The following is a 57671-nucleotide window of genomic DNA, read 5'->3' on the forward strand; positions in this document are numbered from 1 at the left end:
ATTTTTTTCTCCCCTCGGGGAGAAGTCTTTTAAAAGAGTTTACACAAAAGATTTGACAGACCCAGCCCAGACAAATCACGCCACTATCTCATATGCTTTATTAGGTGAATGACTATTTTTAGGGAGGAACCATCACATGTACTATGCAACACCATGGACACCAGATCCGCATTTTCAATCCTATTTTCGTCCTCTAAATGATTATCCGGTATATCCAATTCGCTCAAACTATGGTCAAAGTAATTACAATCCTTATGCACAGCCTGTTGTGCCATTCTTGAGATATGAATCTGTTTCACCTCAAAAATCTGCATGTATCAGTAGTGCAGAAGTAGAATTAAACCAGGCTTTTCGAACGCTTTGGGAGCAACACGTTGCCTGGACGAGGATGCTTATTATAAGTATTGCAGAGAGTTTGTCAGATGAGGCACTGGTTACTAAACGTCTCCTTCGTAATCCTCCTGATATGGCCAATGTGTTTAAGCATTACTACGGGGAAGAGATAGCTACACGATTCAGCGGTTTATTTAGAGAGCATCTTGTATTGGCCGCACAACTTGTTAAAGCAGCCAAGGCTGGCAATAGCCGGGCAGCCGCGGAAGCGGAGAAAAACTGGTATGCCAATGCGGATGAAATAGCTGCTTTTCTTAACAGTATCAACCCCAATTGGCCAAAAGCAGACTTGAGGAATATGCTGCATGAACACTTACGTATGACCAAAGATCAAGCTGTTTTCAGGTTATCCAAAAAATATAAATCTGATATCGCGACCTACGATCAGATCGAGAAACAGGCACTTGAAATGGCAGATGCATTTACAAATGGAATTGTAAAGCAATTTCCTAATCATTTTTAATGATCTGCAAAAATAGAAACTAATTAGACTTCTACTTATTTTGGAGTCGTTACAATAAGATCGCTGGAATCGTCTAAGAGACTGTCATTTAAAACAACAGTCTCTTTATTATCTCTTTTTTAAAGAAGCGTGTGACAAGCGAGAATAAGACTCCGATATCTAGGAGAGCATGGCCTTCCACTTGGAGTAAACCTTCCAAGCTTCGCCTGATTCCAGGTGGGCTTTGCAGGTATAAAGGCCTTCTTCGACAGATTCAACCCTGTCAGCTAGATGAAGTCTGTATGCAGCGTTCAATAGTACCTGATGGGTGAATCCGATATGTGCGTCACCGTGAAGAACAGATTCAGTCACCCGAAGCTGCTCGGCAGCGTTCCAAGTTGTTTCGGGAAGGGGAGTATCCAGCCCCAGGTTCTCCGGATTGACGACATGAAGGGAAGCGTGCCCGTTCTCCACCATATAGGTGCGAGTCGGTCGATCGATGTACAGGTCCTCCGAGCCCTCGGTACCTTGGACGATAAGAGATTTGCGGTATTTCAATTGAGTCGTGAGCCGAGATAACCGATCGAATACAGTGTTGTGGTAAACGCCGAATACCAGGTAAGGGGAGCAGCTGTAATCGATCAATTTCTCAGCCGTATTCAATACAGTCCTCATTCCGAGCTGTTCCCTGATCGGGCGCAATTCTTTTAGTGGAGGGCACCATTCCTCTGCAGGGACATACAATACTCCAGTTTCTTTAGCGGCTGTAACTATTTCCGTGCGTGTTCGTTCACTTATGGTTATTCCTGCCTCCAGAAGAATGTCATGCAGTGTCACTCCCCATTTGGGGGGGAGTGAGGCGGTACCATGAAGCGTCACCGGTAACCCGGCTGCAGCGAGTAGAAACGAAACGGCAAATGTAGCGAAGAATGATTTATTACGTCCATCATAGGGTCCGGCGCAATCGATGCCTTCCTGGATCGGTTCGCGGTAAGCGGCTTCACGGCATATTTTCACAAAGGCTTCCAGTTCCTCCACGCTCTCCATCTTAATGCGCTCCGCCATGAAGAAGGCGCCTATCTGGGCTGGAGTTGCCCGAAGGTTGATGATTTGTTCCGCAGCTTCTAGAGATTCCTCATATGTCAAATCGCGGGCTCCGCGTTTGCCACGCCCGACTTCCTTCAAATATGTGATCATTTAGGCTTCACCCTGCTTTCTTTGCCCACTTGGAGCAATTGATAGACCTTCACGATGGACGTAGCGACGTCGACCAATCTCTTGCGTTCATTCATCGCTTGTTTACGAAGGATGTCATAGGCCTCCGATTCAGTGATAGATTTAATCTCACACAAAATACTCTTAGCCATATCGATCCATTTACGTTCCTCGATACGGCTGAGCAGCTGCTCTCGCTCGTTGTACCATTGTTGGCGTTCAACGAATTGCTTGGAACTGAAGTGAAGTGCCCAATGGATTTCATAGCCTTTCATGAAAGGGGTAAGCATTCCATCCAGCATCACGTCATCCTCGCAAGCTTCCAAGGACTGGGAGGCAGAACGTTCATCACACCACCAGATTAAAGGCAGACCCTTAAGCTGCATAAGAAAGGTGCTCCAAGGTTTAACTTCATCCATTGACAACTGCAATATGGCCGCATCCGCATCGATAATGAGCTGCTTAGCCTGTTCTTGGTCGCTGGTACAGGTAACGATATAACCATTGGAGCGTAGAATGCTTTCGGGGGAAAGCGAATCTGATACGGGGAAGAACTTCCCTTCTTGGGCCAATTTTTGGTTATGAATAACCAACACTGAACGCATGAATGATTCCCCATTTCATTGATTTCGATAGCCAAAACTCTGTTTGTTATATATCCTTACATAAATATATAACACAGATCCAATTATATTGTCTATTGCTTAGTTTTCAAAAAATTATGTTATGTATATTGACATCAAGATAAGTCCGTAGTATATTCGAATTAACCAATTAAATATTCGGGGGTACAATGGGGTATCCCTTTAAGCGGCAATGGAGCCTGCTATCGTCTTTCACGGATTATTTATCGTGGAACGAAGCGGGCTTTTGTGTTTATTTTTTATGGAATTTCGAGAGGAGAAGATGAATGTATGGAAGGAACTAACAAGAAGAAGTTGGTGCTGGTCGGGAACGGAATGGCGGGCGTTCGGGCGATAGAGCATCTGCTCAAGCTAGCTCCGGAAGCTTATGAAATCACGATTTTTGGAGCAGAGCCGCATCCTAATTATAACCGGATTATGCTGTCCTCGGTTCTTGCAGGTGGTGCTGACCTTCAGGAAATCGTTATTAATGATTGGGATTGGTACAAGGATAATAACATACAATTATTTGCCGGTCATCGAGTGACACAAATTGATTCGATTCATAAACGTGTCGTCTCCGATCAAGGCATAACGGTCTCCTATGACGTGTTGATCCTGGCAATGGGTTCGAATCCTTTCATGCTTCCGCTGCCGGGGGCTGACAAAGAGGGAGTTATTGCCTTTCGAGACATCAAGGACTGTGAGATCATGATGGATTCCTCTCGTAAATATAAAAAAGCAGTCGTTATCGGCGGAGGATTGTTGGGTCTTGAAGCGGCACGAGGCTTGCTGCATCTTGGAATGGATGTATCTGTTGTGCACATAAACCCTTATCTCATGGAAAGGCAGCTGGATGAAACAGCAGCGAAGATGCTGCAAGCGGAGCTGGAGCAGCAGGGAATGAAATTTCTACTGGCGAAAAACTCCGATTCGATTGTTGGAAGGAAAAGGGTTACGGCGCTCAGGTTTACGGATGGTAGCAAGATTGATGCTGACCTTGTCGTAATGGCGGTAGGTATCCGTCCGAATGTGGAACTGGCTAAATCTTCCGGCATTGAAATCAACCGTGGAATCGTCGTTAATGATTGGCTGGAAACGAGTATTCCGGGTATCTATGCTATCGGAGAATGCGCGGAACACCGTGGAATCGCGTATGGTCTCGTGGCACCGCTCTATGAGCAGGGTGCAGTGCTTGCCAAGAAATTGGGAGGAGTCGAGACTGTAGGTTATGCGGGCTCTGTGACCTCCACGAAACTGAAGGTTTCAGGTGTGGATGTATTCTCCGCAGGAAGATACGAGGAACCAGTAGGCTCGCGGTCTTTGCGTTACCAGGATGAGGTAGACGGTGTCTACAAGAAAATCGTACTCCAGAACGACAAGCTGATTGGGGCTGTACTGTTCGGAGATACCCATGACGGAGCAAAGCTCTTCTCCATGATCAAGAATGGAGAAATTGTAGCTGGACGCGAAAAAGAGCTGTTGCTTGGTGGTTCCATCGGCGGAGGTGCGGCCGCATCATCGGATAGCAGACTTAAAGATATGACAGAGGACGAGATCATCTGTGGGTGTAACGGTGTATCCAAAGGCACAATAGCAGATGCTGTCATTGCCAAAGGCTGCAGGAGCGTCGGTGAAATCAAATCGTGCACGAAGGCATCTGCCTCCTGCGGGGGTTGCAAGCCATTAGTAGAAGGCTTACTGAGGATGTACGCCGGTGATGAGGCTGGAGAACAGGTGAAGGAAGGGATTTGCGGCTGTACCTCACTGACAAGAGATGAGATTGTTGCTGAGATTAAACGGATGGAAATGATGACGATCAAGGAAGTCATGCATGTGCTCGATTGGCGGAATCCCGAAGGTTGCGCGAAGTGCCGCCCGTCACTTAACTATTACTTGGGCATGCTGTGGCCCGAAGCGTATGCAGATGAGAAAGAGTCGCGGTTTACGAATGAAAGATACCATGCAAATATTCAAAAGGACGGTACTTATTCGGTTGTTCCAAGAATATACGGTGGAGTCACATCTCCGTCAGAGTTGAAGAAAATCGCCGAGGTCGCAGAGAAATACGACGTTCCAATGGTAAAGTTCACAGGTGGACAGAGGCTGGATCTGCTGGGTGTGAAGAAAGAGGATCTTCCGAGAATGTGGGAAGAGCTGGATATGCCCTCAGGGCATGCATACGGTAAGACACTTCGCACCGTTAAGACGTGCGTCGGGTCCACGTTCTGCAGGTTCGGTACGCAGGATTCCATCGCCATGGGGATCAGGCTGGAGAAGGAGCTTGAACGGCTGAATACACCAGCGAAGGTTAAGCTTGCAGTTTCCGGATGCCCGAGGAACTGTGCGGAGGCCACGATCAAGGATTTTGGAGTTGTTGCCATCGATGGTGGCTGGGAGCTGCATGTCGGAGGTAACGGGGGGGTCCATGTCCGAGCGACGGAGCTGTTGTGCGTGGTCAAGACGGAGGATGAAGTTAGTGAATGGGCTGGTGCTTTCTTGCAATATTATCGGGAGAATGCGCAGTGGAACGAGCGTACCTCCAATTGGATCGAGCGAGTCGGACTGGAATCGGTCAAACGCGCGCTTGAGAAGCCAGAGGAACGAGCGGTGCTCAGCGAACGGATTAAGAAGGCACTCAGTATGACTACCGATCCTTGGAAACAGATCGTAAACGAAGATTCCCTACGCAAAAACTTTGAACCACTAAAGCAAGTACAACCCATAATAGACTAACACCAAGCAGACAAGGAAAGGTGGAGGAGATCGTATGTCTAAATATCTAATTGGCCAGTTGTCTGACATTGATCCAAAAGGCTCGCGCACGATAGTGGTACACAATCTGGAAATTGCATTGTTCCGTCTATCAGATGGTGAAATATTCGCAGTCGAAAACAAGTGTCCCCATAAAGGGGGGGCTTTATCTGAAGGGATGGTATGCGGAGGAAAGGTCCACTGTCCTCTGCACGACTGGAAGATTGATTTGCAAACAGGGAATGTACACGAACCTGATGATGGCTGCGTGAACACTTACGAAGTTGAGGTTGATCGAACCAATGGCTCCATATATGTAACTATTTAGACGAGGGAGGATGTCGGATATGGATTATATCAAACCTGGGCAAGTCATTAACCAAATGGTGGAGGTAGGGAAGACTAAAGCCGAGATGAGCGTCATGAACATGTTCATCCGCGGTGTATTGGCAGGGGCGATCTTGGCATGTGCCACGACGTTGGCATTCACTGCAACCCTGCAGACCAATCTCGGTATAGTGGGCGCACTCATATTTCCAGTCGGATTCGTCATCATCGTATTGTTGGGCTTGGAGCTTGTCACAGGGAGTTTTGCTTTTATTCCCTTATCCGTAATCAAGAAGCAGACAACGGTTGGTAAGATGCTGAAAAATTATACGTGGGTCATTGCAGGTCACTTGGTCGGATGTGCGATCTATGCTGCCTTATACGGTCTTACGGTGTCAAAGATGGGAACCGACTTGGCGAGTCCTCTTGCTCAATTGCTGGTCAAAACAGCTGAAGCGAAAACAATCGCCTACAAGGATATGGGAATGAACGGTATGATGCTTGTGTTCATCAAGGCCATCCTATGTAATTGGATGGTAACGCTTGGAGCGGTTATGGCGCAGACATCAAGCTCCACAGTAGGTAAGATTGTAGCAATGTGGCTGCCTATTCTCATTTTCTTCGGGCAGGGCTTCGAGCATGCAGTTGTTAATATGTTCGTCATCCCGGCTGGTATGATGCTCGGGGCGAAGGTCAGCATGGGAGATTGGTGGATATGGAATCAATTTCCCGTGCTCATTGGAAATTTTATAGGTGGAGCTTTGTTTACGGGACTTCTCTTGTACATGTCGCAGAAGGGCTACAAGACGTCATTAGGTAATACGATAGAGATGAATCAACCCCGACGGGATACAGCCGTTGCCGAGAAAATCGTATGATGACGGGTACTGTGCATATTGTTGGTGCCGGCCCTGGGGATCCTGAGTTAATTACTGTGAAAGCTTTGCGTCTTATTAAGGAAGCGGATGTTATCCTCTATGATCGCCTTGTTAACGAACAGTTGCTTGCTGAAGCCAAGCCGGAGGGTCAACTCGTTTACTGTGGCAAATCACCAGGGGCACATACGATGTCCCAAGAGCAAATTCATCGCAAGCTTGTTGAATATGCTATGCAGGGAAAAAATGTTGTTCGCCTGAAGGGGGGAGACCCCTTCATCTTCGGACGGGGTGGGGAGGAAGCGCTGGCCTTGGCTGAGCGTGGCATACCTTATGAAGTGGTACCGGGTATCACATCGGCATTGGGGGCGGCATCGGCAGCCGATATTCCCTTAACCCATCGGGGAATGAGTGCTTCTGTAGCCTTCGTAACCGGCAGTCGCTGCTCAAGCCCGGAAACGCGAATTCGTTGGGATTTACTCGCGCATAGCGTGGATACGTTGGTTATCTATATGGGTATCACCCAATTGGAACAGATTCGCACAGAATTGTTGATGCACGGTAAAGACGCGGATACGCCCACAGCAATAGTTGAGAACGGATCGACGGATCAGCAGAGAACGGTTACGGGGACGCTTGGGCTTATTCATAAACAAGCAGCGGCAATGAAGATCAAGAACCCTGCACTTATCATTATCGGAGCGTCCGTTAAGGTTCGAGAACGATTAAATCTGCTTGTGATGGACGCAATCCATCAAGTTGGATAGAAATGGAATACGGAAATTTCGGTTGACACACGTATTATGTAAAAAGACTGACAATATAAATCCATCAGAAAAACGATAAACATAGTTTGAAAACATCGCCCGAAAAAGGCGGTGTTTTTTTCATTGAATACAGCCAGTTTCATAGGTCGCATGGAAACGTTTATAAAATGTCCGTCATGAATATATGGTACATGGGCATTCCATAGGGGGCTGCTGCTAGCGAATTCGGACATCCGCGGCGGGGAACTTGTAAATCCCGATTTATTTGTGGAGGTGCCAGGTGTATGGACGCGTTACGGAATGCCAAGCAAGGACAAAACAGGCATGACAGCGGAACGTGAGGAAATTGGTTTCATGCGGCTCTAGACGATTACCACTTACTTCCTATAGAATTATAGCTATAATAGTGTAAAGGAGTTATATGAATGCAAGATGGATCAAGACCCCTTACTAGACGCAGAACCCCAGTAGGCTCCAATACACAGCAGGGGAACCAGGGTATCCCATCATCTCAAGCCTCGTTAGGTGTTTTTGGTATAACTTCTGCTACAAGCATTAATCAATTGCAGCGCTCTATAGGAAATCGGGCTGTCGGCAAAATGCTGGCAAATCAGATGATCCAACGCAATACATCCAGCTCGACGATTACACCTATCACAGACCCAAAGCTCCCAGCGATCTTGCCTAATTCAAAGGCAGTTGCTATGAAGTCATTAATGGGTGCACATATGCGTGATTACGAAAAGCAAACCGATCCTTCAACTTACAACGAGAAATTTAATGTATCCGAAGATAAGCCGATAGGTTCTAAAATTTCCTTTCGCGGCGAATTTGAAGTTTATGAAGTAACCGATGAAACAGGTTTATGGAAATTGGCGAAATTCGAGGGTAAGCACGGTTTTGTACGCATTAACAAGGTTGGTCCTATTCGCGGACTTTCAGGTGCGAGGGACAAACTGGCGGAGACAAGGGCACAGCAGGCACTGAATCCACCTCAGAATGTTCCTGCACCCGAGGACGATCGCAATGCCATCGATGATGGTCTGGAAAATGCCGGACAAACTACAGAACTGTTAGGGACAGGTCAAGGCGGTGTAAAAGAATCTTATGATATGCGTGTCGATGCTTTAGATGGTGTAGAAGGGCAGGAAGCTGCAAAGGAGAGCTTAGAGCTGGAAAGTGCCAAGGTCGGCATGGCGACTGCTCCTGGAGAGACGCTGCTCGCCGGGATTAACGGAATCGTAGCGATGAAGAAAATCATTGACACGGCCAGGGATACCGACATGTCGAAGACTGAGAAAGGCTTCAATATTACGGAAGCTGTAATAGATTCAGGCAAATCCTTGCAAAAGGGCGTAGAGAGCACCTCAGGCTTTGCAGATAATATTGGCAAGCTTTCTGGAAGCACTGTCAAGGGCGCTGAAGCGGTTAGCGACTGGTCGGGTTCTGTTGGTGAAGCGATATCTGCCATCAAGAGCTCGTTTAGTGTAGTCAGAAATATTTATGATATCTTCAGCAAAACGTTTAGCAGTGAGGGCATTAGCGCGGATGAGGTGATTACCGCCAGTCTGGATGTACTTAGCAATGGCCTTCAAGCTGCCCAGTCAGCAGTCAAGACCGTCAAAGCGATCCTCGATATCATCAAAGTTGGGGCAGCAGGACTTGCACAGGCGATTCCGGGCTTGGGAATTGCGATCAGTGGCATTATGATCACAATCAAGGTATACAAGATGATTAAATCATCAATTGCAACTTATCGAATGACCAAAGCCAAGCGAGAATTTAAGGACAAATATAGCAGTAAAGAATATATTGGAGCTCAGCAATATACGTTATTTGGCAGGAATCTTTGGAAGTCCTTTAATCCTGGAACAGATTCTGGCAAGCTGCAGACCCGTAAGCAGGAATTAATAGCAAAGGGAACGGCCGCCACCGAACCTGAGAAGATAGAGTTACAAGATATTCAGGAATACGAGGTTGCCAAAGAAATTAAATATATCAACCAGAAGCGATTGGCAAGAGCAGGTTTGCAAATAGGGTTGGAAATGACCAATATTGCTGGGGATATTGCTACTTTGAGTGGGGTCGGATCCCAGGTTGGAGTGCCTCTCAAAGCAGTGGCTGCTGGCGCTGGCATTACCATGAGCTTAGGGCGCAAAGCCAAGCAGATTGGTAGGGACCGTGCTGCCAAGCCTGGGGCATGGAAGCTTACCAAAATGGTGTTTAATGAAGGAAAGTCCTCCACACTCAAGCATCAAAAAAGAGTCGAACAAACTAATCTCATTCTGGAGATGATTACTAATCTTCCTGAGTATAAGCCAAGCGACGCTGACATCAAAAAGCAATATAAACGCGTAGAGAATTTCATTTCAGGATGCGGTGTGAATCCTCTTGAATTGTACAGGCTTAATGGAAATATAGACAAACAGCGCGCGTTGCTGATCAAAAGCATGAAGAGCCGTGAGTAAGTACATAAGTTGTGAATATATTAATTATATGCTTAGAAGCAGGGGGACATAAAGTGAATGCGAATAAACAGGCAAGAGATTTGGCTGAGCTTGGCTTTTTACAGCAATATTTCAAGGAAGCTGGACTTGGGTCCGATATCATCGAACCTTCTGAGACAATACCCATTGGAACCCTGCTAGTTCCTTTAACCAAGGACAGCCAGCAGCGAGATCGCTATTTAATCTTCAACTTCGTACCTTCCTTGGCTCATGAGGGTATCGAACATATTCGACTCCTGCAAATGTACACCCAAATTCCAGTAAGCTGGGAGAATAAGAGCCTTGAAAAGCTAGAGAAGCTGCTGCTAGCGATCAACAGCCATTTGGCAATTGGCCACTACAGTATTCGCGGGAACCAAGAACTCTATTACCGGTATGTGTGGTGCACACCGAGCAGCCATTTGGTGCCTAAAGAACAAATATTGGAGATCACCGATTTGTTCATTATGATGCTGGACACATTCGGTGGAATGATCGATAGTGTCGTATCCGGACAAGCAGAGCTATCCGCTGTGCTAGCTTTTCTCGAACAATAAGCATAATAGTCAAAAGATATCTGTTCGACCATGACATTACGATCCGCTTCAAAAAAAGGGAATGCAACCGGTTTTGTCAAGGCATTATACTGAAAAAAGAGCATGCTAAAGAACCTTCCTTTTGAGCATTGGAAGGTTTTTCATTTGGATAAGAACTATGGTATCTAAGCCTTCACCTCCGGACAAGATTACCATTGATTAAAATTCCATATTGTACCAATTGAGTTGGTATGCTACAATTTTCTGGTGTTATTTTGCTAAGATATTAAAAAGAGGTAATAGGGAAGGTGTGTCAATGTCTAATTTTAATCCTCAATTAACACGGTACAGCTCGGAAGAGATTACGGAAGGATCCTATGATAGACCCGCCGGCGTTAGTATATTTGCTGTGTTGTTCATGTTGGGCGGCGCGGTGAGTTTTATCGTGAACTTATTTATTCCGGGACTGATAGCGGGAGTCGAGGCGTTCTCCCCTTTCTTTAAAGCACTTCTTGTTGCTACGTTATATTTTCTCAGCGTGATCAGTATTGCGGCGGGAATCGGCACTTGGAAAGGCAAAAAGTGGGGATGGTGGCTCGCTTTGTTTTATTTTGCCTACACTATCCTTGGTGGATTGAACCAGCTGATTTCTTATCCAGGTCTTGCTGAAGCTTACGGTACAGTAAAGGGAGGGGGAGCTTCCGTTTATGCAAAAGCGATTGTCAAAATTGTGCTCAATGGACTTGTCCTTGCTTACTATTTCAGGGAAAGCGTAGTCAGTTATTTTCATGTGGAATCCGTGGCGAAGCTTAAAGCTCTTGGCATCGTATTTGGCATCGGCATAGTCATCTTCGCTGTCTGCACTCTAACACAGTTGGTTGCAGTCGGGTGACCAAGTAACGTATTGCGTTTTATAGAAGCAAAAAATAGATGGAACTAATTGGATATTATACTAAACGAGGTTATCTCCATATTCTATTCCGATCGAATCATGTAATCATTGATCCCGCAATAGTTCCTTTCAACTGTCGATACCTTGCTACCCGTGGCTAACAGGAAGGCATTTATACCAGCATAAAAAATATGTAGATTGAAACGATTACGATCCATAAGGAGATTCCAACTTACCCATGAAGATGATAGTAACGACTTTGAAGTTGGCGATTGCGTTAACTATAGCTTCTGCTGGATTTCCAGCACAGCAAGCCATCGCAGATAAACAGACAGATAACCATTCACAGCTGATACCTACCGTCGAAGCCATTACCATACAAGTAAACGGGAATACTCTCGCGCTTGAGCAGAAACCTATCATCATAAACGGCACTATGCTCGTTCCACTCCGGCAGATGTTCGAGACGCTTGGAGCGGAGGTCCAATGGGACGGCAATACCTCGATTATAACTGCGAGGAAAGTTCAGAATGTAATCACCCTGACAATCGGATCCAAAACAGCTACCCGCAACAGCAAGCAGATAACACTTGATGTACCACCTGTTATTACTAACGGCAATACCATGGTGCCCCTTCGTTTTATAGCAGAATCTCTTGGATCAAATGTAGAGTGGGTAGAGGACACGGGAACAGTTCGGATATTGACACAACCTAAGGACAACAAAACGCCAGTTTCGTCCCTTCCCTTTACCAATACTATCATCACCGGCACCTTCTTGTATCCCTGGTCTAATCCATTAAACTCAGGCATAGCCAAAGTGAGGAAAGAAGATGGCAATCGCTATCATTTAAACGTTTCCGTTGTACACGGCTTTAGCCACAATATGGGCGAGATCGACACCGACTTCACTTTCGACGGTACTGCAATTGTGTTCTCCGATCCAGAATACAGCCAGGTTTCGATGACATTTACTGAAAATTCCATTACCATCGATTACCACGGCGAAGCCTTCGGAGGATTTAATGCTGAACCTAAGGGAACATTTTATCTACAAAACTCCGGCAACGAAGATGCCTCATTTCTAAAAAAGTTATATACGCTATTACAAATACCCGAATCTTATCAGCATGGTTTCACTGATGTATTCACCTATCATTTAAGCAAGACGAAAGAAGCATTGCTCATTCAGTCCTATAGCAGTCTCAACCGTTCTATGGTAATCAGTAGAAGCTTGGTCACCTACGATACGTCCACGCAACAGATTGAATCTCAGGGCGAGATTACGAGTTACAATAAAAGCGATCTCAGCAAAAAGCTTAAAGCCCTGTCCGCCAGTGAGGAATTGATTTATGAGCTCTTGAATAGAGAATATACGAATCGTTTTACCGAAATTCAAATGCAAAAATTCGATAACGGTGACCGGACAATAGGTGATCCTGACTTGTTTCAACTGACGGATGCTGAAGCCTTTTTCGTCGTTACCGGAGCAGAGGAGACAACTTCTATCACCGAAAATTCACGGAATCAGGATAACATCGGATCCATATTTAAGACGGAGGTTGATCACTCTGATGCCAAAAGTGTCACAATCCATATTTATGAGCTCGTCCGTATGAATCAGATTGACGAACATTTCGTGACTAGCGACTGGCTTGAAGTAGACCGCACAAACGGTAGAGTGAAGAGCATATTGTTCGAATAAACGATGAATTCGTTTGTTATTACGCCAAACTATCCGGTTCAATTGAGCTCGCGATCGATTAAACAACTCGAAAATTGGTATTACCGTAAGCAGGCACAACGGGCATAATGCGAATCCGAAAGGAGAACGAAACGGTTGAAAAAAATCAGTTTGTCAACCGCCGTATTAGGGATTTGTGTGTTCCTAGCATCAGGCAGCACGCCGTTCGTCCGGGCAATAGAGATCGGAGATGTGACCGGACAGGTCCTATCAACAGATATTCGTGCGTATGTCAACGGCGCCGTGATTCCATCGCTAAATGTGAACGGCTACACGGCGGTAGCGGCAGAGGATCTTCGGGAATACGGTTTTGATGTGGCTTGGGTGCCTCAGGAAAGGAATATTGTTATTCGTTACAGTGGGAAGAAGGAGGTCCATCCTCTACCCATCCAGAAAACAACCCGGCCGTCAGGCACAAAGTTGGCCGATGTCCTGAATACGGATATAACAGCTTATTACGGTGATCATCAGATTCCTTCCATTAATATCGGCGGAAGAACGGTAATCAAGCTGAACGATCTGTCCGCTTTCGGGAGTATCTTGTGGTCAGAGAAGGAGCGAGAAATCACCTTCACTCCCAGCGCTGACGATGCCGGATGGTTCACCGCTAATCCGCTAGTAGTGCGGGAAAGAGGCATTGTTAAGGTGGACGATATTATGATCGGAGACCCGCAGATCACGTGGAACGGGGAGGCAGTCGGCCAGACGATCGATGATTTGCCTATGCTGGATGTATCATGGATTGCTGGCATGCTGAGCTATAAGACGAAAGAAATGGAAGACGGCAGTCTGCTGGTTGAAAACGGGGCCAACGGGTTTATCCTAAGGGAAGGCGACAATCATGCGGACTTGATTTGGTTTGGGACGACGGTAGGGAAGGTGGAGGTTTGGAAAGAACCGCTCAAGCGAGACGGCAAATGGCTGCTTCGGGAGCCGGAGCTTAAGGACTTGTTCGGGTATGAGTCGGTGTGGAGCCCGGAGACGCATATGGAGAACATCACGTACCGGAAGTTAATAGTAGAGGACCATGGGCTCAAGCAGCTTGTCGATAATTACAATTATATTGTCCGCGTGGACGAGTTTTTGCAAGGAACATCGGATCTTCCCTTCATTGATCTTGAAAAGGAGACTGACGGGCAGATGGCTCACGCACCGGTTGTCGCAGGCGGTATGGCTGATGCTGTCGAGGGCGGACCTAAGTATAGACAGGATACGTCAATCAAACTGGAGCTCGGAACGAACCGTATGCAGCTTCGATTGACCCAGGGCAAGCGCATTTTATTGGACACGCCGTATGTTGTGGAGCTTCCGCTGAGGGAGCTGGCGGCAATCCTGGACCAGAACACGTCTTTCAGCTCCGGAGACTCCACTCGTCTTTTGAATGTGACGCCGGAAAAGTCGTATCAGGAAACCTCCAGCTCGGACATGACCTTCTCGGGAACGGTGGACAGGACCAATGGTACCGGCTTGACCTTTAGAATGGAACGTCAGGAGGGAGACGGATACGTGCAGGAGGGAGACCCGGTATCGGCGCCGTTTGAAGGCGATCGCTTTACTGCAAAGGTAATGCTGCCGGATCAACTTGGGATGTATCGGCTGACGGCATTCAGCTGGGTTACCAATCCGAAAGGCTCCTTTCAGATGCCGGTAGCCTATTGGTATATTCAGAAGACCGATCATGCAAAGTAAGCAGGGGGGTAGTGCAAGGCATTCCCAAAGAAAGAAATGGTATATTTGAATAAGATGAACATTAAAGAATTTACGCATGAGGACGTTATTTTAAGGGTGGAAGTCGCTGGTTCGGATTCAGCATGTGAATGAAAGAGCAAGGGCTCAATAATCCTAACGAAAAGGCAGCCGATTAAAACCGGCTGCTTTTTCCCTGCTAACGTGCAGGATAGTGGAGGACATAGCCGCGCAATGCTGGTGACGAAAAATAAAAACAATGTCTTTGACCTTTTCAAGATGCTCCTTGGGATAATGTCGAAGTGACTGATGATACGCTGGCCATGTTTACGGCTAACGGTACTGAGAGTTGGCAAAGGCATATGTAGGAAAATAATAGATAAGATTAGGACACTTAAGTATTTTCTTTATTGAGAGCAACTTAGTGCTAATTTGGGAGTCTTATTAGCAGGCTGTACGAATAAAGATGAGATTCTAAGCTCAATCTTTGATTTCATAGCAATCATACCGACTTAGAGCCTTCTCTTTTAAATTTGGTACTCTTCTTTTTTGTTATTAAGCAGCAAAGCATCATCATATAAAGTAATGTAAATCAGATACTCAGGTGGGATATAGAATGAAATTGTATTGCGCAACGTTTTCCGCTAGATTAGGAGCAGTTTGTCTCACGATCCCGCTCCTCCTGTCAGGATGTCAAGCACCGTTTTTGGACTCAACAGGAGTAAAAGCCAACATTAATGTTCAAGTAAACGATCAATCGGTTACAACAGCAGTACCAACATTGGAGGTTAAACCTCCGCCAGAGGTGGATATACCCCATCTTCCCCCTGATAAGATTGTTGACAACCAGTTAAGCCCAGAGATCGGGAAGCCGAAGGAAGAAGCGAATGTTCCCGATTTATCAAAACCACAAAATATCTCAACTCTGAAACCGATTTATACGGTTGATAAGGGCGGGGTAGCGATCACAATTGATGATGGACCTACACGGTATACTAAGGAGCTTTTAAAAGTTCTCCGTGAAAATGATGCCAAGGTAACCTTTTTCTTTCTAGGACAAAACGCGGCTTCTTACCCCCAATCAGTGACCGAGGCCGTATATGACGGTAATGAAATAGGCTATCATTCTAATTCTCACCCCAAAATGACGAACATGACGTACAATGAACAAAAAAGTGAATACGAACTTGGTTTAAAAAGGCTTCAGAAATTGGTTGCCAAGCCAATTAGACTTTTTCGCCCGCCGTATGGGGCGTATAATAACGATACAAAGCTCGTTACAGAAGAGTATAAAATGAAAATGATACTCTGGAATGAGGATCCGCAGGATTGGTCGACAACTAATTCTGCTGAAGTCGTCAAGCATGTGTTGGCCCAGGTACAATCCGGGGGAATTATTGTGATGCACGATCATCCCTCAACGATTGCTGCTTTGCCTGACATCATCAAGGGAATTAAGTCCAAGGGGATGAAGCTGGTAACGATTCCTTCAGACTAGCACAGGATAGAACCATCAATAACGATTATGCTGGAGTGCATGCCTTTTTATTTATCAAGATAACTTGGAGCCAATGAACTAGCTTATTTGTGCATGTTATCTGAGCCGCATATCAGGATAACTATTATTTTTAAGGAGTGAAGAGAGTGGGAGAACTAACTTTACAATTTTCAGAACCGAACAATGAAGATTTACTTGCTTTGATTGCTAAACTTGATGAATATTTATACTCCTTATACCCTTCCGAAGAAGTGTTTGTTGTTAATTTGGACGGGCCCAAGGTAAGCGATGTTGTATTTGTCATTGCATATTTGGAGGATGTTTCTGTCGGTTGCGGAGCTTATCGCCCGTTGGACGAACGGACCTGTGAGCTAAAACGAATATTTGTTGACCCTTCATACAGGAATAAAGGTATTGCATCACGTATCGTATCATTTTTAGAACAGGAAGCAGCGCATGCTGGATTTACTTCCCTACTACTCGAAACCGGGCCCATGCAGCCCGAATCAATTGAGCTATATAAGAAATTGGGGTTTGTTGAAATCGAACGTTTCGGAGAATATGTGGATTGCCCTAGCAGTATCTGCATGGGGAAGAAGCTGTCCTGATCTACATCTCAACGACGAATAAATATAGGAGAAGATATCATATGGACTACCCGCAAAGTTATTGGTACGAAGGTTTGGATATACGTAAACTCGGTCACGATGAGGTTGTGAAAATTCACGAGTTGATGTTAGATGTTGTATCGAGGCTTCCCCACAAATCCTTGTTCGTCACTGATGACGAAGATTATTTTCATGATCTTCTAGAACAGCACGGGGAAATTTATGGGGCATATGACAAAGGAAAGTTAGTTGCTTATTCGGTACTTGCATACCCCGGAACGGGGGAGAAAAATTTAGGACGAGAATTCGGAGTACCGGATGAAGAGCTTTCTCGAGTCTGGGCGCTCGACTCAACTATCGTACACGAATCTGTCCGTGGTCGTGGGTTACATCGATATTTCAACGATTTGCGTGAAAAGCGTGCTAAAATATTGGGCGGTCAGTACCTGTATTCAACGGTCCATCCCGACAACGAAGCAAGTCTCCGTAATTTGGAGGCTGCACAACTTAGTTTTCAATTCACGCGACTCATGTACGGGGGATTTCAAAGGCATTGTTATGCAAAACAGCTTTAATAACTCGAATAGACATCGTCACAGCCGACTAACACGCAAAAGGAATTTGAAGAAAAGGAAGGAATTCCCTCCCGAGTTGCGAATTACAATAGTAATCCCAACCCAAAGGAGTGTTTTTTCATGTCTCAATCAAATCTTATACCGCGATGCCATCCTGAAACAGTCGGTATTTCATCATCTGCGGTGACTGCCTTTTTGGGGGCAGCGGATATCGGCGATCACGGCCTACACAGCTTTATGCTGATGCGCCACGGCAAGGTTGCGGCAGAAGCCTGGTGGTCGCCTTACGGTCCCGACCTGCAGCATATGATGTATTCCTTAAGCAAAAGCTTCACCTCGACGGCTGTAGGGCTGTCCGTATCGGAAGGGCTGCTTTCGGTCGATGATTATGTTGTTTCTTTTTTTTCGGAGAAAAACCGGATTGACGATGCCAACCTGAGCAAAATGCGTGTAAGGCACCTGCTTTCCATGTCGACTGGACATGAGAAGGATACGACCGGTTCACTGCGCGAACAGAAGGACGGGGATTGGGTGCAGGCGTTTCTGGAGCTGCCAGTCGAGCGAGAGCCGGGCACTCATTTCCTCTACAACAGCGGCGCCAGCTACATGCTATCTGCCATTGTGCAGAAGCTTACAGGCCAAACGGTGCACGAGTATTTGCAGCCGCGTCTGTTCGAGCCCCTCGGCATATCCGGCACGACTTGGGAAACCTGCCCACGCGGCATGAGCGCAGGCGGCTGGGGATTGACCCTGAAAACCGAGGACATTATCCGGTTCGGCCAGCTGTATTTGCAAAAAGGGCTGTGGAACGGCAAGCAGATATTACCCGAAGCCTGGGTCGACGAAGCGACGTGCTTCCAGGTGTCCAACGCGGGCACCAGTCAAAATATCGATTGGCAGCAAGGCTACGGCTATCAATTTTGGCGGTGTCGACATGACGCATACAGGGGCGATGGAGCATTCGGCCAGTTTTGCGTAGTGCTGCCCGAGCAAAATGCTGTAGTCGCCATGACCTCAGGTACGAGAAACATGCAGAATGTCCTTAATCTCGTCTGGGAGCATCTGCTGCCGTCGATGGTGGACGGTTCACTGCCTGCCGATGAGCAGGCACAGGCAGCCTTGGCTAATAAAGCCAGTGCTATTGCGTATTCTCCACTAAGCTCCGATATCCAGTCGCCTTTGGCGGAGCAGATATCGGGCAGCCGTTACGGATTTCCTGAGAACGAACGCAACATTCAGGCCGCGGCATTTGATTTTAACGCGGATGAATGCGTTATCACGCTGTGGAACGAACAGGGTCAAACGAAGGTTCGTTGTGGGCTTGGCCATTGGGTGAAAATGGAAACGAATCCATCCCGTCAACCGTCTCGGATGGTAGCCAGCGGAAAGTGGCAAAGCGATGATACGTTCGTGATGAACTGGAGATATGTGGAAACCCCGTACTCCGATACGTTGACCTGTAAGTTTGAGAGCGGCAAGCTTACGGTGCTGATCGACCCGTACGTCAAATTTGGCATGACGACGGAACCTATCGTTTTGGAAAGCAATAAAATGGACAGACAATTGGAAATCTGATTAACAGTGCCTTTTTAGACAATTTTCGAGCCTCTTTAGGGGGCTTGGAGGTTGTCTTTTTTTATACTGTATAAATTGTTAAAGCACTTTCAGTAAAATCGATTCCTCGTCGAGTTGAAAAAGATACATATAACAATGAGAGTTAAATGATTCCCCCTTTTTTAGCAATCATAGTGAAGAGCTCAAGCTATTAACCATGTTACGATAGCTACGGGATATCGAAAATGAGCAGCATGAAAGGGAGTTTGACGTATGAGTAAAGTGCGAATCGGCTTGGTAGGTATAGGAAGCATGGGAACAGCACATGCTCAATATTTAATTGCAAATGAAGTAGAAGGTGCTGAACTCACTGCCGTTTGCGAGCAAAGTGAAGAGCGTTTGCAAATGTTTGCAGAGGAGTTCGGGAGCTCTGTAGCTTGCTATAATAGCTATGAAGCGATGCTTGACTCTGGATTGGTGGATGGTGTGCTGATCGCGACACCTCATTATTTTCACCCGGAACAAGCGATAAAGGCACTGAACAAAAATCTGCACGTCTTGATTGAGAAGCCGGGGGGCGTCTACACGAAGCAGGTTCGTGAGATGAATGAGGCCGCAGCCAAAGCCGGGAAAGTGTTCAGTATCATGTTCAACCAACGGACAAACCCATTGTACTGCAAGCTGAAAGAGCTGATCTCATCTGGAGAGCTCGGTGAAGTACGTCGAATGAATTGGATTATTACGGACTGGTATCGCTCCCAAAGCTACTATGATTCAAGCGGATGGCGGGCGACATGGGCCAATGAAGGCGGCGGCGTACTGATTAATCAAGCTGCGCATCAGCTTGATTTGTGGCAATGGGCTACAGGTTTGATGCCGACGCGTATCCGGGCATTCTGCTCGTTTGGCAAGCATCGAAACATCGAAGTCGAGAATGAAGTGACGGCATACGCAGAGTATGAGAACGGTGCAACTGGGGTGTTCGTGACATCCGTTTGTGAGTCTCCGGGGACTAACCGCTTCGAGGTTACGGGCGACCGCGGTAAAATCGTTATCGAAGACGGAAAGATGACTTTCAGTCGTCTGCGTGTCCTCGAATCAGAGTTCAACAGTACTTTCAAGGGCGGGTTTGGACAGCCGGAGTGCTGGAAATTCGAAGTACCTGTAGTAGGTAAAAACCCTCAACATAAGGGCATCACGCAAAATTGGGTGGATGCGATTAACAAAGGAACACCGTTGATTGCTTCAGGGGAAGAGGGCATCAAGGGGCTAATGCTATCGAACGCGATGTTGCTTTCTACATGGACGGATAACTGGGTCGATCTGCCAATTGATGAGGACCTATTCTATAAAAAATTGCAGGAGAACATTCGCAACTCCCGATCGACCAAAAATCCGTTGGAAAGCCGTACTCTAAATGTAAGTGGAACTCATTAAGGAGGTCGGGACAGCGCTAGTGATCATTTATTTGGATTGCTTGAACCGGACGGAGAATGCGATGACATAAGAGCACGCCTTCAAAGCCGCCGAGCTTTGCCTAATCGCCCTGAGAGATGCGGTTATTGTATCGAATCATAATTCTTATACTGGAGGGAATAACTAATGAAATTATCCGTATTTACTGTAGCTACACCGGATTTAACTTCGGAGCAATTGTTGTCAACCGCGAAAGCAGCAGGCTTTGAGGGTGTTGAATGGCGTTATAAGAGCGTATCGGAGGAGCTGAAATCCGCGCCCCTATCGTTCTGGGGGAACCACTTATGCTCCATTCCTGAGTATGGTAGTGAAGCGGATTGGAATTTTTATAAGGATGCGTCGGAAGCTCAAGGTTTACAGATATTGAGCGTTACACCTTATATAACGGCCGGTGATCTGGAAGAAACCGAGCGTGTGCTTAAAGTGGCCAAATATCTGGGTGCCCGTTTCATCCGCTTGGGGGTTCCACGCTATGACAGAACAAAACATTTCAATGAGTTGTTTGAGTTAGAGCGAACTTATATCCGTGAGGCTGAGGCATTATGCAAGCAGTACGGCGTGAAGGGGCTGGTCGAGACGCATCATGTAACGATAGCAGCCAGCGCTAGCGCAACTTATCGTATAATTGAAGGTAGAGATCCGAACGCAATCGGCGTTCTGTTCGATCCGTGCAATATGGTCTACGAAGGATTTGAAAATTATCGGATGGGACTGGAACTGCTCGGACCTTATGTAGCCCATGTGCACATGAAAAACGCTTCTTGGGCACAAACAGGTACGAACGATGACGGAAGTGCGGTTTGGTCCGCTGGCTGGGCGTCGTTGAAGCAGGGAATCGTACCTTGGAAGCAAGTCATTGATGATTTGAAGGCGACAGGTTATGACGGCTGGATCGGTTTCGAGGATTTTAGCAAAGAAGAACCTACTGAACAGAAGCTGCACCAGTTTGTGCAATATGTGAGATCTCTGTTATAGGTTAGCTAGTCGAACCGCTTCGTAGTATGATAAGGGAAATAACCACCTTTAGTGTGATGAGACGGAGTAGGTCCTATGTGTGCAGCTACACTTCATCTTAACTCTATATTCGATTTTTCGTATCGACAAAACCAGCCGTATAATCAATCTGCGTTTCATTCACATCCGAATTATGAGGTCTACTACTTTCATAGTGGGAAATGCAATTTCCTGATCGGAGATCGCATTTATGTACTTGCACCCGGCGATTTGATCCTTATGAACGGGATGACGCTGCATTGTCCGAAGATCGACCCTAATGTCGAGTATGTCCGATCTACGATTCACTTTGAACCGAAACGACTACAGCCACTGCTTGGCACGCAGACGGAATTACCGATTCTACAGCCATTTCAAGAAATGGGAAATCATTTGCTTCGTTTGAGTGAGAAGGCAAGGACGGAAGTTGAACGAATTCTTGAGCACATGCACGACCAGAATACCAGGCACGATGTAGTCGGTTCTTTCCGAGCCAGACTCGCGTTTGTCGATCTGCTGACGCTAATTTACGAGCTGTGCCTGCATCCGCTTGAGCATGTTAACGCCCAGTCTACGGCGAAGGAAAAGACTGTGCAGCAGGTGATCACGTTCCTGGAAACGCATTATAATGAAGATGTAACCCTGGATCAGGTTCAGAAGCATTTGCATGTTAGTAAATTTTACTTGTCCAGAATGTTTAAGGAAGTAACCGGCGTGACGATGTTCGAGTTTGTATACCGAAGACGTATTAATCAAGCCCGTATCGAATTTGTACTCGACCCAAGCGTATCGGTCACGGATGTATGCTTTCGGGTCGGCTTCAAGCACTTAGCGCATTTCAGCCGAGTATTTAAGGAACTTGTGGGTGTCACTCCGGTTCAATATAAGAAATCACTGACGGCAACTACGGTACAATAATAGCCGATCATTATAATGATTAGGAGGCTTCGGGATCATGCGGCAATGGAAAGTAGTAGTAACCGACTGGGAATACCCGGATCTACGCTTCGAGGAAGCGGTGTTTCAAGCTTATGGCAATATCGAGCTGGTAACTGCACAATGCCAGACGGAGGAAGAGGTAATCGAGGTTTGCCGTGATGCGGATGCGATGATCAATCAGTATGCCCCGATTAGCCGTAAAGTACTCGAACAGCTCGAGAATTGCAAAGTGATCACGCGCTACGGTGTAGGTGTCGATACGATTGACTTGGAGGCGGCAAGGGAAAAGGGCATTTGCGTGGCCAACGTTCCTGATTACTGTGTAGACGAGGTTTCAGATCATGCATTAGCTTTGTTATTATCTTGGACCCGTAAAGTGACACTGGCGAATCATTCTATCAAAAATGGCATTTGGGATTTCAAGGTGACACAGCCTATATACCGTCTGCGTGGCCAAACAATCGGTTTGATCGGCTTCGGCAAAATTCCGCAGTCGCTAGCTGAGAAGGTAAAGCCGCTTGGGCTGCGCGTCATCGTAGCAGATCCTTTCTTCACCCAGGAAGCCGCTGTGGAAAAAGGGGTAGAGCTTGTTTCTCTTAGAACGCTGTGTAAGGAGGCGGACTATATTTCGGTTCATGCCCCTTTGACTGCGGCTACACGTGGAATGATCGGTGAAGAGCAATTCTCACTTATGAAAAAGGAAGCTATCCTGATAAATACATCACGGGGGCCGATCGTCAACGAACAAGCGTTGATTGCGGCATTGGAGAAAGGAATCATTGCAGGAGCTGCTCTGGATGTGGTTGAATCAGAACCGATAGACTCCAACAATCCATTGCTTAAGATGGATCAAGTTATTGTAACACCACATGTCGCCTGGTACTCCGAGCAATCGGCTGCCGAATTGCGTTCCAAGGCTGCCATGGGAGTCGTCGACGTATTAGTACACGGAGAGTATCCTAAATATTTGGTCAATGCCAAGGTCAAAGACCGCGTTCAGCTCAAACTGCCCAATGCCGAAGACCGATACGCCAAACTTGTCTAAAATTTAAAAAGCTGCAGCGGCACAGAACGAATTGATTATTATCTTTGGCGCAAGATAGGAAGAAGGACCCTTTCGATAAGTGAACTCTGAACTGTAACCCGAAAGTTAGACACTTTAGAAAAAGTGCCGGTCTTTCGGGTAACAGTTCAGTGGTATCTGCTCCCTGTTTTTATTTAGAAACAAGTGCATTACCGAAGTCTATGGTAGCTTCGTTGCCTTTCCCTTTTTCCATTGTAAACACGAGCTTAAGTTTCTCAACTTGTGTAATGGGTACTGTAATATCTTGCGCATCTTGCTCATCTTTCACTTGAAAAGCAGCCAAGAGCTTATTGTCTCCAAAAACTTGAAGGATACCGACTTCTCCATCTTGATACTTACTTATGCGTTTGTGCATTCCGACAAATCCGCTTAATTTGTTATAAGCACCTTGTAAATTGAATTCAATAGATGCTTCTGTAGGCGTTTGTTTGTCCCACGCACGAATGGTACTGCTTATCCCATGAATAGCTGTTCTTGTGCCTACGCGAATAGATTCCCCAATGATCGATTGATTCAAATAGATATACGGCCCATTGCGATCGCTTGACTTCTGTGTGAAATCAAAATCGGCTAAGATATCAGGTCCATTCTGCGCTGTGTCCCTATAGGGAACGGTTGGATCAATGGCATCTGCTTTTCTCTTAAGCTCAACGGTTTGCTCTTGCTCAAGCCAACCTACTTCCAAACCAACGGCTTCAGCCACTGCACGTACGGGCAAATAGGTAGAACCGTCAACAATTAGAGGGCTCAGCACTTGGCCATCGGCACTCTTCGGTGTCCATGGTGCTGCATTTAAAGTAAATCGAATATCGTTGTTTAAATATCCTTTAATTTCTTCCAAGCTTGACTGTGCTGCAACAGCTGTACCAACACCTACAAATAGGAGGCATGTACAAATTAATATTTTTTTCACTGAATGTTCCCCCTAATGTTATCGATAAAGTTTGGCATCGAGCAGATTGATTTTTTGTGGCGAGTGCGCACCATTGCTAAAGGATACATAAAGCTTTTCTACATTTGTAACATCTATAAACACAGTGCGCGGTTTATCTCCCGGTTTAATCCTATACTGGTTTAGCGTACCCCGCACACTTGATATAACAACTGTACTATGGCTGCTATCTGCAGCCGAACTGTCGTCAACACCGACAATCGCTTCTAATTTCCGGTATTGCCCGCCTAAATCAATCTCCGTATTTTTCAACCAATTTTGCCTATCGGGAGCGTACGTTGTGTAAGGACTTAGTGTGAATTGAAGGCCGGATGAATAGGTTTTATTAAACATCGTGATAGGCGATTGAACAATTTTCATTGCAGTCGAAAGGTCTGAGTCCCGGAAGGGACTAATTTTACGATTGGATAGCAATTCAAATTCTCTAATCGTTTCTTTCTTAGACATTACAATCGTGTTGGTCGCGTCATTCCAATCGACTTTCAATCCTGTAGCCTCTGCAACGGAACGAAGCGGCAAATACGTGCTGCCCTCATAGGTGATCGCAACCTGTTTGATTCCATCGGCATCATAAGGCGTCCACGCTTCCCTTTTTAACATAAATTTGACCCCATTGTTCAAATAAGCAGAGACCTCTTTAATGTTCGCTGAGGCATAGACGACTGTCGAAAAACTGAAAACAAGTAACCCTGAAAGTGCTAAAGTCGTCGATTTTCTCATAATTCCTCCTGATTTTGTAAAATATATTATTATTTTAGCAGGGATTAGCATAATATGTCTGTTATTTTAGCAAATCTTTATAAAAGTTCGCTTGCACCATAATTCCTACCCCACAGAAAGATTCATTTGACGGCTCTTCCGTTATTGACATACGGAAAATAATCGCATATTCTATTATTGACTGAATGAGTCAATCAATGTAAATGAAGGAGCAAATCCTATGAAAAATATACAAAAAGTAGGCAAGGCCATCGTGATCGGTGGCAGCATCACAGGTTTAATGACGGCAAGGGTCCTCTCGTCATATTACGAAGAGGTAATCCTTATCGACAAGGACGAATTTCCGGATCATCCCGAAGATCGGAATGGCGCTCCGCATGGCTTTCATCCCCATAGGTTCACACAACGTGGTAAAATGATTACAGAGCAGCTTTTTCCTGGCTATGAGGAAGAACTGGTGGCTCTTGGTTCACCAAGTTCACTAAATAAAACCGTTCATATGATGAATCAATATGGAACGGTAGCCGGACCTTACCCACGGAACGATATCAAGTTCAGCCGTGCTGTACTGGAGTGGGTGATTCGTGGACGTGTCAAGCAGATTCCGAATATACGGCTACTAGCGGAGAATGATGTTATTGGGCTTCATACAACTCCGAATCATAAGGCCGTTACAGGCGTCCAAGTTCGTGGGCGGGGAACAGGCATGAAAAGCGAGTTCTTGGCGGATCTTGTTGTGGATGCCAGTGGCCGCGCCTCCAAACTGACGCAATGGTTGAAGGAGTTTGGATATGACGTACCTCGCCCTGATCGGATGAAAGCAGCTATCGGATACAGTACACGACGGTATAACATACCTGCACATTTGATGCACCTGACCGAGAAATGGGATGTGATCAACATCATGGGCCAACCGGTCAAGGGAACGTTTACGGGTGTATTTTCCTTTATAGAGAATCAAGTGGCTGAGATGCTGCTGTATCGTCCAGGTGGGAACTATCCACCAACGGATGCGGAAGATTTCGAGCAGGAGGTCGCTCAGCTTCCTACCCCCATGATTGCAGAAATCCTGTGTCAGCTCGAACCGATCGGCATGCCTAAGGGTTTTCGCGTACCCGAACTATACCGTCACCACTATGAGCAAATGGAAAGATGGCCGGACGGATTGTTAGTGCTGGGCGACGCATTCTGTATCTATGACCCGATTTTTGGTCAAGGAATGACGGTTGCTGCCATAGAAGTAGATTTGCTGAACACCTTGTTGCGGGAGCGGCAGAACAACCCTGAACCACATTTTGAGCAAAAAGTGCTCCGCAGGATCCAAGAAGAGGCCATTTCTCCTGCCTGGTGGTTAAATTGCGCGGCGGATTTGCAGTGGGGTGGTGTCGAATATGAGGCAGGCACTGAACCGCTCAAGGGAATTGCTTTTGGGAGCAGGTATATGAATTTGATCCTGAAAGAGGGGAGCGCGAATCATAATTTCAAACTATTCGGTTTGTACTGGGGCGTTAACTCGTTAGCATTACCGCTGCATGAGCTGTTTAATCCACAGATGGTCAAGTCGGTGCTTGAGGCATCGGAGGAAGGACAGCAACTACTCGCAGACCTGCTGAAGGAATACGAGCTGCCGTTAGAAGAAGCATTGACTAAATTGATTCCAAGTTAGGAGTGAAAAATATAGTGTCTCCGTTAAATGAAGAACAACAGCATCAGATTCGAGATGAACGCAGGGAGCAGATTATGAGCGCTGCGCTTAAAGTTTTTGCAAGACGGGGGATTATTGGGACGAAAATGAGCATGATTGCTGCTGAGGCCGGGATTAGCCATGGGCTGCTTTATCATTACTTTGCGTCGAAAGAAGAGCTTTTCACAACACTTGTTGAAAGAGCAATGATTGCCTCGGATGAGGCTATACATAGTGTTTATGAGTTGCCGGGTACACCGATCGATAAAATCAGAGCGTTAACGCTAGACATGTTAGATGAAGGTGGTACGGATTACTTTCTGCTGATCCATCAGGCGAGAACATCAGATGGAGTGCCTGAGAAGGTGGTTGAGTTGATGAAGCGTTACTCCATGGACAAATACGTTAAGCAACTGCAGGCATTATTCCGGGAAGGACAGAATGTCGGAGAGCTTGTGGATGGCGATTTGGACGAAATGATTTCGTCTTACCTATCGGTCCTCTCTGGTCTGATGGTGCTTAATGTACAGAAGATTGGGGGCTACCAGCGTCCGAGAGTTGACGTGCTGCTGAGGATGATTGCTCCTTTATAGGGAAGAGTGACATAGCCATTAAGGGCTGTTTACAAGTAGATAAATATACTTGTAAACAGCCTTTTGTGCTGTCGTGCATCGACCATATACTTGCGCAGTCAGCACAAGAACTCGGGCTGTTTTTGTAACAACAATTACTCTAAGAGAAGCTTACTCAGCTTGGAGAGCGTATCATCATTTGAGGGTATATTGATCGTGACTGTAAGGTGGGAAGAATCTGTTACAAGAAACGAAATCTGATCAAATACGAGCAGACCGGCTGTCGGGTGATGATTGATTTTCTTACCTTCAGGACCATTCAGAACATCGTGCTTCGGCCACCATGCCCTAAATTCAGGGCTTGCTCGATTCAGTTCCTCGATGAGCTCCATCCACCAAGGATCACCGGCGAATTTTCCGTAGCTGGCTCGAAATTGAGCCAAACGGTGCTGGGCATGAGTTTCCCAGTTTTCCTGAAGTAATAGCCGTACATACGGCGAAATGAACGTCCTCCATACAGTATTTCGTTCGCGTGTCGACATACTCTCATAGTTCCCGTAAATTATGCTTGCAGCCCTGTTCCATGCAACAATATTCAGTCGCTGATCGGTAACATAGGCCGGACTCGTCCCTTGTAGGTCGAGGAAGCTTTGAAGTGTCTGACTAATGATGTTTTCGACTGGCGTCAGATCGGCAGGCAGTTGCTGTAGGGCCAGCATAAACAAATGTTTCCGTTCATTGGAATCGAGCTGGAGAGCCCGTGAAATGCTGTCCAGCACTTGGGTGGATACATGAATGTTTCGGGCTTGCTCCAGCCAGGTGTACCAGTCCACACTGACGCCCGAGAGTTGCGCTACTTCCCCGCGTCTAAGTCCCGGCGTACGGCGACGGCCTCCACTAGGCAGACCCGCTTGCTCGGGTGAAATCCGGGCGCGACGCGTCTTCAAAAACTGCGCCAGCTCATCAAGCCTCGTATGGTTTGATTGTTCCATTAACTCGCACTGCCCCCTTATACAACTCCTATCGTCGGAGAATTACTCCTATGATAAACCTTCATCTTATTCTAGGATAATATTTATTATACACTTTCCTTGGGACGAAATGGCGAATACTTAAATGGCGAATACTTAAATATTGCAATGGAAGGGGAATAACTTTGGAAAAAACATTACAATTACAGTACAACAGTACTGGCAAGCTGGCCAAAGCGCTGTTGCTTCTCGGACTTTCGTTCGGTTACTTTATGGTTCTCCTGGATATGACGGTGGTGAGCGTCGCGCTGCCGGCGATTCGCGACGAGTTGGGCGGAGGGATATCCGGCCTTCAATGGGTTGTCAACGCCTATACGATCGTATTTGCCGGTTTACTTCTATCAATGGGCGTGTTTGCTGACAAGCTTGGAGCCAAACGCGTCTATGCGGGCGGTCTGGCAATATTTCTTGCAGCTTCGGCCATATCGGCAGCCGTTTCAACGCTCGGTGCGCTTATCGGCTTACGTGCAATACTCGGTATAGGTGGTGCAGCTCTAATGCCAGCCTCGCTTACCCTGCTTGCTCATGCTTATCCTGGATCGGCTGAACGTGCCCGGGCGCTTGGTATTTGGGCGGCGGTTACCGGTGTAGCAATGGCGGCAGGACCTGTTGTCGGAGGGGTATTGGTGGACTCGTTCGGTTGGCGCAGCATCTTCCTTCTCAACGTGCCGCTTGCAGGGATTAGTTTGATCATGACTTTCCTGTTCGTCAGGGAAACGGAACGTAAGCCGTGGCAAAGCTTTGACTTGGGGGGGCAAATCACGGCCATTGCAGCCATTGCTGCAGTCTTGTTCGGACTGATGGAGGGGGAAACGTACGGATGGGATTCCCCCATTATTTTGGCGGCATTTAGTCTGGCTCTGTTGGGAGCGATCCTATTTTTGATTGTTGAAGCGAAAGGTAAGTCACCGTTACTTCCGTTAAGGCTATTTAGGAATGCGACGGTATCGGCCGGAATGATTGCCGGGATGGCGATTAACATCGGCCTGTCGGGAATTCTATTTGTACTACCATTATTTTTCCAACAAATACGCGGATTATCGGCTCACATAGCCGGACTCGCGCTCCTTCCAATGATGATTCCACTGGCCTTCAATCCCATTCTGACCGGTCGAATTGTGGCCAGAATCGGAGCGCGGATACCGATGACTGTCGGCTTTAGTCTTGGAGCAGTGGGTACACTGCTGCAAGTGTGGACCGAAGTGAACACGACCTATGCTATTACGCTGATTGGCTTGCTGCTGATTGGTTTCGGAGCATCCTTTACGATTCCCTCGTTGATGGCGGCCGTAATCTCTTCCGTCCCGAAGGAACAGATCGGTGCGATTTCTGGCGCTCTCAATTCAAGCCGCCAGCTTGGCGCGACGCTGGGGGTTGCCATCCTCGGCTCGATTCTGAGTGCCAGCAAATCGTTTATTTCCGGAATGCATACATCGCTTATCGTAACAGCTGTTATTTTGTTCGGTGGCAGTTTGCTATCGTTCGCATTTATCGGCAGAAAACAATAACGGTACTAAAACTCAGCTAACATCATATTTTCAAGCGTACAACGGGGGTTTCTCCTTCAGATTATCGCAAGTATGCAAAAAAATAAACGAACGCCCCGAACCTGGAAATTCGGGGCGTTTGTTTATTCTAATAACGGGAGCAGCATTTATTTAACACTCCGCCCCGGATAATTCGTTTGTAAACATTCTTTTGTATTCATGCGGACCGACCCGTACCGAGGATGCCGGCGCATAATGGAATTGCAGCGCTCTGCGCCGATCCGTTGAGAAATTATACGGTGTTCCGTGGTACAGCATGCCGTGAAAAAACAAAACACCACCCGGCTTCAGCGGAACAATGACATCCCTTTCCACAGGTACCTGAATGTCACATAGCTGCCAGTCGCGAATCGCATAATGCGGTGTAGCACCTTCCTGATGAGACCTTGGAATGACATGCATGCAGCCATTGTTGACGGTTGCCTCGTCCAAAGCAATCCACACTCCGATAACAGCCTTCGTATACGTTAAATTCCCGTAAGCCATATCCTGATGCCAGGGCTTCTCCCCGCCGCCGTGAGGAGGCTTCAAAAGAGCCATATCCTGAATGAGCACAGGCTCTTCTCCGAAAATCTGCCGAATCACGTTAATAATCTCCGGATGGTAAGCAACTGCTTTAAGCCGCTCCTCTTCATTCACAAATTCAGAAACCTTACGTATGGCAAGCTCCCGTTCTTCTAGGGTATGAAGCTCCTTCTCAGGTTTTGAAAATTGCAGCTTGGCCCCTTTGCGGTCAACAAAAGCAAGATCCATGAGTCCCTCAATGGCATTATTCACAACAGGCTGGTCGAGCAGAGGATCAATGGAAAGAAATCCATCTCTTCTATATTCCTGAATATGCTGATCCAGAAGCTCGTCTTTTCCCTTTAGACTTACATGCACCTTATCGTATCGATATAATTCGTTGTTGATTTGTTCAGGGGTTAATTCTACCTTACTCATTTCTCATTCCTCCTATTGATTTTATGGTGATTTCCTTAATTCAAAGATACCATAAAGAGAGACTAAGGCAGAATGGAAGCAGTGTCGTATTTTTTGTACTCAAATGCTATTTGTTTTGGTATGCTATAGCTATCGCATCAATTTGGCAATAAGGAGGAATAGCTGCATGTCTGAATATAGCCTACTGCTGAACAGGTGTAACGAAGTGTATTTTACAGTTAGCGGGACTTTTGGCAAATATCGCTGTGAGCCGACCTGGTCATGGCAGCCACCTTCTTTTCATGATTATGATGTGTGGTATGCCGTATCAGGTCAAGGCGAAATGCAAATTAATGAAGTCAGTTACGACATTCAGCCTGGCTCCTGCTTTGTTATTCGACCCGGCGACCGAGTTACGGCGGAACAGAACCCGCACCATATGCTTACAGTACTATTCTGCCATTTCATTGTGAATGATATCACCAAAGAGGCAGCAGAAACCTTGATCCTGCCCGATAAGCGCTGTGTGAACTTTCGTGAAATGTCAGCGATTGAGCCGCTGCTTCAGCAATTAATTGAATTGGCGCATCGTCAGGCAGAGGATGACCCCATTGAAATTAACCTTCTGCTCAAGCTGATTCTTACCCGTTGGATTCGGGAGTCCGAACGGCAGAGCATGCCGCATCAGAGCTATTATCATAAGCAGATTATATTAAAAATCCAAGATTCCATCCGGCTCTCTCTTTCTGAAACGGTTAATTATGAATCACTGGCGAAATCGGTCGGCTTCACAGCGCGTTATGTGAGCAAGCTTATGAAGGAGTACACCGGAATTACATTAAAAGAAACGGTTACCAAGCTGCGAATGGAGCGCGCGGTTCATCTGCTTACCGAAACGACGATGTCTGTGACGGAGATATCGAGTGCGCTTGGTTACACGGACATTTATACCTTTAGTAAGCTTTTCAAACGACATTTCGGTTATGCACCCTCCAGACTCCGTTCGCTGCATCCTGCAGATACGGGGAATGACGAGTGAAAGGAGCTGCCTCATTGAACGAAATTTATATGCACGCCGCACGATTGCCTCTAATCCGAGATGTAGGATCTACGTTAACAGGAAATGGCTGGATTCATCCAGATCGGGTGGCGGATTATCATGTTCTCATCTTTGTGATAGAGGGCGAGATGCAAGTGTTTGAAGCGGGTAAGGAATACAGGATAAGAGAAGGAGAGGTACTCTTTCTGAAAAGCGGAATTCATCATTGGGGAGAGAACGGGACCCGTCCTGGCACCACTACACTCTGGATTCATTTCTATGATAATCTGGGCGACCCCGGGCAGGCTGAGAAGACGGAGCCTATGAACCATCAACCCATGCTGATGCCCACCTCTACCTTGTATTCACCTGAGCAGTATGATTTCAGCTTTGTACTTCCCAAGATGATAAAGGTGAAGAATGCTCCCTTTATGAATAGAAAGCTAAAGGAGCTGTACGATTTGTACAACGCTCCCCGACATTTTCACCATCTCTATTTAAGTATGGGGGCTTTGGACATTTTTCTTGATCTTGTCCGGCAATCGCAAGAGAATCAAATGCTTAATAAATCGGATACGGTAGTACGCAGGCTGGTCAAATATTTGGATGAGCATAGTCACATGGAGATGGATACCGATCGCATACATAACGATTTTCAATTAAACTACCAATACCTGAGCACGCTGTTCAAAACCAAAATGGGTACAAGTATGTTCAAATACCATGAAAGACTAAGAATTCACCATGCAGCGGAATTGCTGAAGAACACTTCCATGAATATTTCGGAGGTTAGCGACAAAATGGGTTATGCCAGCCCCTATTACTTCAGCCGGGTATTCAAAAAGGTGATGGGCGAATCACCCTCCGAGTATATTAAAAATATATACCGGATGTAATAATTGAAGCGAGTCAAAGCCAAATAGCCGCCTGCATAACAGGCGTATTTACTATAATAACAATGGCTACTCGAAGCTTGGAATCACAACTTCTATACCGCCATTCATAGCGGATTCATGAGCGCATATACCCGCTGCCGACCAATTGGCAGCCGTAATCGCATCAATAGCAGGCTTGCGCTCTTCGACAATGCTGCTGACAAATTCATGTACCAGATGAGGATGCGAACCATGGTGGCCGTTGCCCTGCAGAACGGATTGATGAGGATTGTCCGGATCCAGTTCATCCTGGTGAGTAATATAGTAGGCAAGCTCAGGAGGAAGCAAATCCGCTCTGGCTGGGGGCGTGACTCTTTCCACCGAAACATCTCTTCCGCGATCCGGTTTCTTAGGACCCATCCTGAACAGAACCTGAGCCTCATCTTCCATATTCCATCGCAGCTTTATCGCCATAAATATTGAAGCTTTCCATATATCCTCTGGCTGTTTCGAATAATGACCGAGTTACCTCTGCACTCAAACCCTCCGTGCTTAATTGGAATATGGCTGTTTCAATTGGATAAGGGTTACCATATTGTGTTTTCAATTCCTCTTGCATAACCCCTGAACCAAAGCAATGAACCTTGTCGCACGAGCATTGGCTATAGCTAATAGGGGGGCTACTGCATGTGTCGCATAGTGCATAGGAGGTAATCCCATCCAATAGGAAGGCCAGTTATCCATGTTCTGATAATGGGCTCCTCTTAAGAACTGGACGCGTCCGAACTCTCCCTTTTCAAACATTTCCTTGGCAAATAGGTACTGATACGTATAAACGGTGGTTTCCATCATCATGTAATTTTTTTTGCTTTGCTTTTGTGCAGTGATGATCCCATGAATGTCTTCAATTGTTGTCGCCATAGGTACGGTACAAGCGCAATGCTTGCCTGAGTTCAGGACAGCTATCGATTGCTGGGCATGGTGGGGAATAGGGGACACCAAATGAACGGCATCGTATTCGTCCGATTGGAGAATTTCCTCCAGATCGGTATGTCTCCTTGTAAAACCGAATTTATCGCCATACTGATTCAGCAGCTCCGCGTTGGTATCGCAAATACCTACATATTCGACATCAGGATGTGCATGATAAATGGGTGCGAATGCACCTCCGAACCTCAATCCAACAACAGAGATCCGAATTTTTTTGTTTTTTTTATTATCCATAATGGGTGACTTCCTTCCTCTGTAAGTTACTCGATTCACTTACTAGTATTACAAATAAAAAGGTTCATGTGAATGAATGAAAACATAGAATAGCTGTACTTTATTCTGGTAAGCAAAAAGATAAGGAAGGAACGGTCTCCCTATCTTTTTGCGTCAATCTAGTGTTAATCAGTCCAAAGCCTGTGAGTAGCTGGAGTCTCGACATCCGATTGATATCGATATACAGCAAAAGAAAATGGCTGACCCAGCTTGAAGCTATAGCGACTTGACGCATCTGGTTGAAGCAGCACGGTTTCCATGGCTGTTACGCCATCTCCTGACCATGCGCCACCCTCGCACCTGATCAAGCATTGAAGTTGAATCTCGCTGTCAGATACTTCCCAGAGGTCGAATGAATGGGAAGGGGTATCACAACGTTCGCGATAAATGATTAACAGGCCTGTTCCACTTGACCCACTTAAAGACTGGAAGCCTGTCCAGCCAAGGCCGGAGGGCTCGCTGCCGATGGGAAGAACGGTTCCGCCGAGGAGCTCGGCTTGAAGGGGGGTATAGGCCGAAAGCATAGTGCCGAGCAGGTTGCGGTTTTCATCACTAAGCCCGGTTAACTCCATCCAGGCCAAAGGATTCGCAGCCATCGTTACACCGAATGAATAAGCAAAACCGCATTTGCCTGGTGACAGCGGATCTTTTTCGTACAGATGCTGATTACGCTCAACATTGAGGAATTCCATTTGCAGCCTGCGAGTGGGTACGTACTTACTGAGCATCCATAGATTACGCAGGGTATAGTGCGGATAATAATTGGTCCAATCCGTATATCGATTTTCCAGGAATAGGCATCCATATTGATTACGGCCGTAATAGCCAGTTCTAATTTGGGCAGTTGTGTCCAGATTGAAGCACACGGCTGCGCCACTTTCGCTTATAGTTTGTTCCATCATGTTGTTCAAATTGACTTCACCGGCTTTGGAAGTAATATTAATCCCATCCAGCTTGAAATAACTGATTCCATAGCTTTTGTGTAGCCGAAGCAAAGTAGCTGCATCCCGCTGCCAATTACTGAAATTGTTGGAGGAATCGGGTGAAAACCACAACCCTAGTTTGATTCCATGCTGTGCTGCGAAATTAACAATCGGTTCAAGCCCTCTTGGGAAGCGTTCCTGGTTCACCTGCCAGAAGTTATCCTGATAGTCATAGTACCCACTCCAGACTCCCCCTGAGATGACGGAATTTGAGGTCGCCCCTTGCTGCCAGCCATCATCGACCTGAAATATACCGATTCCCATCTGAGCCGCTGCTTCCAGCTCTGCGAGCAGGAATTCCTCGTTCACCCGTCCATCCTTCGAGCGATCTCCCCATGTGTTGCTCATCACAAAGCTGTCCAGTTCGGGCTTAAAACGGCGGATTGAGCTTTGGTACTCGTGTAGTGCCTGAAGCGCAATTGTGTCTGTGCCTGAGGCAACACCTACTACAGAGCCGTAAGCCGGTACATACCGATCCGGACTCAGATCGGCTTCAGTCAGCCCGCCTCCTGTCATAAATACGCGTTTTCCGATAAAACGATAATCATATCCCGGGTAATGCAGCTGTCCAAGTGAGGTCGGAGACTCCTTGAGAAAGAAAAGCTTGCTCTTAGTGAACGGATTGCTTACAAATAGAAGACTGGCAGATAAATCGCTTTTTTCATTAACATAGAATAAGCCGCTATCCTCATTCACCAGGTTGTTGTGGTGATCCGTCACATCGCGAAGAATGGCAGAGGACCAGCGTCCATGACGTTCCCGGAAAGGCAGTGCGTCCACATAATCGACAGGAAGAAGGGATATGGCCTTGTTGTTGTCATCTAGCTGCAGATCAATTTCTGCTGCAGTTCCATTAGCTGCTGCGGAATGATCAGAATCGCTTGCCTCTGTGAGCTTCACTGAAACTTCATGACGCAGATAGGGACGCTCTGGATATAACCGGGTAACCAGCAGCACGCTAAAACGGGCATATTCCAGCTTCAAAGTGACTCTTAAATGCTCTTCGGCGACTGTATAATCATTTTCTACGGCTGCTTCCACGTTGGAAATCAGGAGTCTCGTATCCGTTAGAAAGGGAAATCGGAACATGGGCATTGGCTGCGAGTTCTCTATCCATTGGTCGTCCGTGCTCTTGTCCAGAAGAGATTGTGAAACCGGGACACCACTGGACAAATCCCACGATCGCTCAATACGCGAATTGCCTACAGTGAAAAGCGAGCCTTCATAATGGTAGAAGCAGTCTTGAAATTGGGACATACAGATAACCTCCATGTTAGTATTATAGTATTTGGTTGTGGTAAGCTATTACTAGCGTATAATGGTTTGAATAAGTAATCAATCGAAAATAATTGTTGGAGTGGTATTATATTGTGGTTAAATCCTTAGGGTTTCGATATGTTAAAGAAGATGATCGACATCTGATGCGTATTCTCTCGATTGGTATGGAAAGCTCCCACGATGAAGGTTATTCATGGGAGGGAAGCAAACGGGAGGGAGGCGGATTTATTTTTCAGTTCACATTATCCGGAGAAGGACGGCTTCGCGTAGGAACTCAGGTGCTCAGCATACTTGCCGGGCAGGCCTTCCTTGTGAAGGTGCCAAGCGATCACTGCTATTATTACGAATCAGCAACCGCTATTCCGTGGGAATTCATATGGCTGCGCTTCGACGGACCAGGCGTGGAGGAATTGTGCTTCAGTATCATGAACAGAACCGGTCCGGTTCTGTCGTTGCAGCGCAGTGCAGGTCCTATAATGCTGTTAGAGAGGCTTTACGAAGATTTGCTTCAAGAGCGGTTGGCTGAGGACAAATATTTAATCTCGCTGAGAATGTACGAGTGGATGATGTCACTGCTTCGTGTCTCCGTTCAAGGCGTGGATGAGAATGGCCATATCCCCGATACCTTCCGTAAAGCGGTGGGTTATATGGATCAACATTACACGGAATCGATTCAACTCAGTGAAGTGGCGGCCTTCGCAGGATTGTCCAAGCATCACCTGTGCCGAATGTTTCCCAAATATTATGGCTTTACCCCTATCCATTATCTGCGTCGCAAGCGGATTCAGGAATCACTTAAACTGTTAAGAGACACAGGGCTGCCTGCCCAGGAGATTGCTTTAAGAACCGGGTTTGATAATCTCGGTTATTTCGGTAAGGTTTTTCGCGCCCTAATGGGGATGACACCCACCGAATTCAGAGGCAAGCGGAATGATTTAAATGTGGATTCGATCAAGCTGTTAGGTTAAGCGGCAGGGCATAGAAAGCAGAGGAACATCCTAACGCGCCTGTCATAGGGTTATGCCCTTATGATGATGCTCCCTGAAAGCCCCGGGGGACATGCCGGTGAATTTCTTGAAGGCTACGCCCATGTACTCTGGATGCTTATAACCCAGGTGTTCCGCTATGACAGGCAGCGTCCAGTCGGTTTCTGATAAAAGCCGCATCAGGAGCCTGGAAGATTTCCTCATGAGGAGTCCGATAAAGCGCATTCATAAACCTGTGGTCGAGCGACCGGCGGGAGAGCGGAATATGACGCAGTACATCCTCAACCTTCTGTTGGGAATAAAGAACTGGCACAAAAAGTTAAAGATCAGGTAGATGACTCAATTATCATTTGTTATGGGGAGAAAGGACTGGTTGAGGTTGCTTGTTATGAAGAGGCAGACATAATGATGAACTCCGTTACAGGAGCTGTTGGTATAATACCAACTCTTAGAGCACTTCATGCAGGAAAAGACATTGCTATTGCCAATAAAGAAACATTAGTAGCCGCCGGTCATGTGGTAACCAAACTAGCAAAAGAAAAGGGATGCAAACTCATACCTGTTGACAGTGAACATTCAGCCATATTTCAATGTTTAAATGGCGAGTCGAGAGATCAAATCTCCAGACTAATTATCACAGCATCTGGTGGAGCCTTCAGAGATTTAAGCAAACAGGAAATGAAGGGAGTACGGGCTTGGGATGCCCTTCAGCATCCAAATAGGAGCATGGGAGAAAAAATAACGATAGATTGTGCTACACTAATGAACAAAGGTTTTGAGGTAATCGAAGCGCATTGGTTGTTTGAAGTTCCGTATGAACAAATCGAAGTTCTCATACATCGACAAAGCGTCATCCATTCTATAGTTGAGTTTGTGGATGGATCAATGATTGCACAAATGGGTATGCCAGACATGCGAGTGCCCATTCAATATGCTCTTGAACATCCTAATCGCCTTAAAAGTGATTATCCCAAACTTGATTTATCCTTGATTTCCCAGCTAAACTTCGAAAAACCCGATACGAATCGTTTTCCATGTTTGGGATATGCATTTGAAGCAGGGAGAATTGGAGGAACGATGCCAGCTGCTCTGAACGCTGCAAATGAAGTTATCAATCTCTCATTTCTCAGAAACGAAGCATGCTTTTTTGATTTTGAAAGAATTTTATACGAAGTGCTATCCGTCCATAATAATATCCAGAGCCCAGAATTAGATGACATTCAGATGACATTCTTCATGCAGATTTATGGGCAAGAGAAATGGCAAGCTCGTTGATCAAGTAGCATAGTTGATCATCATAAAGAGACATGCTATACTAAACATCTGATGAAAAGATGTATATATACATCTACATATACATCTACATATAACCCAGATAGAACAATTAATAATTAAATTAGATCTAATATTTTTGTATTTAAACATCTGATGATATCACGTTACAATTAGGGAGATGGCAGGTGAAATTCACAATGAACGGGGACAGATGTACATTTCTTTCGTTCCAGAAGATGGGGATATGAGATCAAAAGCTTTGTTTCGAATCTTGAATCGTCCGAGATTGGTTGACGAGGTAGTTAAACAACTACAAAAGAGAATTTCTGATGGTGAAATTCAATATGGCCAAAAAATTCCGACTGGACCTAGATAATGGAACAATTCGGTGTAGGGCGAAGAGCAGAGATTTTGGAAGTGTATGAGGTAAGGAGAATGCTGGAGCTGGAAATTTCCAGATTGGCAGCTATAAGGCGAGGCGACAAGGATATTATGCGGATGAGAAGCACATTAGATCAATGTGCACAGGAATTAAATGCAGGGGATATGAGCGCTTATCTGAATGTGGATATTGAGTTTCATCTCTCTGTTGCGGTTGCCAGTAAAAACAGCATTGCGGCAACTGCAATCAGATTCTTAGTCTCACCGATTGTGAGCAGGTTATGGAGTGCCTGAAGACATATGTAAATAATCCTTGATCACGCGAATAGGAAGTCACTAAACATATTCAAACTGGGAGGAATTAAAATGAGCAATCAGATTTTCGTATTTGATACAACATTGCGTGATGGAACACAAGGAGAAGGTGTCAGTCTCACTGCAGAGGATAAAATAAAAATCGCGTGCAAGCTTGATGCACTTGGCGTTCATTATATAGAGGGCGGCAACCCCGGGAGCAATAATAAGGATATTGAATTTTTTGAGCGCGTGAGACACTTGAAGCTTCAAGCAAAAATAACGGCTTTCGGCAGCACACGACGCAAAGGCACGGTAGCGGAGCATGACGTTAATTTAAATAGAATTATTGAATCCGGGGTCAGCACGGCTGCCTTGGTGGGTAAGTCTTGGGATTATCAAGTGACTACGGCGCTGCAAACCACGTTGGAAGAAAATTTGGCCATGATTTACGATTCATTTCGTTATTTGAAACATAAAGGTATGGAAACGATTTACGATGCCGAGCACTTTTTCGACGGATTTAAACGGAATCCGGAGTACGCAATTGCAGCCATTCGCAAAGCCGAGGAAGCTGGGGTGAATTGGATTGTGTTATGTGATACGAATGGCGGCAGCCTTCCGGGTGAAATCGCGGAAATTGTGGCTCATGTCCGCACGCTTGTTCACACGCCCCTTGGATTGCATCCACATAACGATTGCGATTTGGCAGTAGCGAATACGATGGCAGCTGTGCAAGCAGGAGTCCGTCAGATTCAAGGCACTATCAATGGATACGGAGAGCGATGTGGAAACGTGAACTTATGTTCGCTTGTGCCTAACCTGCAGCTAAAGCTTGGTTATGAGTGCATCAGCAATGAACAGCTTGCCTTGTTAACCGGGACGGCAAGATTTGTGAGCGAGATTGCTAATGTCCACATGCCTGTCAATCAGCCATACGTCGGCACTGCCGCATTTGCACACAAGGGGGGCATCCATGTGTCCGCCATTATGAAAGATCCGAAAACTTATGAGCATATTGCTCCTGAACTGGTGGGAAACAAACAGCGAATTCTTGTATCTGAGTTATCCGGACAAAGCAATATCATCGTAAAAGCCCAAGAGATGAACTTAAACATCAATCTGGAGAGCAACGAAACGCGGATGATTATGAATAAAATCAAAGATTTGGAGCATCAAGGCTATCAATTTGAAGGCGCAGATGCCTCCTTGGAATTGTTGCTCAGAGAGATCAGCGGCGACATTGAAGATATTTTTACCTTGGAATCATTTAAAATCTTCGTCGAAAAAACGTCCTCCAATTGTGTCGTATCGGAAGCTATTGTGAAATTAAAGGTTCAAGGACAAACCATATATATGGCTGCTGAAGGGAACGGTCCGGTCAACGCACTCGACAGCGCTCTTCGTAATGCATTACTCCAGTTCTATCCGCAAATCGAGCAGATGCACTTGTCCGATTACAAGGTGCGTGTGCTTGATGAGAAGGATGCTACGGCTGCTAAAGTGCGTGTATTGGTTGAATCATCAGGCTTCGGAAGTACGTGGAGCACAGTGGGCGTATCCGAGAATGTCATTGAGGCAAGCTGGAATGCTTTGGTTGATAGCATCCGTTATGCACTGATTGGGAGAACACCAGCTAGTGATATAAATAGTAATCCTATTCAACATATGGGTTTGGTTAACCATTAATCTCACTCGAAACGGTGAATTTGGATAATAGTAGCATAGGAGGGGTAGGACTGGATCAAGGAAGAACTGAGTTATCCCGAATTCGGAGAGAGTTCATCTTGGATGAAGGATCTTCGAATTCGTGCCCTTGAATGGGCTAGAGAATTGGAACTGCCAAAAAAAAGGAGAGTGAGCAAGATGGCAAAAAAAATCCCTGAAATGGAAGAATACCAATATGGATTTCGAGACGAACACAAGAACATTTTCCAAAGTGGGAAAGGATTGACTGAAGAAATTGTCATTGAGATTTCGCGAATGAAGAAAGAACCGCAATGGATGCTCGATGTCCGTTTGAAGTCGTTGAAGCAATTTTTAAAAATGCCATTACCCCGCTGGGGAGGCCGGTTAGATGATCTTGATTTTGATGATATTCAATATTATGTCAAACCTTCGGAGAATCAGGGGAAAACTTGGGAAGAGGTTCCAATTGAAATTAAACAGACCTTTGATAAGTTGGGTATTCCTGAAGCTGAGCAGAAGTTCCTAGCCGGCGTATCCGCGCAATACGAATCCGAAGTTGTATACCATAGCTTGCAGGAGGATTTGGTAAAGCAAGGCGTAATTTTCACCGATACAGACACAGCATTGCGTGAGCATCCGGAGATTTTCAAGGAATATTTCGGTACCATTATTCCTTATACGGATAATAAGTTTGCTGCACTAAACAGCGCGGTTTGGTCTGGAGGCAGTTTTATCTATGTGCCGAAGGGTGTTAAATGCAAGATCCCTGTTCAAGCGTATTTCCGCATTAACTCGGAAAATATGGGTCAATTCGAACGGACTTTGATTATTGCAGATGAGGACAGCTTTGTCCATTACGTAGAAGGTTGCACAGCACCCATTTATAGTAGGAATTCACTCCATAGTGCCGTTGTAGAAATTATATGTAAAAAGAACTCGCGAGTCCGTTATACCACGATTCAAAACTGGGCACCCAATATTTATAACCTGGTGACAAAGCGGGCAGTAGCGGAAGAGAACGCAAACATGGAATGGGTGGATGGTAATATTGGCTCCAAACTGACTATGAAATATCCGGCAGTTATCCTTAAGGGCCGCGGCGCCAAGGGTTCGGTGTTATCAATAGCAGTTGCAGGACGTGATCAGCATCAGGATACCGGTGCCAAAATGATTCATCTGGCCCGGGATACAACGTCCACAATCATCTCAAAGTCGATCAGTAAACATGGTGGCAAGGTAAATTACCGTGGTCTTACTTCATTTGGGCGTAACTCCCAGGGCTCCATGTCGAATATTAAATGCGATACGCTGATCATGGACAAAGAATCAACTTCAGACACAATTCCATACAACGAAGTCATGAATGACAACATCACATTGGAACACGAAGCAACAGTCTCCCGTATTTCTGAGGAGCAACTTTTCTACTTAATGAGTCGAGGCTTAACCGATGCTGAAGCTACGCAGATGATCGTGATGGGATTTATCGAACCGTTTACGAAGGAATTGCCTATGGAATATGCAGTTGAAATGAATCGATTGATAAAATTCGAAATGGAGGGAAGCATCGGGTAATGATCAAATTGCAATAATAACCATGGGCTTAAGTCGTGTGAAATGAATCTCAATTTATTACTTGTTTAAGTGATGCTATTTATCTGCGTGTATATGCATCCAATATAAAAATTGCAGCCTACGTTAACCAGGATGTCGACAACTAACCATATAAACTAAATCATAAAAATAAGGATGTGCATAATGCTGCATCCTTATTTTTTATTGTTAGAAACAAAAAACAACGCGCAGTCCTCTGCTGCGACATGTCCAGAATCCAGAAAGTTCGTTTTCCCAGTAAAATAATGGTTAAATTCCCGGTTTAATTTCACCATTAAACATGGCTGCTATTGGCAAAATATTCACGAGTATCTTTGCGCGATTGAGGGGTTAATACACGATCAAGCTCTTCATTCAACCAAGTAAGAGACTTGTTGCGCAGGACATTGCGCATACTCTCTTCAGCTTCAAGCATAGCTAAGTTAATCACACAGGGAGAAGCTAGAGAGCATGCTGCATAGTCTTCATCACGGCATAGATAGCTATTATTTTTGATGTTTTTACATTGAAAAATGGGGGTAGTACCTTCTACAGCTTCAACGACATCCCAAAAAGAAATATCCGAAGGAGACTTGGCTAATTTATAGCCTCCTTTGACACCAGGGACAGAGCTAACGATACCAGCTTTTGTTAATTTACTAAAAATCTTTGAAAGATAGGTCTCCGGAACACCTTGAAAAGCGGAAAGCTCTTTAATGCCAATGGTAGAATCGGGAGGAGTATCAATTAAATATATCAAGCAATGCAGTCCATATTCTACGCCAATACTATACTGCATCCAAACACCTGCTCTCTAGATATAAAAGTTGTTATAAATCATCTTAGGTGGATTTAAAGTCCTTGTCAAATATAGGTATGGGTATTTTCAGCTAATGGACTCATGATTTTTTGGTTGACAGCCATAAATTTAAGAGTTATATTGTGGTCACAGTAAATCGTCGATTATATTTGTCGACGTTACACTTATAGAGGCAAGATCAAATTTATTATTCATGGAGGAGATTACTATGAAGGTTAGATTAAATCATATCCATGCAAGCCCAGGTGCTTTGCAGGTGATGATGAAGCTGGAAGGGTTTATTAAGACAAGTGGGTTAGATGCAAAGCTATATGAACTTTTGTAAAGAAAGCTTATGAGTCTGGTTTCAATGTCGGCGAAGTTGCTGACAGCCAAAACCTATTCGGTATGATTATGCGGTTTGGCTCTTTTATTCTCGTGATGGTGGTGTGTCCACCACATTTTCTCCGAATCATGCAAAGTGTAACAGGGGATACTCTGTTGGAAAAGCTTGAAATTTGCGATCAAATTACTGGCAGAATAACAAAAAAATTAAGGAGTGTAACAACACATGGAAATGAGACTGGATTATATCAAAGTGGAACCCGAAGCTTTACAAACACTTTTAAAATTGGAAGGGTATGTGAAGAAGAGTGGTATTGACCACAAACTGTTGGAGCTGATTAAAATTCGTGCCTCGCAAATTAATGGCTGTGCCTACTGCCTTGATATGCATACGAAAGATGCGCGTGCAATGGGGGAGACGGAGCAGCGCTTGTATATGCTTAACGCATGGCGGGAAGCTCCGTTCTATACGGAAGCGGAGCGGGCCGCAATAGCATTAACGGAAGCTGTGACCAAAATTTCGGATGCTGGCGTGCCACAGGAATTGTATGAGCAAGTCCGCAAACATTTTGACGAGGGCCAATTTGTTAAATTAATTATGGCGATTAATGCGATCAACTGTTGGAATCGAATAGCGATTTCAACGGGTATGGTACCTGGTGAATATCAGCCGGCTGCACATAAATAACAGATTTTTGAAGGCGAAATCCCCGTACATCGACTACGTGCGGGGATTGACTTTAGTCAAAGACCTGCAATAGCTCTGGTACCTATTGCTCTATAGACTAAAATGTTCACCTTTGTAAGATGAGAAGAAGTAAAGATTATTTATATTTTTGGGGAGGATAAATGAGTTATACAATACTTCTATTCGATCTGGATGATACATTGTTAGATTTCGGCGCTAATGAAACGGATTCGTTAAACAAATTGTTTCAGCAACACGGATATACTTTTTCGGATGAGTTGTTTCAAGTATATAATTCCGTCAACAAACAACTATGGGCTGATTATGAAAATGGAAATATTGCATTAGATGTTGTGCTAAACTCAAGATTTTCAGAAACGATGTTAAGACTCGGAAAAGTTGTCGATGGCATTGAATGGGAAAATCAGTACAGAGAACTTTTGGGCAATGGATGTCAGCATATAGAAGGAGCTTTAGAAGTGTGTCAAAGCTTATCTGTATCCCATAGACTGTTTGTTATCACTAATGGTATAACCCAAACTCAGATAAAGCGATTGAAGCAGTCAGGCTTAAATGAATTTTTTGAAGACATTTTTGATTCTCAAAGCATTGGATTTCAAAAGCCATCCAAAGAATTTTTCGATTACGTGATGAGTCATATTAAAGATTTTAATATAAAGGAAGCACTTATTATCGGAGATTCATTAAATACTGATATAAAAGGTGGCCTTCTGTCAGGAATTGATACGTGCTGGATTAACAGAAATTCACAAAAATGCTCTGCAGAAATTCAAAGCACCTACACGGTCGCAAACTTAGTGGACATATATGAGATCTGTACCCCTATAAAATGAGCATAATGGTGATTAAGTTAATACTATTAAGTATTGGTAGTGAGGAATAAAATGATCCCATTAAGGGATATTATCACTAAACCCATTGAGCCTCTGGTTTTGACGAAATTCACTAGGGGATACCTGAAAATATTTTTTGAAGATGCTGGCAAAATAGGTTGAATCCTCGAAGCCTACGGCTTGGGCGATCTCGATCATTTTTCATATCCGTATTTCGAAGCAGCACCTGCGCTCTTTCCAGCTTCAGTTTATTGATGTAGCTGGGATTCAAGTGGACATGCTCGGCAACCTGAACGATGGAACAATTTTGCGAATAGTGCTCCTGTATAAAATGCTGAGCCCTTTGAAATATCGTTTTGTTGCTGTTGGCGCTGTCTCTCCATTCATACAAGAGAGATCGCACTGATAGTGACTGGATTCATGTAGAACTGAAAAGAATATTTTTATGTTTTAAATAAAGACTTGACGGAGAGGACGCGTTGCGAAACGTCCGCTTCGAACTTTGTTTCAATCTGTACTATAATATCCATTCCGACCGATTCTCTTTATAGATAAATCTTCATTTCTTTGTAGGAAAGCCGTATCTCTTCGCACTCCACACTATACTTAATGCAACAAGCAATAGAATCAACAAAAATCCTGGAAAAGACTGTGCACCAACAAGCTCCAGCAAGGCACCACCCGCAATGCCTCCACCAGCGATTGCCAGATTCCATACAGTAGTATTGATGGGCATTATGATATCAACACCTTCTTCTCCGCTTGCCGTAGCTTGCGCGGTTTGCAACAGCGTGGCTGCACCACCGAAGGTAAGTCCCCATAACGCAACTGCCGCATAAACTACGGATGCCGATGAGCTACCTATCCACAGTGCAACGGACACAAGCGAAAAGCCGATTAAACTGAGCAGTACCAACAGACGCAGCTTACGGTCTATTAAAAGGCCAACAATCCAGATGGAGACAAGGGCGGCTAATCCAAAAACTAGCAAGACAAGATCGACACGTTCTGAGAGTCCGGAAGACTCCAGAAACGGTGCAATGTACGTATATAAAATATTGTGTGCCAACATCCAGGTAAACACCACCATGAGAATCGGGCGTATCCCTGGCAAAACAAATACCTGACCGACGGTCAATTTTTGATCTGCAGGCTGTCCTGGATAATCCGGCACCTTCCACAGCACCCATACTATTAATATAAGAGTCAAAAAAGACATGAGTCCAAATATGGCTCGCCAACCGATCAGGTCACCGAGCAAGGTACCAATCGGCACTCCAAATGTAAGAGCAATTGGCGTACCTACCATCGCGACAGCCAGAGCACGCCCTTTTAAGGCATCTGGTACCATACGCCGCGCGTATCCGGCAATCATCCCCCATGCTGCGCCAGCAGCCACACCGGCAAAAAATCGAGCTGCAAGTGTCAAAGCATAACTGGTCGACAAGGCGGTAATGGTGTTAAATATCAAGAATACTGCAATAATAGCGAGCAGCAGCGGACGCCGCCTAACCCCGCTTGTAACCATGGCGAAAGGAATTGCCGCTACAAGCGAGCCAATCGCATATAGGGTTACGAGCTGCCCGGCCATCGCTTTTGTAATATCCAGTCCTTTCCCGATTAACGGCAGCAAGCCGGCTGGAATGGTTTCAGTAAGAATACAGATAAATCCTGTCATTGCTAGTGCCAACAATGCAAGCCAGGGGAGCCGAGCAGGGATATTAGCCGATTGGACCACATTTGTGGTTGATGATAATTGAGACAAATTAGTTTCCCCCTTAAGACAAATATAATTATGGATCGGTCATTCCATATATTAAGTTTAATCACACTCTCTTGTCAAGGACTTCTGGATCGATTAGTATAAAATTAATAAAGGAGGTCATCATATGCCGAGAACGGGACGCCCCCGCACATTTAATCGTGATGACGCGGTTGCTACTGCGATGCTTCTGTTTTGGGAACACGGCTTTGAATCCACTTCACTTGCTCAGTTGCGTGCTGTAATGGGGGGGATATCCGCGGCAAGTTTCTACGCGGCGTTCGAATCCAAAGAAGTGCTGTTCCGCGAAGCGGTGGATCAGTATATGTCTACTTATGGGCAGGTTTCGGAAAGTTTCAGAGATAAAAGCATGACATCAAAAGCAGCCATTGAGCAAGGATTACGGCGATCGGCACGAATGCAGACAGAAAGCTCCCACCCTCTGGGCTGTCTGTTGGTTTTGTCCGCTGTAAACTGTTCTCCAGAGCAAAAGCACATCCAAGAGATGTTAGCCAAGGAACGAGAAAAGGTCCGTGGTTGGCTGAAAGATTGTATCGAACGAGCAGTTGCAAATGATGAGTTGCCCGTTTCTACAGATATCTCCATGTTGGTTACCTTATTTGAAACATTTCTTCGAGGAATTTCGCAACAAGCCCGGGACTGTGTTCCATACGTGGCCATTGACGCTGCGATAACTCAACTGATGAGCGTATGGGATGCATTATCTGGGAAGCAAGGTGAGCAAGGGGGGGATCAGGCTTAAAATACCAAAATTCTTAGGGGCCGATAAAATCGAATGTGGCAGCTTTCCTTATAAGGGAGCTGTCTTTTTGAACTTAGAATGTCGTCTGAGGTCACATAAACTCCTGCTTCTTTAACACTAATCGCTAAGATCCTTCGTAAGGACGGCAGATTGGACGAGGCAACTGTGAAATACCTCAAGTTTGTGCTTGATTTTATAAACAAGTTGGTTATAATTACGTTTAAGTATTTAAACGAATAAACGGAAGGGGTAGATTGCATGAGTCAGCAAACCGAGCATATTCTGCAACAATTTAAAGAGTGTATTCCTATACTGGATGTACTGACTGATGAAAACCGTCAAGCTATTATCTTGCTGCTTGCACAGCATAAATCCGGACTTAATGTCAATACTATAGCGGACCAAATCAATTTGTCCAGGCCGGCCATTTCCCATCATTTGAAGGTGTTGAGACAGTCTGGCTTTGTTAATTTTGAAAAAAAGAGCGTAGAAAATTATTATATGCTGACGATCCGCAAACCAATTGAACAACTCAAGGCATTAATTGAGGCTGTTGAAGCCCAATGCACCAAATCTTGACCAGCATAAAAAGAATAGAATTTTTTATGAGTAATATGTTCATATGTTTAAACCAATAATCATAATTTGGAGTGATATGAATGAAGGCGATGATCATTGAGAAATACGGAAAAAATGTTCCCTTGCTTATGACAGAAAGACCCACGCCCGACATCGGAGAATATGATGTGCTGGTAGAAATTTATGCAGCCAGCTTAAATCCTATCGACTTTAAAATAAAAGAAGGAAAAGCCAAGTTTCTACTAAGTTATAAGATGCCCTTAATCTTAGGAAATGATTTTTCTGGAGTAGTAGTTAAGGTAGGCAGCCGGGTGAACGCATTTAAACCCGGAGATGAAGTTTACGGAAGACCCCGCAAAGGCAGGATCGGGACATTAGCCGAATATATTGCTATTCATGAGGAAGATATTTCTCTGAAGCCGCGGAACTTGACCTTTGAAGAAGCGGCATCCATACCATTGGTCGGACTTACCACATACCAAGCCTTTTCCGATATTTTGAATCTTCAAAAAGGCCAAAAAATTTTGATTCACGCAGGATCAGGCGGTGTAGGCACCTTCGCCATCCAACTGGCCAAATTGATGGGAGCTTATGTTGCCACCACAGCAAGCGATAAAGGTTACAATTTGGTCAAATCTCTGGGCGCCGATCTAATCATTAATTATAAAAAACAGAATTTTGAAGAATTGCTTACGGGATATGATGCGGTGTACGATACTTTAGGAGGACAAGTTTTGGAGAAATCTTTCCAGGTACTGAAACCAAACGGGAAAATAGTATCCATCTCAGGCCTTCCAAACGCAAGATTCGGAAAAGAAGCAAAATTAGGTTGGATGAAGACGGCCATTTTGTCCATCGTGAGCCATAAAATCACAGCGCTTGAGAAGAAAAGCGGCACGAGCTATCATTTCCTTTTTATGAAACCAAGCGGAGCGCAATTAAAGGTAATAAAAGAATTTATTGAAGAAGATCGCATTAAGCCCGTTATTGATAAGGAATTCAATTTCAAAGATGCAGGGCTAGCGCTTCAATATCTTGAAAGCGGAAGTGCCAAAGGAAAGGTAGTCATTAAAATAAAGTCTGAATGGGCGGTAATTAACAAATGACTTGATGCCAGGGAGCAGGTGCAGCACGATGAAATTTTTGGATAAATTAGACGAGATATTTGCTAACGATTCTTACGATATAGAAGGGGGCTATCGTTTAGTCATCCAGCCGAAAAGCATAGTGCGTGAATTTAGGACCGTCAAGCATGGATTTCTTTTTATCATTCGTGGAGGAGCTAGATTGGGAAACTTCGTGATAAGGAATTATTCTTAAGCATCATGTATCAAGTTCTGATAGGTTGCAGACATCGAGAGATCTCCAAGTAAAAACGTGATAGAGGAAGCTATTGCATACTTTAACGGACATTATATGAATCCGCTCACACTACACGAGTTAGCTGAGATGCATGCGGTGAACCCCAAATGCTTCTCATATTTCTTTCATAAATATACGGGGTTCCGTCCAATCGATTATGTTATCAATTATCGTATGGAAAGAGCGAGTGAATTACTTCATGCAGGCAATTTCACCATCCGATGGGCTTCCTTCCTCTATTTTTGTGGGCAATGCCCTGTTCTCCTTCCGTTTTAAAATTATTCTTTAGCCGGATGATTTGCCGGACGGAAATCCCCAACGCCATAGCCCCTTCATGGTTGGTCATAAGTCCTTCAATTATTTTTCTCACCACAAATACCTTCTTCAGTTCTTCTTTGCTCAATGTAATTGTCTCCTGTCCCATAGTGACATTATCTCAGAACAGTTACAGGGTGACATTATCACAGAAGAACAACACATACTGCATGATAATCTTGACTGTGGTCAGAATTTATGTTACATTATCATTTGTTTATTTTTAGAAATTCCAATGATAAGGGGGGATAAAGTGATGCTGGAAGTTGTAGATGTTAATGTGAACCTGTCTTTTAAAACGATTGTCGACATGGTTCACAAAATAACTAAGAAGCTACCGGAACTTTATCCTCTTATACAAAGATACACTAAGCGATAACTTCTATAATGCTTAGTATTTCTTTATAGTATAGTTTGGTTAATGTAAAACGCAAAAACGCTCCGGTTGACTGGTGCTTTTTTGCGTTTTTCTCCGTGCTTAAAGGAGAAAACAATGCAACCAAAATCAAAATATGAAAAGATTCAGCATATAATTACGAGCCTGAAACAGCCAGCTTACAGATATCTTCAAATCACAGACGCAATTTTTAAGCAAAGAATCGGTGAATTTGAACATATGACCATGTTACCTAAGTTATTGCGTGACGAATTGATCAATGAACTTGGTAATAATGTATCCAGCGTCACACCGGTATTAGAAAAAAAATCAAATCAGGTCAGCAAGATTCTGTTTGCCATAGCAGGTGATGAGCGTATAGAGGCAGTTAGGTTAAGTTATAAACGTGGGTGGGAATCGTATTGCATATCCTCCCAGTGTGGATGCGGGTTTGGTTGCAGCTTTTGTGCTACAGGTACAATCGGCTTGAAAAGAAATCTTACAATCGATGAAATAACCGACCAACTACTGCACTTTCACTTGAACGGGCATGCCTTGGACAGTGTCTCTTTTATGGGAATGGGGGAGGCGCTTGCAAATCCTCATATATTTGACGCGCTGACGATACTGACTGACCCGCAAATATTTGGCTTAGGCCATCGACGAATTACTGTTTCTACAATCGGTATACTGCCCGGAATATACAGGCTGATTAAGGACTTCCCACAAGTTAACTTGACCTTTTCGCTACATTCACCGTTCGACGCTCAGAGAAGTGAACTGATGCCCATTAATAATCGGTTCCCACTGCATGAAGTAATGAAAGCGTTGGACAGTCACATACAGCATACGGGGAGAAAGGTGTACATCGCTTATATACTGCTTAGGGGGATAAATGATTCAACAGAACATGCGGAAGCTGTTGCTCATTTATTGCGGGGACGGGGATTATGGGAGCATCTCTATCATGTTAACCTGATACCGTACAATTCGACCGATGAGACGCCCCAAAGCTATGGGCAATCCGAACGAAACAGTGTCACAATGTTCGTTCAGATATTAAAGTCAAGGGGAATCAAGGTCACTATCAGAACCCAATTTGGATCAGATATTAATGCAGCTTGTGGTCAGCTATATGGATCAGATTAATCCATCTCCAATCTTGTTATAAACCATTTTAGGATCGCAGGCTGTCTTAACGTAGAAAAACCTGATGTGAGCGGATATTCTTAAAGCAACGTAAGTTGCATAAGGCTGTCTGCTTTTTTTTATCAGATAAAATGATTAACGCTATTTGGCAGCTCCTCTTTTCCATTGAAGTAACAGACAGTATTAGCTGTAGTTTGAATACCGCTGCTGAACAAGGGCTGGCAAGTATGGAGTACACCTAGCGGTCGCTTTGTTATATTAATCGGATTTGATAAAATTCTATTTTATGGTAATCTGAAGGCGCAATGCCCTCCAGTTTCTTGAAACACCGGCTGAAGTAAAACGCGTCGTTAAACCCAACCAGTTCCGAGATCTCACTAATATTTTGATAGCCTTCCTTCATCAGTTCCTTGGACTTATTAATACGAACATTGATCAAATACTCAATAGGCGAGCTTCCAGTAACCTCCTTGAAGATGACCTGTAAATAGGAATGGCTGAGCTGAATGTAATCGGATAAATCCTTAAGCTTTAATTTATCGGCATAATTTTCCAATATGTACGCAGTCACTTTCTCTACCTTCCTTATTTTGTCGTAATTTAGCGTTTGTTTAGACGAGTTCCATAAGAATAGAAGATAGGAATCATCGAGTGAGGTAAATGATTCCAGGTTTGAAATAAATCAAATCCCCTCTGGAAACTCTCCGCTCTTCATTACAGCCAATGACAGCTTCACCATCATACACCAGGATAAAAGAATGTGTGCGCCATACCTGTCTCTGATTTTCCCACGTGGGCGTTACGATTCTGTGTACGACTTGAATAAAATGCGGGATCATATTTTTCAAATCACCTATATCATCATTCATAAACATCACCTTTGTTCTTAGTAGTTAAACCGCTTAGTGAGAGTTCTGTAATTACCTATTTAAACACTCTTGAACGTTAAAGCACTTAAGTCTTTACAAGGCCGTTAAGCTGTCAGACAGTTTTTATTGAATCAGATCATTGTAATATCCGCGGCAGATACGGCATGAAGGCATCTATTTGAAGAGTAAAGGCTCCAAACCGTACAGGACGGTAAATGTTAAATGCAAATGAGTTCTTTCTCTCATAGTCAATAGTGATAACGCGGTTGTGGATTAGCTACTCCTCACCGCGTTTTTCCATGTTAATCGTTGTCGTAACCAAAAAATGAATTCCTATAACTAAAGAAGGAGGATTTTACGCTGACAATCAGGTATGATTGAGGGGTTACAGCCGATACTTCGAAGGGGATAGGAGAATTACAATGAGAAATAAAAGTTACTTTTTAAAATTGCTCTCTTTCAATATCATAATGGTCATTATTTCAGTTTCTTTTCTCGGTTACATAGCCTATTTGAAAACAACAAACTTAATTAATGAGAAAATTAATAAGATCAATTCACAACTTCTCGTTCAAACGCAGCTGCAAGTAGAAAATTCTCTTCAATCTATTGAAAGCGCAATCGTACAATTTTCTCTATCACCGAGCTTTACAAGCATATTGGAAGATGACCTCAAAATAATTAGCTATGATAATTATGTAAAGGTTAGAAATATTATTCAGGATATCAGTTCTTTATATTCGCATGGTTCAATTATAAGCAGCATCGAAATTATTAATTTGGAAAAAGGGTGGGTTTTGCGTAACGGTGGATTGCTTCCGCTTCAAGAGGTTTACGGCTCTGAAGAAATTCGACAGATCCAGCAAACGCCTTCGAGCTCTTCCTGGAACAACGTGAACTCCGACTATTTTCAATATACGCTTAAGGTTCCTTTTTCGTCGTTTAATAAATTCCAGGGAGTCATTCGGGCCAGAATTTCCAGCAGCGGCATCAATAAAGAACTTGTGGCAAGTAAAGACTTGGGTGAGATGACCCTCATTGAAGCCAATGGTAATGTGATCAGAAACTTATCGCAATATAACCTCAATAAAGAAGATATCAATAATGTCATTCGCTTGGTTCAATCCAAAGAAAAAGAGAACCCGCGAGGAGATTTTCTAACCAACATAAAAGGTGTCGAATATTCGTTAATTTTCTTGCAGTCCGCCAAATATAACTGGACTTATTTATCCATGGTATCGACATTAGAGGCAAAACGTAATTCCGGGTTCATCGGATTATTTATTTTTATTACCAGCTTTGTAGTGATTGGTGTGTTTTTCGTGTTTTCATTTCTGGGCACGAGAAAGCTCTATTCACCTATCAAACGATTATATCAATTGGTCGCATTGAATTCCAATGATAAATCCAATCTCCATGTGCAAAGCAATGAAATGGATTTTATAAATACAAGCATCCAAAACTTTTTTCAAGATAGCAACAAATTAAAGGGCCAATTGGATATTCAAACCAACCAGCTAAATGATTTTTTTGCCTTTAAACTGTTTCAAGGAGAAGTAAAGCAGCATGAGGTCGAAAGTAAATTTGGAAACCTTGTGAGTTGGGATCAATATTGTGTGCTGACGGTGCAAATCGATACATTGGATGGCACAGCCTACAGACAGGCGGATAGGGATCTATTGCTTTTTGCCGTCAAAAATATGCTAGGTGAAATCGCGTCACAATTATTGGTGCTGTATCCTGTCATTATCAATAATATTCAAGTGGTTTTGGTTGGGGTTACGCATAAGAACTTAGATGTTTTCAAGGAGGATGTCTATTTACTATCGCGTTCCATTCAGCAAACAGTTAAGCAATATTTGAAGCTTCAAGTCAGTATTGGAATTAGCAATCCCTTTTCCAAGTCGGTGCATGCTTCCATTGCTTACCATGAGGCGGTCGATGCATTAAAGTCAAGGATTACTCATGGGCGTGAAGCGATCTTGTATATGTCTGATTTTGAAGAGGATGAAGCAGCAGCATCGAAATATCCCGCCTTTATCGTAAAGGAAGTCATTGATTCCATTAAATTTAACGACATCGATCAGTCGAAGCGTGCCCTTCACTCTTTTGTAGCGGAAATATACTCGGGACATTATGGATACAAATATTGTTCCATGTTTGTTTTTCTGTTACTGATTGATTTGATTAAGATTTCTCATCACTCGGATGAGATGTTTTTGAAATTATTTAAAGAAAAACCGCTTTTCGACCAACTGGATCAATTGCTGCAACAATCTGCGCATGAGATGGAGCTTTGGATTTATGACAACGTCATTGAACCGATTATAGAAGAAATGTTGGCTCGGAGCGAAACCCAGCAAAGAAATATAACCAAAGCCCTGGTTCAATTCATACATGATGAATACGATTTGGATTTGACGCTTGAAGCTTGTGCATCCCGTCTTCATTACAATCCTAATTATTTGGGACAAATTTTCAAAAAAGAAACGGGCAGCACTTTTAGTGATTATTTATCCCAATACCGTTTGAACATATCTAAAAAATGGTTGTCTGAAACCAATGCTCAAGTGCAGGAAATCGCCGAGAAGCTGAGGTTTAGCAATTCGCAAAATTTTATACGCTATTTTAAAAAGATGGAGGGGATAACACCTAAGCAATATCGGGACAAATTCTGAAGCGCTAACGCATTGTAAAAAAGCACGAAAAACGTTTACTTATCGTGAAAAGTCAACGTTCTGCGTGCTTTTTCGTACGATAATCATTAGCGTAGTGCTCTACGGATTATTGCAAAAGGACGAGGATCTGATGATCAACAGGGATATGCAGAATGGATTATTTACGGGTAGAGCAGCTCTTTGCTATTGTGAATTCAGAAAGCAGAGAGGAGGTTGAAAATTGAAAACACAAACAAACTCAACTTGGAAATCGCAGCTTCGAATCGGTGTCGGGACAAACGGAATCATGAAAATGGCTTTGAAAGAATTAAAGAGGGATCGTTGGTTGTATCTCATGCTGCTTCCGGGAGTGCTTTATTTTTTAGTTTTCAAATATATTCCGATGTGGGGGCTGGTCATAGCCTTTCAAAATTATATGCCCTTTCTCGGAATTATGAAAAGTGAATGGGTAGGCTTTGCTCACTTTCAGTATTTATTTGCCAGCCCCGATTTTTGGATGCTGATGCGGAACACCGTGATCTTGGCCGTTTATAATATTTTCTTTTTCTTCCCATTGCCAATCATTGTTGCGTTGATGCTGAACGAAATCAGGCATGAGTTTTACAAAAGAGTGGTTGTCTCGTTGATTTATGTTCCGCATTTTCTTTCGTGGGTTATTGTCGTGAGCTTTTTTTATAGTTTTTTTTCGATTAAAGACGGCATTATCAATGAGATGATCCAGTCGCTTGGATTCGAAAAAATTCATTTTCTCGATAGCGCTGAGTGGTTTCGGTCTATGGTGACGCTGGAAGTCATTTGGAAAGAAACGGGTTGGGGAACGATCATTTTTATGGCGGCGCTTGCCGGAGTGAATCCTCAGCTTTACGAAGCGGCCAGAATGGATGGCGCTAATCGTTGGAGACAGCTATATCATATTACTTTACCTTCTATTCGTAGTACGATTATCATCCTTCTGATTCTACGGTTAGGATCGTTTTTGGACAATGGTTTTGAACAAATCTTTTTGATGCTCAACGCATTGAACCGTGAAGTTGGTGAAGTGTTCGACACCTATGTGTATTTGGTCGGGATCCAAGGTGGCCAATTCAGTTTCAGCACCGCAGTCGGCATGTTTAAGGCGGTAGTCGGACTCGTTCTGGTATTGATAACGAATCGCTTGGCCAAGAAGTTTGGCGAGGAAGGAATTTATTAGAGTGTGTTCAAACGTTAGACCGCTGCTAAGTAGAGGGGCCTCCGCTCCCACTTTTGAACACGCTTTATCATTAGGAAAGGAGAGAGTGCGATGTACTTATATCGGTCATGGGGCAGCAGGTTGTTCGACAGCATCAATTATATTCTTTTGTTTGTTCTGGCTTTCGTAACGGTCATTCCATTTCTTCTCAACGTCACCGGCTCGTTCGCCTCGCCGGAAGAAGCGCTCAAGAAAAGCTTCATTCTCATACCGGAGCGATTTTCATTAGAGGCTTACCATTATGTTTTCAGTTCAAATGTCATTCCCCATTCATTATTGATCACGGTTTTTATTACCGTTGTAGGAACGGCCATCAATATCATTTTTACTTCATTGATGGCATTCCCGCTCGCCAATAAACGCTTGCGTGTGCGTCAACCGGTTTTATTGTTGGTTATCTTTTCCATGTTATTTAGCGGAGGTATGATTCCTACTTATTTGGTTATCAAAAGTCTGGGGTTGTTGAATACTTACGGATCTTTGATGATACCGGGAGCCATTAGCGCATTTTATCTGATTATTTTGAAAAACTTTTTTATGCAGCTGCCCGATGAATTGGAGGATTCGGCCCGAATAGACGGCTGCAATGATTTGCACGTTCTTTTTCGAATCGTCATTCCGTTGTCCATGCCGGCTATCGCGACATTAACACTCTTTTATGCGGTCGGTCATTGGAATGCATTTTTTAATGCCTTGCTGTACATCAATGATTCGGCTAAATTTCCGATACAGGTATGGCTTCGTCAAATCGTCATTTTGTCGCAAACGGGCATAGGCGATTCCGCCAATTCATTCGAGGGAGCGATTCCGCCTGGAAAAACGATTCAGATGAGTGTGACCGTTGTTTCAACCGTTCCTATCTTAATCGTTTATCCTTTCTTGCAAAGACATTTTGCCAAAGGCGTGCTCCTCGGGTCCGTCAAAGAATGAGTGGGTAAGCTCTGTAAGTTGTATATTGAAAAGAGCACTATTAAACTTAGAATGGAGGGTTTGATACTTATGAGAAGACAAATGTTCAAAAAATTTGTAACTGCAGCTACACTTTCGACGTTATTCACCTCCGCCCTGGTCGGTTGCAGCGGCAGTAACGATCAGACTACAGTGGGGAAATCGGAACCATCAGGAACAGCACCATTTAAAATGACGATGATGAGTCAATACGAAAGCGCGGAACCGCCAACAGCAGATAATCCCGTTGTACGTCATATCGAAGAGGTAACGAATACGAAATTGAATATTACTTGGGTTCTTAATTCCAATTACACGGACAAATTGAATGTAACGATGGCTTCCGGTGATTTGCCGCAGGCTCTCTTGGTCGTAAACACCCAGGATACCGTCATCGTAAATG

At 44.7% G+C, this 57671-nt stretch carries 53 protein-coding genes and 1 pseudogene (1 of these 54 running past the window's edge); 38 read left to right on the forward strand and 16 right to left on the reverse strand.

Annotated features, from left to right (window positions below; genetic code table 11):
• Positions 1–136 precede the first annotated feature (136 nt).
• Complete coding sequence (locus OB236_RS11095) at positions 137–856, forward strand: LysM peptidoglycan-binding domain-containing protein (RefSeq protein WP_262684057.1); 720 nt, start codon at positions 137–139, stop codon at positions 854–856.
• Between the two features lie 159 nt (positions 857–1015).
• On the opposite strand, the gene OB236_RS11100 is transcribed toward OB236_RS11095, so the two are convergent.
• Both OB236_RS11100 and OB236_RS11105 read right to left on the reverse strand, forming a co-directional pair.
• Positions 1016–2032, reverse strand: a complete 1017-nt coding sequence (locus tag OB236_RS11100; protein WP_262684058.1) for an anthranilate phosphoribosyltransferase — start codon at positions 2030–2032, stop codon at positions 1016–1018.
• Positions 2029–2655: an ANTAR domain-containing response regulator gene (locus tag OB236_RS11105; RefSeq protein WP_262684059.1), complete on the reverse strand. Its 627-nt coding sequence runs from the start codon at positions 2653–2655 to the stop codon at positions 2029–2031. The genes OB236_RS11100 and OB236_RS11105 overlap by 4 nt, the downstream gene beginning before the upstream one ends.
• A gap of 309 nt (positions 2656–2964) precedes the next feature.
• Here OB236_RS11105 and nirB point away from each other — a divergent pair, with 309 nt between their 5' ends.
• From nirB to OB236_RS11190, 17 genes are all read left to right on the forward strand, one after another.
• Positions 2965–5409: a nitrite reductase large subunit NirB gene (gene nirB, locus OB236_RS11110; RefSeq protein ID WP_262684060.1), complete on the forward strand. Its 2445-nt coding sequence runs from the start codon at positions 2965–2967 to the stop codon at positions 5407–5409.
• A 34-nt stretch (positions 5410–5443) separates the two neighbouring features.
• The gene (gene nirD, locus OB236_RS11115) at positions 5444–5755 is read left to right on the forward strand and encodes a nitrite reductase small subunit NirD (protein ID WP_076228844.1); all 312 of its coding nucleotides are present in this window, start codon (positions 5444–5446) and stop codon (positions 5753–5755) included.
• 19 nt (positions 5756–5774) lie between these two features.
• Positions 5775–6632 carry a formate/nitrite transporter family protein gene (locus OB236_RS11120; protein WP_262684061.1) on the forward strand — a complete coding sequence of 286 codons (858 nt, stop codon included), beginning with the start codon at positions 5775–5777 and terminating at the stop codon, positions 6630–6632.
• The gene (gene cobA, locus OB236_RS11125) at positions 6632–7396 is read left to right on the forward strand and encodes a uroporphyrinogen-III C-methyltransferase (protein ID WP_262684241.1); all 765 of its coding nucleotides are present in this window, start codon (positions 6632–6634) and stop codon (positions 7394–7396) included. The genes OB236_RS11120 and cobA overlap by 1 nt, the downstream gene beginning before the upstream one ends.
• Before the next feature lie 425 nt (positions 7397–7821).
• Positions 7822–9864, forward strand: a complete 2043-nt coding sequence (locus OB236_RS11130; protein ID WP_262684062.1) for a hypothetical protein — start codon at positions 7822–7824, stop codon at positions 9862–9864.
• A 53-nt stretch (positions 9865–9917) separates the two neighbouring features.
• Positions 9918–10439, forward strand: coding sequence for a hypothetical protein (locus tag OB236_RS11135; protein WP_076228848.1), 522 nt, complete (start codon positions 9918–9920; stop codon positions 10437–10439).
• A 295-nt stretch (positions 10440–10734) separates the two neighbouring features.
• A complete protein-coding gene (locus OB236_RS11140; RefSeq protein WP_262684063.1) occupies positions 10735–11310 on the forward strand; it encodes a hypothetical protein in 576 nt (191 codons plus the stop codon).
• 238 nt (positions 11311–11548) lie between these two features.
• Positions 11549–13015, forward strand: coding sequence for a copper amine oxidase N-terminal domain-containing protein (locus tag OB236_RS11145; protein WP_262684064.1), 1467 nt, complete (start codon positions 11549–11551; stop codon positions 13013–13015).
• A gap of 135 nt (positions 13016–13150) precedes the next feature.
• Complete coding sequence (locus tag OB236_RS11150) at positions 13151–14743, forward strand: hypothetical protein (RefSeq protein WP_262684065.1); 1593 nt, start codon at positions 13151–13153, stop codon at positions 14741–14743.
• Between the two features lie 703 nt (positions 14744–15446).
• The gene (locus tag OB236_RS11155) at positions 15447–16238 is read left to right on the forward strand and encodes a polysaccharide deacetylase family protein (RefSeq protein WP_262684066.1); all 792 of its coding nucleotides are present in this window, start codon (positions 15447–15449) and stop codon (positions 16236–16238) included.
• Between the two features lie 146 nt (positions 16239–16384).
• Positions 16385–16846: a GNAT family N-acetyltransferase gene (locus OB236_RS11160; protein ID WP_262684067.1), complete on the forward strand. Its 462-nt coding sequence runs from the start codon at positions 16385–16387 to the stop codon at positions 16844–16846.
• 41 nt (positions 16847–16887) lie between these two features.
• Positions 16888–17421 (forward strand): GNAT family N-acetyltransferase, encoded by a 534-nt coding sequence (locus OB236_RS11165; protein WP_262684068.1) that lies wholly within the window; start codon positions 16888–16890, stop codon positions 17419–17421.
• 120 nt (positions 17422–17541) lie between these two features.
• On the forward strand, positions 17542–18996 hold the full coding sequence (locus OB236_RS11170; protein ID WP_262684069.1) for a serine hydrolase domain-containing protein: 1455 nt from the start codon (positions 17542–17544) through the stop codon (positions 18994–18996).
• 252 nt (positions 18997–19248) lie between these two features.
• The gene (locus tag OB236_RS11175; protein WP_262684070.1) at positions 19249–20412 is read left to right on the forward strand and encodes a Gfo/Idh/MocA family protein; all 1164 of its coding nucleotides are present in this window, start codon (positions 19249–19251) and stop codon (positions 20410–20412) included.
• Positions 20413–20577: 165 nt separating this feature from the next.
• Positions 20578–21426 carry a sugar phosphate isomerase/epimerase family protein gene (locus tag OB236_RS11180; protein WP_262684071.1) on the forward strand — a complete coding sequence of 283 codons (849 nt, stop codon included), beginning with the start codon at positions 20578–20580 and terminating at the stop codon, positions 21424–21426.
• 75 nt (positions 21427–21501) lie between these two features.
• Positions 21502–22362 carry an AraC family transcriptional regulator gene (locus tag OB236_RS11185; protein ID WP_262684072.1) on the forward strand — a complete coding sequence of 287 codons (861 nt, stop codon included), beginning with the start codon at positions 21502–21504 and terminating at the stop codon, positions 22360–22362.
• 37 nt (positions 22363–22399) lie between these two features.
• Positions 22400–23428, forward strand: a complete 1029-nt coding sequence (locus tag OB236_RS11190; RefSeq protein ID WP_262684073.1) for a C-terminal binding protein — start codon at positions 22400–22402, stop codon at positions 23426–23428.
• A 169-nt stretch (positions 23429–23597) separates the two neighbouring features.
• Here the strand turns inward: OB236_RS11190 and OB236_RS11195 are convergent, their stop codons facing one another.
• A complete protein-coding gene (locus tag OB236_RS11195) occupies positions 23598–24380 on the reverse strand; it encodes an NPCBM/NEW2 domain-containing protein (protein ID WP_262684074.1) in 783 nt (260 codons plus the stop codon).
• Between the two features lie 18 nt (positions 24381–24398).
• A complete protein-coding gene (locus tag OB236_RS11200; RefSeq protein ID WP_262684075.1) occupies positions 24399–25139 on the reverse strand; it encodes a copper amine oxidase N-terminal domain-containing protein in 741 nt (246 codons plus the stop codon).
• A 220-nt stretch (positions 25140–25359) separates the two neighbouring features.
• On the opposite strand from OB236_RS11200, the gene OB236_RS11205 reads away from it, so the two are divergent.
• Together OB236_RS11205 and OB236_RS11210 are read left to right on the forward strand one after the other, a co-directional pair.
• A complete protein-coding gene (locus OB236_RS11205) occupies positions 25360–26805 on the forward strand; it encodes an FAD-dependent oxidoreductase (RefSeq protein ID WP_262684076.1) in 1446 nt (481 codons plus the stop codon).
• A 14-nt stretch (positions 26806–26819) separates the two neighbouring features.
• Complete coding sequence (locus tag OB236_RS11210; RefSeq protein ID WP_262684077.1) at positions 26820–27416, forward strand: TetR/AcrR family transcriptional regulator; 597 nt, start codon at positions 26820–26822, stop codon at positions 27414–27416.
• Between the two features lie 134 nt (positions 27417–27550).
• On the opposite strand, the gene OB236_RS11215 is transcribed toward OB236_RS11210, so the two are convergent.
• Positions 27551–28387: a helix-turn-helix transcriptional regulator gene (locus tag OB236_RS11215; protein WP_262684078.1), complete on the reverse strand. Its 837-nt coding sequence runs from the start codon at positions 28385–28387 to the stop codon at positions 27551–27553.
• A gap of 164 nt (positions 28388–28551) precedes the next feature.
• Here OB236_RS11215 and OB236_RS11220 point away from each other — a divergent pair, with 164 nt between their 5' ends.
• Entirely contained in the window at positions 28552–29934 is a 1383-nt protein-coding gene (locus OB236_RS11220; protein ID WP_262684079.1) for an MFS transporter, read from the forward strand.
• Positions 29935–30084: 150 nt separating this feature from the next.
• Here OB236_RS11220 and OB236_RS11225 read toward each other — a convergent pair whose 3' ends face one another.
• Entirely contained in the window at positions 30085–30915 is an 831-nt protein-coding gene (locus OB236_RS11225) for a phytanoyl-CoA dioxygenase family protein (RefSeq protein ID WP_262684080.1), read from the reverse strand.
• 166 nt (positions 30916–31081) lie between these two features.
• Between OB236_RS11225 and OB236_RS11230 the strand changes: the two genes are divergently transcribed.
• Together OB236_RS11230 and OB236_RS11235 are read left to right on the forward strand one after the other, a co-directional pair.
• Positions 31082–31933, forward strand: coding sequence for an AraC family transcriptional regulator (locus OB236_RS11230; protein ID WP_262684081.1), 852 nt, complete (start codon positions 31082–31084; stop codon positions 31931–31933).
• A gap of 14 nt (positions 31934–31947) precedes the next feature.
• Positions 31948–32829 carry a helix-turn-helix domain-containing protein gene (locus tag OB236_RS11235; RefSeq protein ID WP_262684082.1) on the forward strand — a complete coding sequence of 294 codons (882 nt, stop codon included), beginning with the start codon at positions 31948–31950 and terminating at the stop codon, positions 32827–32829.
• 66 nt (positions 32830–32895) lie between these two features.
• Here the strand turns inward: OB236_RS11235 and OB236_RS11240 are convergent, their stop codons facing one another.
• The 3 genes from OB236_RS11240 to OB236_RS11250 form a co-directional block, all read right to left on the reverse strand.
• Positions 32896–33282: a hypothetical protein gene (locus OB236_RS11240; RefSeq protein WP_262684083.1), complete on the reverse strand. Its 387-nt coding sequence runs from the start codon at positions 33280–33282 to the stop codon at positions 32896–32898.
• Positions 33283–33411: 129 nt separating this feature from the next.
• Complete coding sequence (locus tag OB236_RS11245) at positions 33412–34032, reverse strand: Gfo/Idh/MocA family protein (RefSeq protein ID WP_262684084.1); 621 nt, start codon at positions 34030–34032, stop codon at positions 33412–33414.
• A gap of 164 nt (positions 34033–34196) precedes the next feature.
• The gene (locus OB236_RS11250; protein ID WP_262684085.1) at positions 34197–36311 is read right to left on the reverse strand and encodes an alpha-galactosidase; all 2115 of its coding nucleotides are present in this window, start codon (positions 36309–36311) and stop codon (positions 34197–34199) included.
• A gap of 113 nt (positions 36312–36424) precedes the next feature.
• On the opposite strand from OB236_RS11250, the gene OB236_RS11255 reads away from it, so the two are divergent.
• Positions 36425–37300 carry an AraC family transcriptional regulator gene (locus OB236_RS11255; protein ID WP_262684086.1) on the forward strand — a complete coding sequence of 292 codons (876 nt, stop codon included), beginning with the start codon at positions 36425–36427 and terminating at the stop codon, positions 37298–37300.
• 42 nt (positions 37301–37342) lie between these two features.
• On the opposite strand, the gene OB236_RS11260 is transcribed toward OB236_RS11255, so the two are convergent.
• A complete protein-coding gene (locus OB236_RS11260) occupies positions 37343–37543 on the reverse strand; it encodes a helix-turn-helix domain-containing protein (RefSeq protein WP_317259332.1) in 201 nt (66 codons plus the stop codon).
• Between the two features lie 123 nt (positions 37544–37666).
• Between OB236_RS11260 and OB236_RS11265 the strand changes: the two genes are divergently transcribed.
• The 4 genes from OB236_RS11265 to sufB all read left to right on the forward strand — a co-directional run bounded on the left by OB236_RS11265 (position 37667) and on the right by sufB (position 42532).
• The gene (locus OB236_RS11265) at positions 37667–38593 is read left to right on the forward strand and encodes a 1-deoxy-D-xylulose-5-phosphate reductoisomerase (protein WP_408638450.1); all 927 of its coding nucleotides are present in this window, start codon (positions 37667–37669) and stop codon (positions 38591–38593) included.
• A gap of 375 nt (positions 38594–38968) precedes the next feature.
• Positions 38969–39268, forward strand: a complete 300-nt coding sequence (locus tag OB236_RS11270) for a FadR/GntR family transcriptional regulator (RefSeq protein WP_262684088.1) — start codon at positions 38969–38971, stop codon at positions 39266–39268.
• Between the two features lie 72 nt (positions 39269–39340).
• Positions 39341–40957 carry a citramalate synthase gene (gene cimA / locus OB236_RS11275; RefSeq protein WP_262684089.1) on the forward strand — a complete coding sequence of 539 codons (1617 nt, stop codon included), beginning with the start codon at positions 39341–39343 and terminating at the stop codon, positions 40955–40957.
• A 177-nt stretch (positions 40958–41134) separates the two neighbouring features.
• The gene (gene sufB, locus OB236_RS11280; protein WP_262684090.1) at positions 41135–42532 is read left to right on the forward strand and encodes a Fe-S cluster assembly protein SufB; all 1398 of its coding nucleotides are present in this window, start codon (positions 41135–41137) and stop codon (positions 42530–42532) included.
• Positions 42533–42845: 313 nt separating this feature from the next.
• Here the strand turns inward: sufB and OB236_RS11285 are convergent, their stop codons facing one another.
• On the reverse strand, positions 42846–43349 hold the full coding sequence (locus OB236_RS11285; protein WP_262684091.1) for an RrF2 family transcriptional regulator: 504 nt from the start codon (positions 43347–43349) through the stop codon (positions 42846–42848).
• Between the two features lie 571 nt (positions 43350–43920).
• On the opposite strand from OB236_RS11285, the gene OB236_RS11290 reads away from it, so the two are divergent.
• Positions 43921–44382 (forward strand): carboxymuconolactone decarboxylase family protein, encoded by a 462-nt coding sequence (locus tag OB236_RS11290; RefSeq protein ID WP_262684092.1) that lies wholly within the window; start codon positions 43921–43923, stop codon positions 44380–44382.
• Between the two features lie 161 nt (positions 44383–44543).
• Positions 44544–45236, forward strand: a complete 693-nt coding sequence (locus OB236_RS11295; RefSeq protein ID WP_262684093.1) for a YjjG family noncanonical pyrimidine nucleotidase — start codon at positions 44544–44546, stop codon at positions 45234–45236.
• A gap of 60 nt (positions 45237–45296) precedes the next feature.
• Here OB236_RS11295 and OB236_RS40040 read toward each other — a convergent pair whose 3' ends face one another.
• Entirely contained in the window at positions 45297–45434 is a 138-nt protein-coding gene (locus OB236_RS40040) for an AraC family transcriptional regulator (RefSeq protein WP_408638443.1), read from the reverse strand.
• 361 nt (positions 45435–45795) lie between these two features.
• Positions 45796–46914, reverse strand: a complete 1119-nt coding sequence (locus tag OB236_RS11300; RefSeq protein ID WP_408638451.1) for an MFS transporter — start codon at positions 46912–46914, stop codon at positions 45796–45798.
• A 211-nt stretch (positions 46915–47125) separates the two neighbouring features.
• On the opposite strand from OB236_RS11300, the gene OB236_RS11305 reads away from it, so the two are divergent.
• The 3 genes from OB236_RS11305 (at position 47126) to OB236_RS11315 (ending at position 49446) form a co-directional block, all read left to right on the forward strand.
• Positions 47126–47761 (forward strand): TetR/AcrR family transcriptional regulator, encoded by a 636-nt coding sequence (locus OB236_RS11305; RefSeq protein ID WP_262684095.1) that lies wholly within the window; start codon positions 47126–47128, stop codon positions 47759–47761.
• A gap of 258 nt (positions 47762–48019) precedes the next feature.
• Positions 48020–48340 carry an ArsR/SmtB family transcription factor gene (locus OB236_RS11310; protein WP_262684096.1) on the forward strand — a complete coding sequence of 107 codons (321 nt, stop codon included), beginning with the start codon at positions 48020–48022 and terminating at the stop codon, positions 48338–48340.
• An 80-nt stretch (positions 48341–48420) separates the two neighbouring features.
• A complete protein-coding gene (locus tag OB236_RS11315) occupies positions 48421–49446 on the forward strand; it encodes an NADP-dependent oxidoreductase (protein WP_262684097.1) in 1026 nt (341 codons plus the stop codon).
• A 479-nt stretch (positions 49447–49925) separates the two neighbouring features.
• On the opposite strand, the pseudogene OB236_RS11320 reads toward OB236_RS11315, so the two are convergent.
• Positions 49926–50105 (reverse strand): annotated as a pseudogene (locus OB236_RS11320) (helix-turn-helix domain-containing protein); the annotation flags it as partial.
• A gap of 405 nt (positions 50106–50510) precedes the next feature.
• On the opposite strand from OB236_RS11320, the gene OB236_RS11325 reads away from it, so the two are divergent.
• Positions 50511–51542 (forward strand): Cfr family 23S rRNA (adenine(2503)-C(8))-methyltransferase, encoded by a 1032-nt coding sequence (locus OB236_RS11325; RefSeq protein ID WP_262684099.1) that lies wholly within the window; start codon positions 50511–50513, stop codon positions 51540–51542.
• Positions 51543–51795: 253 nt separating this feature from the next.
• On the opposite strand, the gene OB236_RS11330 is transcribed toward OB236_RS11325, so the two are convergent.
• Positions 51796–52113, reverse strand: a complete 318-nt coding sequence (locus OB236_RS11330; RefSeq protein WP_262684100.1) for a helix-turn-helix transcriptional regulator — start codon at positions 52111–52113, stop codon at positions 51796–51798.
• A gap of 73 nt (positions 52114–52186) precedes the next feature.
• Positions 52187–52411 carry a hypothetical protein gene (locus tag OB236_RS11335; protein ID WP_076234369.1) on the reverse strand — a complete coding sequence of 75 codons (225 nt, stop codon included), beginning with the start codon at positions 52409–52411 and terminating at the stop codon, positions 52187–52189.
• 422 nt (positions 52412–52833) lie between these two features.
• Between OB236_RS11335 and OB236_RS11340 the strand changes: the two genes are divergently transcribed.
• From OB236_RS11340 to OB236_RS11355, 4 genes are all read left to right on the forward strand, one after another.
• On the forward strand, positions 52834–55089 hold the full coding sequence (locus OB236_RS11340) for a helix-turn-helix domain-containing protein (protein ID WP_262684101.1): 2256 nt from the start codon (positions 52834–52836) through the stop codon (positions 55087–55089).
• A gap of 286 nt (positions 55090–55375) precedes the next feature.
• Positions 55376–56281 carry an ABC transporter permease gene (locus OB236_RS11345; protein ID WP_076234449.1) on the forward strand — a complete coding sequence of 302 codons (906 nt, stop codon included), beginning with the start codon at positions 55376–55378 and terminating at the stop codon, positions 56279–56281.
• A 90-nt stretch (positions 56282–56371) separates the two neighbouring features.
• Entirely contained in the window at positions 56372–57250 is an 879-nt protein-coding gene (locus OB236_RS11350; protein ID WP_262684102.1) for a carbohydrate ABC transporter permease, read from the forward strand.
• A gap of 69 nt (positions 57251–57319) precedes the next feature.
• A protein-coding gene (locus OB236_RS11355) for an extracellular solute-binding protein (protein WP_262684103.1) crosses the window boundary here: on the forward strand, positions 57320–57671 show its 5' end (the start). Its footprint extends 1160 nt past the window's final position; the window shows 352 of its 1512 coding nt (coding positions 1–352); it begins with the start codon at positions 57320–57322; its stop codon lies off the right edge, out of view.

The organism is Paenibacillus baimaensis (assembly GCF_025567575.1).

Coding starts and splice junctions, on each gene's coding strand:
- OB236_RS11095 (WP_262684057.1), top strand. CDS start 137: ATGTACTATGCAACACCATGGACACCAGATCCGCATTTTCAATCCTAT.
- OB236_RS11100 (WP_262684058.1), bottom strand. CDS start 2,032: ATGATCACATATTTGAAGGAAGTCGGGCGTGGCAAACGCGGAGCCCGC.
- OB236_RS11105 (WP_262684059.1), bottom strand. CDS start 2,655: ATGCGTTCAGTGTTGGTTATTCATAACCAAAAATTGGCCCAAGAAGGG.
- nirB (WP_262684060.1), top strand. CDS start 2,965: ATGGAAGGAACTAACAAGAAGAAGTTGGTGCTGGTCGGGAACGGAATG.
- nirD (WP_076228844.1), top strand. CDS start 5,444: ATGTCTAAATATCTAATTGGCCAGTTGTCTGACATTGATCCAAAAGGC.
- OB236_RS11120 (WP_262684061.1), top strand. CDS start 5,775: ATGGATTATATCAAACCTGGGCAAGTCATTAACCAAATGGTGGAGGTA.
- cobA (WP_262684241.1), top strand. CDS start 6,632: ATGACGGGTACTGTGCATATTGTTGGTGCCGGCCCTGGGGATCCTGAG.
- OB236_RS11130 (WP_262684062.1), top strand. CDS start 7,822: ATGCAAGATGGATCAAGACCCCTTACTAGACGCAGAACCCCAGTAGGC.
- OB236_RS11140 (WP_262684063.1), top strand. CDS start 10,735: ATGTCTAATTTTAATCCTCAATTAACACGGTACAGCTCGGAAGAGATT.
- OB236_RS11145 (WP_262684064.1), top strand. CDS start 11,549: ATGAAGATGATAGTAACGACTTTGAAGTTGGCGATTGCGTTAACTATA.
- OB236_RS11165 (WP_262684068.1), top strand. CDS start 16,888: ATGGACTACCCGCAAAGTTATTGGTACGAAGGTTTGGATATACGTAAA.
- OB236_RS11170 (WP_262684069.1), top strand. CDS start 17,542: ATGTCTCAATCAAATCTTATACCGCGATGCCATCCTGAAACAGTCGGT.
- OB236_RS11175 (WP_262684070.1), top strand. CDS start 19,249: ATGAGTAAAGTGCGAATCGGCTTGGTAGGTATAGGAAGCATGGGAACA.
- OB236_RS11180 (WP_262684071.1), top strand. CDS start 20,578: ATGAAATTATCCGTATTTACTGTAGCTACACCGGATTTAACTTCGGAG.
- OB236_RS11185 (WP_262684072.1), top strand. CDS start 21,502: ATGTGTGCAGCTACACTTCATCTTAACTCTATATTCGATTTTTCGTAT.
- OB236_RS11190 (WP_262684073.1), top strand. CDS start 22,400: ATGCGGCAATGGAAAGTAGTAGTAACCGACTGGGAATACCCGGATCTA.
- OB236_RS11200 (WP_262684075.1), bottom strand. CDS start 25,139: ATGAGAAAATCGACGACTTTAGCACTTTCAGGGTTACTTGTTTTCAGT.
- OB236_RS11205 (WP_262684076.1), top strand. CDS start 25,360: ATGAAAAATATACAAAAAGTAGGCAAGGCCATCGTGATCGGTGGCAGC.
- OB236_RS11215 (WP_262684078.1), bottom strand. CDS start 28,387: ATGGAACAATCAAACCATACGAGGCTTGATGAGCTGGCGCAGTTTTTG.
- OB236_RS11225 (WP_262684080.1), bottom strand. CDS start 30,915: ATGAGTAAGGTAGAATTAACCCCTGAACAAATCAACAACGAATTATAT.
- OB236_RS11230 (WP_262684081.1), top strand. CDS start 31,082: ATGTCTGAATATAGCCTACTGCTGAACAGGTGTAACGAAGTGTATTTT.
- OB236_RS11240 (WP_262684083.1), bottom strand. CDS start 33,282: ATGGCGATAAAGCTGCGATGGAATATGGAAGATGAGGCTCAGGTTCTG.
- OB236_RS11245 (WP_262684084.1), bottom strand. CDS start 34,032: ATGGATAATAAAAAAAACAAAAAAATTCGGATCTCTGTTGTTGGATTG.
- OB236_RS11250 (WP_262684085.1), bottom strand. CDS start 36,311: ATGTCCCAATTTCAAGACTGCTTCTACCATTATGAAGGCTCGCTTTTC.
- OB236_RS11260 (WP_317259332.1), bottom strand. CDS start 37,543: ATGCGCTTTATCGGACTCCTCATGAGGAAATCTTCCAGGCTCCTGATG.
- OB236_RS11270 (WP_262684088.1), top strand. CDS start 38,969: ATGGAACAATTCGGTGTAGGGCGAAGAGCAGAGATTTTGGAAGTGTAT.
- cimA (WP_262684089.1), top strand. CDS start 39,341: ATGAGCAATCAGATTTTCGTATTTGATACAACATTGCGTGATGGAACA.
- sufB (WP_262684090.1), top strand. CDS start 41,135: ATGGCAAAAAAAATCCCTGAAATGGAAGAATACCAATATGGATTTCGA.
- OB236_RS11285 (WP_262684091.1), bottom strand. CDS start 43,349: ATGCAGTATAGTATTGGCGTAGAATATGGACTGCATTGCTTGATATAT.
- OB236_RS11290 (WP_262684092.1), top strand. CDS start 43,921: ATGGAAATGAGACTGGATTATATCAAAGTGGAACCCGAAGCTTTACAA.
- OB236_RS11295 (WP_262684093.1), top strand. CDS start 44,544: ATGAGTTATACAATACTTCTATTCGATCTGGATGATACATTGTTAGAT.
- OB236_RS40040 (WP_408638443.1), bottom strand. CDS start 45,434: ATGATCGAGATCGCCCAAGCCGTAGGCTTCGAGGATTCAACCTATTTT.
- OB236_RS11300 (WP_408638451.1), bottom strand. CDS start 46,914: ATGACAGGATTTATCTGTATTCTTACTGAAACCATTCCAGCCGGCTTG.
- OB236_RS11305 (WP_262684095.1), top strand. CDS start 47,126: ATGCCGAGAACGGGACGCCCCCGCACATTTAATCGTGATGACGCGGTT.
- OB236_RS11310 (WP_262684096.1), top strand. CDS start 48,020: ATGAGTCAGCAAACCGAGCATATTCTGCAACAATTTAAAGAGTGTATT.
- OB236_RS11315 (WP_262684097.1), top strand. CDS start 48,421: ATGAAGGCGATGATCATTGAGAAATACGGAAAAAATGTTCCCTTGCTT.
- OB236_RS11325 (WP_262684099.1), top strand. CDS start 50,511: ATGCAACCAAAATCAAAATATGAAAAGATTCAGCATATAATTACGAGC.
- OB236_RS11335 (WP_076234369.1), bottom strand. CDS start 52,411: ATGAATGATGATATAGGTGATTTGAAAAATATGATCCCGCATTTTATT.
- OB236_RS11340 (WP_262684101.1), top strand. CDS start 52,834: ATGAGAAATAAAAGTTACTTTTTAAAATTGCTCTCTTTCAATATCATA.
- OB236_RS11345 (WP_076234449.1), top strand. CDS start 55,376: ATGAAAATGGCTTTGAAAGAATTAAAGAGGGATCGTTGGTTGTATCTC.
- OB236_RS11350 (WP_262684102.1), top strand. CDS start 56,372: ATGTACTTATATCGGTCATGGGGCAGCAGGTTGTTCGACAGCATCAAT.